Genomic DNA, 57,671 nt, shown 5'->3' with positions numbered 1-57,671 from the left:
TGCATGCCTATCAATTGAACGGTATCATGCCTTATGACACAAAAGTTGCTATCTTAGGACGCGGCAATACAGCGCGCGGAGCACAACGTATTTTGATTGGATTAGGCGCTGACGTTCACGTTTATAACCGCAGTCAAGAAAAATTATTCCAAAAAGAAATGACCAAATTTGATGTGATCGTCAATGCGATCTTATGGGATACATCTCGTGAAGATCATCTTATTCATCAAAGTGATCTAAAGCGATTCAAACCAGGTACACTGTTCATTGATGTCAGTTGTGATGAACATGGCGCTATCGAGACAACTGTTCCTACTTCTCTAGATGATCCGATTTATGAAATAGATAGCGTTATCCACTATGCAGTTGATCATACTCCGACTATTTTTTATCGCTCTGCTTCAAGCGCTATTTCAACCGAGACCGTTAAATACATCGATGATTTGATTGAAAGCCGTCCTAATGTTGTTTTGAAGAATGCTCTGATCATTGAGCAAGGTCACATTATGGATAAGCGCATCACTCAATTTCAAAATAGGTCTGTATTAGATTTATTGATTGAATCTGACAGACCAGATCCTACTTCAATGATTTAATTAAAAAATAAAAAGTTTCTGGACTCTATTCACTTTTTTAAAATCAGACTTTTAAAGTAAACGACTAATAAAGAGCGGGTATAAATTTAGGCTATTGCCGAATTTATACCCGCTCTTTTTTTATTTCGTAACACTAGCTGATTATACAGAACTTATTTTTCAATTGGTTCAAATAACCCTAATCGTATTTGATGCCCTGCTCCTTGATTGCCGCAAGCCAAGTTGCATGGTCATATTTCTTTAGGATGCGCAGCCCTCTAAAAGTATTAAATCTCCCTTTTCCAGACTCTTCGAGTGGAAAATAAATCTTACCTGGGTAAGTGGTACCTTTTCCGACATAGCCTTTCTTAAATGCTTTTTCCACTAATTCTAATGCTTCTTCCATCCGTTCGTCGTAAACACGATCCACTTTCACAAAATATTCTAACGCTCGGAAGCAATCATATTTCCAACGTGGTGGGTAATGAAACGTCTTAAATTCTGATTTGACGACATTGCCGGTTCTAAGTGATCTGAATAAGTGTCTTTTCAGTAAATATGCTTCCGCTGGTACGATCTTGCGTTTGACCTCCTCTAAACGATAGGTATAGCCAAATTGTTCGTAGTCCGCTAGTCCTTCCAACACCGACATCGTGGTATGGAATGAACTCACAACGGAACGCCCTTTTCCTGATGCATCCCATCGGCAATTCCATCCGCCATCGGATTGTTGATGCTCAAGGATGTGATCGATAATTTCTTCAACTTTAGGGTCTTGGATCCTCCCATAAGCCACAAGACTCAAAATCATTCCTACAACACACATATCCAAATACCGACCGGTTTTTACATACCCTTGGTTACTCCACTGATCATTTAGTACTTTCTTAGTCGCATTTTGGTAAGCAGGATGGTCGTAACTCATCTCCATATACTTCAACTCTAGTAAGGTATAGGTGCTTGAAATCCATTTATTGGAATACGTATTGCTGCCCCACATCTGCTCTTCCTCATTGTAGAATGCCAAATAGTCCGCAATAAACCCTTCATTGTGATGATCAAATGGTTTCTCTAACAAATAATTTGTAGTCAAATGCTGGATGACAACGTCTCCTTTCAATAGCCAATCAATCACTTTCATTTCTATCCCTCCACTCTTAACAAGTACTCAGCCATTCTTGTGATCTATAGCTCATATTGCTAGATATGTTTTGGAAGTTAGTTCTGAAATTAACGTTTCTTATTCCAAATCAAAAGCCGGATCGGTTCGGGTCAATAGTTTCATACTGCTCTTTGTTTGAAAATGCGTGTCGACCAAATTCTTTAATTCTTCAATAGCCTCATTAACACGCTGATGTTGTTCTGGAGTGACCGACTCAATGACTAGCACAGCATTCTCGGTATTTTCAGTCAACATGGTACGTTGCGCTTCACGCCAATTCAAACTTCTACAAATAGCACCGTCATCGTCTTGATAAATGATTTCTTCAGGTAGTGCAGGTGCCTCCTTTTCAGCTCCCAGTGGCAAAAAGCTTTCGCCACCTTTAGCTGTACCAAGTTGCAGATCTCCAGCAATCATCTGGAGATCTTCGCCTCCACAAGGGACACCGTATTTTAAAGAAACACTATTATAACTATCAACAAGTGGATTGATTGGGTAAAATTCTCTATCTTGATCAACGCGTTTCAATAAGGCTTCAATCGAAGAGCGAGCTCCTTTTTTTGTCTTAAATTGGCTAAAAGCTTCGCGCCACTCTTGAATAACTTTATTTTGACTAAATGTATCTTCCGTTAAAAATTTTTTTGCCTCTTGTTTTCCAGCGTTCAATAAATTTAAAAAGTGCTCTTCCTCTTCTGGAAGTTTATGATTGTTGATCCCCTTTACAACCAATACCGCAATTTTAGCTTCCGGAAAAACATCCCAAAATTCTGTTCCAACAATAAAACGTTTCATAATTTTCACTCCTTTGTCTTTTTCAACTCTTTAGTCATGATAAAATCAGTTTGCTCGTTATCGCCCATAAAAAACGTATGATTGCTAGTTTGAATGAATCCCATTCTTTCATAAAAAGCGATAGCAGCGAAGTTTTGTTCCCAAACTCCTAGCCATATCTTGTTTTTTTGGTAATTACTAGCTAGCTCAGTCGCTTTTTGGATCAATGCTGTTCCTATCCCTTTCCCTTTAAAATCGGTTCGTATGTAAATTTTTTCCACTTCTAAAAATTCGGTACCATTTGTTTCAGTTTGTGCTTCATTGATATTTATTTTTAAGTACCCAGCTAATTCATTGGTGTAATAGCTAAAATAAAATGCTGAATCTGTATTCAGCAGCTCTGTTCTTAATTGCTCAGTGTTATAGGCTCTTTCTAAATAGTTTTGCAAATCTTCTGCTGTATTATGATCTTTGAATGTATCACGAAAAGTCTCAGTACTCATTTTTTGTAGCGCAGATAAATTTTCCAGGGTACATTTTTTAATTTCAATAGCCATGTTTTATTCTCCTCATACTAGTTAATTTTTAGTTGATCATTTTTTTGCGGCTTTTATTTATTGAATTTCAGTCTACAGCAGCCGTTTTTTTCACTCTTTTTAGTCGGATAAAACGTACTTCAGCTTACCTTTCCAAAAAAATTTAAAACCGCATTAGAGTAAGTGCTTTCATCAATTATAACAGATATACCTTCTTTTTTTTATATAAATTATTTGATCAGACATAAGGGCTGCCATGCTTTATGAACTCCCTACAAAGAAGAACCTATAGAGCGATAACATTTCCTAAGTTTCACTTAAAGCAGATTGTTTCATAAATCTAGGGTTAAGTGGTAAGGTGCATTTGTACTAAAAAATATTATTGGGGGCCATTTTATTGAAAATTATTGTTGTTGGAACATCGCATGCTGGTTATGAAGCTATCCAAACATTATTGAAAGAGCAGCCAGATGCCGAATTGCATTTATACGAACGCGGTGACACAGCATCATTCTTATCTTGTGGAATTCAAAGTTACTTAGAAGGATTGGCTGATTCTTTAGACAGCTTGCATTATGCAACTGAAGATTCATATATTAAACAGAACATAAACGTCCATATGAATAGTGATGTTGTTGGAATCGATCCAAAAGCTAAAACCATTACTGTAAAAACAACTGATGGCGAAACTCAAGAAAGCTATGATAAATTGATTCTTTCTCCAGGTGCAGTGCCTATTGAAATTCCTATTCCTGGTGCTGACTTAGATAATATTTATTATGTACGTGGCCGTAATTGGGCTGAAAAAGTGAAAGCACGTATGGACCAATCGAAGAAAGCCGTTGTTGTTGGTGGCGGTTACATTGGAATCGAAGTAGCTGAAGCATTTACAAAATTTGGTATTGAGACTACGGTTATTGATTCCTTAGATCGCGTATTAAATACCTATCTTGATAAAGAATTTATTGATTCTTTAAATGAGAACATGCTACAACATGGACTTACTGTTCGCACGGGCGAAATGGTCAAAGAAGTCGTTGGAAAAAATGGGACCGTTACTAAAGTGGTTACCGATAAAGGCGAATATGAAGCAGATACCGTTATAATGGCTGTTGGAGTCCGTCCGAATACGAAATGGCTTCAAGGAATCGTTGATTTGAATCCAGACGGTACGGTCGTTATTGACGACTATTTAGAGACTTCTGAAAAAGATATCTTTGCAATGGGAGATGCTACAAAAATTCCATTTGCACCAAATCATGGGTCTAAACTAGTTGCTTTAGCATCAAACGCTCGTCGCCAAGGCGTGATCGCAGCTAAAAATATTTTAGAGAAAAAAGTAAAAATGCCTGAAGTATCTGGGACATCCGGTTTAACATTATTTGACTACAAGTTAGCTTCTACAGGGGTCAAAGATATTGATCAAGATTCCATCGATGTTGAAGTAGACAGCACATTCGTAGTAGAAAATATCCGTCCGACTTTTATCGATGACGAAAAAGTCATGATGAAAATCCATTTTGAAAAAGAAAGTCATCGTATCGTCGGTGCTCAATTGTTGTCAACTTATGACGTTACCGCTTCGATCAATGCACTATCTGTAGCTATTTCATCAGGCTGGACACTAGAGCAATTAGCGTTTGCTGATTTCTTCTTCCAACCAGGGTTCAACCGTCCATGGAACTACCTAAATGTCCTTGCTCAAAAAGCATTAGACGGTAATTTTGATGGTGAAAAATTATAATCTTTTTTCGTTAAAACACTAAATAAAAAATAAAACACTCCCTGCAAAGGAAACATTAGAAATAAGAAACATTTCTAATTTACCTTTGTAAGGGGTGTTTTTTCTTGGATCAGAATCAGTTGATTGGATTATTCTTCCCATAAGAAAACAGCCCGCAACACCAACCTAATGGCATTGCTGACTGAACGATTCATAAGCGATTCATTTAGTTAAGACTCCAGTTATTCGTTGTTAGCCAATTGAGCTAAATGAAATTCCAAATGCTCTTCAATTAAGCTCGCGATCGTATAATAACTATGATCATGACCTTTTTGCATCCGAATCGTCAACGGATAATTTTTCGCATCTGCAATAGCCGCTAGTTTAGCTGGCTGCAATTGCTTTTCATAAAAAGGATCAGCATCTCCTTGATCGATCAACACTGGGATTTTTTTACTCGTGTCATGTTTCAGCAGTTCCATAGCATCCCATTCACGCCACTTTTCTTTATCGTTGCCTAGATACTCGCTGAAGGCTTTTATTCCCCACGGAACCTGGCTAGGATTAACAATAGGTGCAAAAGCAGATATCGATTGGAACCGTTCTGGATTACGCAATCCAATTACCAACGCTCCATGTCCTCCCATCGAATGACCTGAAATAAATTCTGGTCTCGTCAATTGGAACTGGTCATGAGCGATAGCTGATAATTCTTTAGTGATATAATCATACATTTTATAATGAGATGCCCAAGGTTGTTCGGTAGCATTGATATAAAACCCTGCCCCCTGGCCTAAATCAAAATATTCTGAGTCTGCTACATGTGCTCCACGAGGGCTAGTATCTGGCATGATCATAGCTACTCCTAAACGTGCAGCTGCTTTTTGTGCCCCAGCTTTGTGGGTGAAATTATCATCCGTACACGTTAAACCTGATAACCACCACAATAAAGGTGGATTAGAGAATTTTTCTTTGTTTGGTAAAAATAAACTGAAAGTCATTGGACAAGCTAGTGTTTGTGACTCATGACGGTATTTATACTGTGTCCCGTCAAAAACAACGTGCTCTTCAAGAAGTTCTAATATTGACATGATTATCCTCCTCTTATGCATTTGATTGAAGCAATTTAATTGTAAGAAAGAACCGTACGAATTGATTTTCCTTCATGCAATAGATCAAAGGCTTCGTTGATTTTTTCAAAAGGCAAAGTGTGCGTAATGAATGGATCCAATTGTATCTCGCCACTCATCGCTTTTTCAACCATTCCAGGCAATTCTGAGCGCCCTTTTACTCCGCCAAAAGCAGATCCGCGCCATACACGTCCAGTTACCAATTGAAATGGACGCGTACTGATTTCTTCGCCAGCTCCAGCTACTCCGATAATGACGCTCTCTCCCCAGCCTTTATGACAGCATTCTAAAGCTGAACGCATCACATGTACATTTCCGATACATTCAAAACTGTAATCAACACCGCCGTTTGTCAGTTCAACAATAACTTCTTGGATCGGGCGGTCGTATTCTTTAGGATTCAAGAAATCAGTAGCTCCCATTTCTTTAGCTAATTCAAACTTATCCGGATTCGTATCGATAACAATGATTCGCCCAGCTTTTGCTTGAACAGCGCCTTGAATAACAGCTAGCCCGATGGCTCCCAAACCAAACACAGCAATGGTGTCGCCTTCAGTTACTTTTGCCGCATTGGTTACAGCACCGATCCCTGTTGTTACACCACAACCCAATAAACAAACTTTTTCTAGAGGCGCTTCTGGATTCACTTTTGCTAACGAAATTTCAGAAACAACTGTGTATTCACTGAATGTGCTTGTCCCCATATAATGATAAATAGGTTCTCCTTTATAAGAAAAACGCGTCGTTCCATCCGGCATTAATCCTTTGCCTTGTGTTTCACGAATAGCTTGGCACAAATTCGTTTTGCCCGACGTACAATACTCGCACTTACCGCATTCAGGTGTGTATAGAGGGATCACATGATCGCCAGGTTGGACAGAAGTTACTCCCTCTCCGACTTCAATCACGATCCCGCCGCCTTCATGTCCTAATACTGCAGGAAAAACACCTTCTGGATCCGTACCGGATAAAGTATAGGCATCCGTATGACAAACAGCTGTATCTGTGATTTTAACTAATACTTCCCCTTTTTCAGGTCCTGCTACATCAATTTCTACTATTTCAAGAGGTTGACCTGGTCCAAACGCAACTGCTGCACGTGATTTCATTTTATTGATCTCCTTCGTCTTCATTTATTTATTTGCTTTATTTGCTGCTCAACTGATTTATTAAAAAACACTTAATAGATAAATCATAACACGCCTCTTCTATTGCGACAACTTGCTTGTTTTCAATTAACTTATTAAAATCAGACTAAAGTCGCTATAAATTTTTATTGAAAATGGTATACTATTTACCGACATTACAATGACAAAGGAAGAGGCGACAAATAAAGATGAGAAATATTCGATTAAAAATTCAAAAATTCATGGTTGGAAGATACGGAATGGATAAACTTTCAACTGTTTTATTGTATGCAGGATTAGCCTTGATCTTTTTATTTAATCTATTGAATATACCCTTCGTTGGATCCATCGGGTGGATAGCGATCGCAATCAGTTATTTCCGAGCATTATCTAAAAATCGTCCAAAACGATTTATAGAAAATCAAAAATATTTAACTCTTAACCGTCGGATGAAACAAAAATTTAACCAAATCCGAAATAAATTTTACCAACACAAACAGTATAAATTTTATACTTGTCCTAATTGTAAAAGGAAATTACGCGTACCTCGCAAAAAAGGAACGATAAAAATCACTTGTCCCCATTGTAAGAACCAATTTGTTAAAAAAACTTAATACCTTTTTTAACGCTGGTCAGATGATCTCGTGGCAAAAAAAGCAAAACAGCTAGAATTCAGCTGTTTTGCTTTTTTATTAGCGCTTTTCAGTTAAATGAATTTCAATACAAAGTATAGAATAAACACTCCAGTTAAAACATACATCATTTTAGATACAGCTTTATGTTTTCCAGTGCTTACTTTAAGAAAAGTATGGAATGAGAATCCCCATCCGATTCCATCCGCAATATTAAAAGTCAAAACCATCATTAAGACCATTAGAATTGCCGGGAAATATTCGGTGAAATCAGTAAAATCGATATCTTTCAAATTGCCTGCCACTAGCAGTGAACCTACAATCACGAGCAACGCAGAGATAACGGCTAGTGGAATGAGTGCGATAAAAGGAATAAATAAGATGGTGAAAAGAAAATAAATCCCAACTAAAAATGAAGTCAATCCACTTTTTCCACCTACAGCTATTCCTGTTGCACCTTCTGCACTTGTACAAGTAGAGCTGCAACCTAAAACACTTGCCATAATAACAGATAAACCATTTGCTTCTAATGTTTTCTTCAAAACTGTTGGATCTTCAGAATTCAAAAAACTAATTTGGGTTCCTAGATTTTGAAAGACAACTAAAATAAGTAACGAAAAGACTGCGATCCAATAGTTGAAAGAAAGGATACTAGAAAAATCAAACTGAAAAATAAAGGGTTCTAATGACCGGGCATCAATCAGAGAATAAGAGAATGAGCTAATATCTGTAACTCCTAAAAAGATAGAAATGATCACTCCGAATACGATCGTTAACAAAAAATTTCCTCTAACATTTTTAACAAACAAAAACAGTCCTACTAATAATGTAGCTAACATCGTCAACGGAATCGGTTGGAAAATATTATTCAAAGCCACGATCGTGTCTGGCGAAGAGACAATAATTTCACTGTTTTTCAAACCAAGGAAAATCAAGAAAAACCCGACTCCTGCACTCATTCCCTTAATCATTGTAGCTGGTATAGCACGCAAAAGCTGACCTGTGATGTTAAAATACGTCAATAAGAAAAAGATAATGCCAACAATGAAAACGATCGACAAGCTTTCTTGCCACGTAAAAGCAAAAGCACCTACTAAGATATAAGCGAAAAATGCGTTGTCACTCATGCCTGGAGCTAAAATTAACGGTGACTTCGCATATAAGCCCATTAAGATATTACTAAAAGCAGTTGTTAAAATAGTTGCAATCATAACGGAATTATAGTTCATTCCTGTTTGCGATAGAATAAGAGCATTAACTGCCACAATGTAAACGATCGAAACAAAAGAAGTAACACTAGCTTCTACTTCTGTTTGTAACGTACTCCCTCTTTCTTCTACTTTAAAAAATTGTTGCACCGTTACCATTACCTCACACTCGCATCATAATGGACCCCTAAAGCTTTTGGTCCACGAGTTTTTCTACCAGTAAAGATAAGAGCCAATAAAGTAACTAGGTAAGGCAACATGTAAAAAACTTCTGTTGGGATAGAACTAGCGAAATCTAAAATTTGAATTTGATCTTTGATTGATTGAGCAAATCCAAAAAGCAAAGCACCCGCTAAAACACCATATGGATTCCATCGTCCTAAGATAACAGCTGCGATTGCAATATAGCCTTGTCCTGAGATCGTATTAAATGAGAAATTGCCATTTGTAGTTAAGACGATCGTCGCCCCGCCTAATGAAGCAATCGAACCACTCATCATAACAGCCCAAAATTTGATTTTCATCACATTGATCCCAGCTGTATCAATAGAACCAGGGTTTTCTCCGACACCTCTTAGTCGCAATCCTAAAGAAGTCTTAAAGAAAATAAATCCGATTAAAAGTACTGCTGCAAAAGCAATATATGTCGTAGGATATGAGCTGAACAGTGCTTTACCGATTATTGGGATATCTGATAGAAAAGGAATAGAAATTTTTAAAAACATATTTTTTAAACGAGGTGTTTCTGCCGAGCCATCGAATAGCAGTTTAACTAAGAAAAAAGTAACGTTAGCTGCTAATAAATTAATAACAACCCCACTAATAACGTGATTTGCTTTGTATTTCAAGGTTGCTAAAGCATGCATTCCTGAGAATATTGTAGTACATATAAAAGCTGCCAACAAACCAATAAAAGGACTTAAGCCTCCCATGCCAGCTGATTCAGCATAATAAGCACCTATCGCTGAAAAAAATGCTCCAGAGATCATGAATCCTTCTATTCCTAGGTTGATAACACCCGCTCTCTCACTCAACATACCGCCTAGGCCACCAAATAATAAGGCTGCGGCAAAAATCAAACTTCCACTTATAATATTGGCTGTCATCTTATTTTACCTCCTTTTTAAGCGCCTTTTTTTTCGGTAACAACGCTTTAACAATTCCAGGAGCTGCAACGAAGAAGATTATAAGTGAAATAACGATTCCAATAATTTCACTTGGTACTCCTGCACCAAACTGCATTCCTTGTGATCCATAATCTAATGCTCCAATCAAGATACCTGCTAAGGTCGTCCCTAATGTTGAGTTGCCTCCTAATAAAGCAACCGCCACACCATCAAATCCTACGCCACTTGTAGAAGATACGATTGCTACATATCCGTAAACGCCTAATGTATCCAAGGCTCCAATTAATCCACCTAATGCGCCAGAGATAAACATTGTCCGTATTAAGATCCCGTTTACTTTCATCCCGGAATAATTTGCGGCATCAGGATTTAACCCAACTGTTTTAGTTTCATAGCCCCACCGCGTTTTTTCAAAGAAATAATAAAATCCGAAAATGACGAATGGGATAATTATGAAACCCCAGTGGATACGTGCACCGCTGAACAGATCATTTAATGAAGGAAAACTGACACTAGCTGATTCTTTAATAAGAGATGAGCGTGCTGTTCCCTCTTGTGCTGCAAAACTTTTGATTAACATATGACTCAGATACAACGCAATATAGTTCAACATGATTGAACTGATAACCTCATTGATCCCGAACTTAGTCTTAAGACTAGCGATCAAGCCCCCCCATAAACCCCCAGCAATCACACCAACTATAATAGCTACTATGCCATGTATAACAGGAGGTAAATCAATTAATGTACCTACTAAGAGAGAGCTGACTGCCCCCATAATAATCTGTCCATCAACCCCAATGTTAAAAATACCAGCTTTACTGGCAACCGCAACTGCAAATCCACTTAAAATAAGCGGAATAATAGCACGGACGGTTTCACCTATGTCGTAAGGTGAACCAAAAATCTTTAAAACTAATGATTCATAGGCTGCTATTGGGTCATATCCACCAATCAGCATGACGATTGCTCCAATAATTAATGCTATGAGAACTGCGATCAGCGGAATAGTTGCTTGGCTATCCTTAAAGTTTTGTCTAATTTTTTCCATGGTCTCATTCATCACCCGATCCTTTACCAGCCATCATTAGACCTAATTCTCTATCATTTGTTTCATTCGGTTTTGTTTGTCCGACAATTTGACCATCAAAAATAATGTCTATTCTATCTGATAAAGTTAGTATTTCTTCTAATTCAAAAGAAATAAGTAAGATTGCAACACCTTTATCCCGTAAGCGAATAACTTGACGATGGATAAAATCAATCGCGCCAATATCAAGTCCACGGGTTGGTTGTACAATAATAAGCAGTTCTGGATCACGGCCAATTTCTCTTGATAAAATGACTTTCTGTTGGTTCCCACCAGACATACCGCGTACAATCGTTCGTTCATTTTCAGCGCGAACATCATAATTTTTCATAGCAGCCCTTGCTTCTTCGTACATCAATGTTTTATTTAATTTGATCCCTTGATTATACTTCTCTTTGTAATATTCGATTAAAATTAAATTCTCTGCAATATCGTTATCCAATACTAATCCATGTTTGTGTCTATCTGCTGGTACATAACTCACACCAGATTCATAGATTTCACGAGTTGATTTATCTTTTTGAGAGACACCGTTAATTAATATATCCCCTTCTTGGAAATCACGCATTTTAACAATTGCCTCTGCTAATTCCATCTGACCATTTCCATCAACACCAGCAATCCCTACAACTTCTCCAGCGGCAACAGATAGATTAATGTTATTTAATAGTTTCTTTTTACTCGGACTTAACATTGTAAGATTTTTGATTTCTAATACATTTTGTTTAGGGTCGTATGCCTGTTTATCAATCTCACGCGAAATATTTTTACCAATCATCATTTCCGCAAGTTCTTCTTTATTTGAGTTTTTTATATCGACAGTAGAAATGTACTTCCCTTTACGAATAACGGTGCATTTGTTAGCTACTTTCATGATCTCATTTAATTTATGCGTAATCAAAATAATGGATTTACCTTCTGCTACCAACGTTTGCATTACTTGTAATAACTCACCGATCTCATCGGGGGTCAAAACAGCTGTAGGTTCATCAAATATCAATAGATTTGCTCCGCGATATAAACATTTCAAGATTTCAACTTTCTGTTGCATACCGACTGGTAAATCCTCGATTTTACTATTTGGGTCTACTTTCAAACCATATTTTTCAGATATATTTCTAACTTCTTTAACAGCAGCCTTCATATTTAAGCGGATGCCGTTTTTTGGCTCCATACCAATAATGATATTTTCCGTGACCGTAAAATTTTCAATCAACTTAAAATGTTGGTGAACCATCCCGATGCCTAAATGGATCGCGTGGTTTGGATTTTCAATTTTTGTTTCATTTTCGTAGACTGAGATACTGCCTTCTTCAGGTTGGTACATACCGAAAACAACATTCATTAAAGTAGATTTCCCTGCACCATTTTCGCCGAGCAAGGCGTGGATCTCTCCACGTCTTACAGTCAACGAAACGTCATCATTAGCAACAAAATTACCGAATCTTTTTGTAATATGTTTTAATTCTAATACTTTTTCAACTCGTTTTTGTTCCATCGTATGACTCTCCTTTATGGTTTCTCAGGAACTGTAATATCTCCAGAAATAATTTTTGTTTTGTAGTCTTCAACAAGATCTAATATATCTTTTGGCACATTTTTATCTGATGTTGTTGCTAAGCCTATGCCATCTTCAGCTAAACCTAAACGAACAACTTCTCCACCTGGGAAGTTTCCTTCAGCTGTTTTTTCAGAAATATCGTATACTGCTCTATCGACATTTTTCATCATAGAAGTTAGTGTAATATCATCGCCGAATTCTAGTGATTGGTCTTTATCAACTCCGATCACCCAAACTTTTTCTCCATTATCAAAACGTTCTTGAGCTTCATTAAAGACACCATTTCCAGTACCGCCCGCAGCGTGGAAGATAGTATCTACACCATCGTTGTACATTGTAGAAGCAGCTGATTTACCCATATCCACACGGTTAAAGACACCGACATAGTTTACAACTACTGTTGCTTCTGGGTTAACAGCCTTGACACCTGCTTCAAAACCTGCATGAAAACGTTGGATAACTGGAATTTCCATTCCACCAACAAAACCAACTTTGTCTGTTTCAGTCATACTAGCTGCAACAACACCTGCTAGAAAAGCACCTTCGTTTTCTTTAAATGAAACCGAAACAATATTTTCAATCCCTTCAATATCTGAATCGATAATACCTAATTTTGCATCTGGATTATTAGAAGCAATCGTTGTCACAGCATCTGCTAACGTTGCTGCGGTAGCCCAAGTCAAATCTGTTTGGCTATTAACAAATTGAAGTAAGCTTGGCTCAACTTCTGAATCTGCTTTAGGTTCTAAGTATTTCACTTCATACCCTTTATCTTTTTCTAATTGTTGTAACCCTTCCCACGCACTTTGGTTAAATGACTTGTCATTTACACTTCCCAAATCAGTTACCATACCTAATTTAAAATCCGTTTTTTCGCTTTCATCCCCAGCTTCACTGGCACTGCCATTTCCACAAGCTGCCAATACTGTCATTGATAATAAAGCGAACCCAATAGTTTTAATAGTTGATTTTTTCATTTTTATCACTCCTGTAGTTTTTTATTTTATCTTTTAATTTAGTTCTGCTAAAAAGCTTTTGCCATTTTCTAATGCTGGTAAATCAAAGTTTGCAGCAATTGTCGCACCAATATCCGAAAAATAATTGGCTGTTTTCAACTCTTTTGCATTTTCAAATTGTTTTGAATAAGCAAGCAACGGAACATATTCGCGCGTATGATCTGTTCCTGGAGCGGTTGGATCATTTCCATGGTCTGCTGTTATCAGCAACAAATCTCCTTCTTCAAGTCTAGCTAGAATTTCTGGTAGACGCCTGTCAAAATCCATCAATGCTTCGCCATAACCTTTTGTATCTCTGCGATGTCCGTAAAGAGCATCAAAATCGACTAGATTAGTAAAAGACAACCCTTCAAATGGTTTTTCCATTACTTTTAATAATTGATCCACTCCATCCATGTTGCTTTTTGTCCGAACTGCTTCAGTAATGCCATGTCCATTAAAAATATCGCTGATTTTACCAACTGCAATAACATCTTTTCCGTTAGCTTTAAGTTTATCTAATACTGTAGAACCAAATGGGCTTAGCGCGTAATCGTGCCGGTTAGCTGTACGTTTGAATGCACCCGGTTCTCCAAGATAAGGACGTGCGATGATCCGACCAATCATATAAGGATCTTCTTTTGTGATTTCACGGACATACGCACATATATCGTATAACTCTTCTAAAGGGATAATTTCTTCGTGCGCTGCAATTTGAAGAACTGGATCAGCTGATGTATAAATAATCAAAGCTCCCGTTTCCATTTGCTCTTCACCTAATTCATCAAGAATACCTGTTCCAGATGCTGGTTTATTTCCAATAATTTTTCTTCCTGAATATGCGGTAATTTTTTCAAGCAACTCCTCTGGGAATCCCTCTGGAAAAACTCTGAATGGCGTATCAATTTGTAAACCAGCAATTTCCCAATGACCCGTCATTGTATCTTTACCAACACTTTTTTCAGCTAACTTTGTCCAATACGCTTCACTTGCTGCTACCTTATTGATCCCTTTCAAATCTGCAATATTTCCTAAACCCATTTTTTCTAGGTTTGGTAAGGCTAACTCCATTGATTCCGCGATGTGTCCTAGTGTATGTGAACCTGTATCATTAAATGATGCCGCATCTGGTGCTTCACCAATTCCAACTGAATCTAACACGATCAAATGAATCCGTTTGCTTTTCATATTTCTTTTCCTCCCTATTTAGTGGTACAATCTTATTGCTATTAAAATTTTATTGAGGTGAAAACATGAGCAAGGGTATTAAATTGTTTGATGGTCTTTCAGATGAACAGATCAAAACTATCTTAAATTCCATCCCATCTAGAAAATATAAAAAGAATCATATCCTCATTTTTGAAGAGGATCCCATTGATCAAGTCTATATTATTAAAAGCGGTGCTTTAAAAATTTATAGAGCGTATGAAGATAAAGAAATCATCCTTGACTTTGTTAGAAAACATGAAGTAATCGGAGAAGTTGAACTTTTTTCTAAAAGCCCAGCTCTATCTTCTGTTGAAGTCACTGAAGATGCTGAAATTCATCATCTGTCTCAGGCTGATTTTATTGCTTTAATCTATAAAAATAAAATAATTCTGGAAAATATTTTCCGGATCCACCATCAACGCTTTGAAACTTTGAATAAACAAATAAGAAATTTAACTTTCTATAGTGTCCACACTCGCGTTTGTCGTGTTTTACTTGATTTTATCGAGAACAATGAAAAACCCAATGATTTAGTGATAAAAAATATCAACCAAAGCACGATTGCTAGTATGATTGGTGTAACACGTGAATCCGTTTCTAAAGCGTTTAAAGATTTACAAGATGAACATATTCTCTCATTACAGCCAAAGACGATAACCGTCCTTGATATGGATAAATTACAAGCATATGCAAATTTTGATTAATGCTCTATCGGCTTGTCTTTATAATAGACTAGAAAACGCTTTCTTTCGATGACTTGTCCAACAGCTTTAGTGTGAACATGATTACCTCTTATTAGATAACGCTTTCATAACGCTTATCGTTTTTATCCTTTATCATAGGTATTACCACATAAAAGGAGGAATTTATTTATGAGTTTTCACATTAGTGCAAAAGAAGGTCAAATTGCTGACATCGTTTTATTACCTGGGGATCCGCTTCGTGCAAAATATATTGCTGAAACATTTTTAGAAGATGCTGTTTGCTACAATACTGTTAGAAATATGCTTGGTTATACAGGAACCTATAAAGGTAAAAAAATTTCCGTACAAGGTACTGGAATGGGAATGCCTTCTGCAGTCTTGTATATTCATGAATTAATTAATGATTACGGTGTTAAAACATTGATACGTGTTGGAACGTGTGGAGCTATTCAAAAAGACGTACATATTCGTGACGTTATTATTGCTCAAGCTGCAGCGACAGACTCCTCCCTTATTTTTAAAGACCTAGCACCAATTTACTTCCCACCAATCGGTAATTATGGTTTGATCAGTAACGCTTTCAATATCGGAACTGAGAAAGACATGACCGTTCATGTTGGAAACGTCTTTTCTTCTGACACATTCTATAATGATACTGAAGATACAATGAACAGTATGACAAAACTTGATGTATTAGGTGTAGATATGGAAACAGCCGGTCTTTATTACCTAGCATCTAAATTCCATGTGCGTGCTCTTAGTATCTTAACTGTTAGTGACCACCTGATTACTGGAGAACAAACATCAGCTGATGAACGTCAAACAAGCTTCAGCGAAATGATTGAAGTCGCATTAGAAGCCGCTATTAAATAAATCAATGAACAACAGGAAAAAACCGTTATAAAGTCTTTTTTCAAAAGACATTTATAACGGTTTTTATTTTTTGGCAATATCAGGGTCAATCAGTCTAACGTATTCTTATAACAGCTAATTTTCGCGTAGTCTGGTCTGATCGATTCCGATATAAAGCAAAAATTGACGGGCGTGAGTCCGATTCGATACCGCATCCACGCCAGCCAATCAGCTGCTTAATATTAAAAGACCTATAATTTTTAGTGTTGATAGACTTAATCTAATGGCATTACTTACTCAAAATTTACGGAGGAATAGGGTTGCTTGTAGCCTGAAATGAAGCACTGTGGGCAAATAACGCCCAAGTGTATCATGTTTGTAAGCTGCTAAAGCAGCAACAACCATGACAACTTTTCTTTTAGGCTTCAGGCGTTCCCTTGGCTCTCCACAAGCAAACCCGTCCATTCCAGAAGAATTTTTTTTTGAAGTATTCTCACCATTTGATGTAAGACCATATTAAAACGTTATCTTTCGGGGGTCAGAACATAGCTGCTAAATCTAGCTATGAAACAAATTCAAAGAACTAAACTTTTAGAATCATTCTTTCTACCACCATTAGTTATCATAATCTATTTTTAAATACTTTTTATTTGAGTTCTACGGTTTAGTATCGACAATATAATCGATCCTAATCCAAAGGACACAGTAATGAAACCGAGGATCCAACCAATAAATGGTATGATCCCTAAAACATTTAAAATGATCAGCCCTAGTAAGAACACCCAAAAAGATTGTACATTGGACCAGCTAAATCTTTTCTGGAACCAAAGACTTATAAAAACGGCAAGAATGATCGTTGAAACATAAAGGGATAATCCGTATAGCGTTAATAAGATAAAAGCTAAAGGTATTCCTATAATGGTAAGCATCAAAAGCAACGAAACTATTGGAACTACTACAACAGCTAACGCTCCAAAACCAAGTGCTTTAAGTTGAGAGATCGTTATTTGTTCGGCTAAGTTAGTCCATAAATCAGGTCTGATCCATCTGACAAACAGCCATACGACTAAAGATGCTGCTATGCTAAAGAGAACTTGCATTAAGATTGCGGTAGTGAATATCGCTCTTGAATCTTTATAAGACTCAATTTCCATTTTTTTCCAAGTTGTTTCGCCTGCGACTTCAGAATTTCCTGAAAAATCAGCCTTATTTTGACTACTATAGTCTAAATCTCCACCAATTTTTCCGCCAACAGATAGCGATTCGCTTGAACTAGATAAATCACCATTGATCACACCGTTTTGATAGGCTTGCGATGCACCTACAAAAGCATCTTTCTCAATCACTGCAGCTTTTTCAATGGAGACATTTTGCCCTGCTAGAAAAGCACTCCCATTTGTTTGAGATCCCACTTTTAAGGTAGCTCCAGCTAGATAAATAGTATTTTCAACAACACCGTTTACGGTGATATTCTGTCCTGCTACAAATACACTCCCATTTACTGTGCCATTTATAGTAGCGTTCTGACCTGTAACAAATAAATCTCCATCAATCGTCCCGTTAACCTCTGTGTTAGCAGCTGTTATAAAAGTAGTCGCATTTATATCCCCATCGATACGGACATTTGACCCTGAAAGAAAACTAGTTTTTTCTAAAGTCTCATCTGACTCTACGATGACGTTATCACCAGAAATTGTTTCAGCTAGAACGCTTACAAAAGGAATCAACATAAAAGCAAAAAGCAGAATCGATAGAAGCAGAACGTTGCGTTTTTTATTCCCTTTAATCTTCATCATGAGAGCACCTCTTCCTTAACTAATTTGAAAGAATCGTTAAGTTAAATCATCCTGTGCATATTACATATCCCAAAAGACAACAAACCAATTATCAACTGCTCGCGAGAGTCCTGTTAAATTTTCCCTGCCTTTAGTATCCTTATCATTTGCCGTTTATTTTAGACTAGCTCCTAGTGGGAATAACTACTATAAATAATCCTGACAAAATAGCATCAACCGACATGAAGTGTACCACTTAGACCCCTTGTTTTGTGGCCATCTCAGCTCTTCTCTTACAAATCAATTATACTACATCGATCTTATAAGAGAAAACAAACAGAATCAGCTTATGAAGCCCTCTAAAGATTTGTTTAGACGACTTGCAAATTGAGGAGACTACATCTTTCTTCCATCTGTCAAACTGTCAAAAAATTATCAAAAATAAAAAAAGGTGTAGAACTTATAGAGATAATTTAGATAGTCAAATCATAAGCATATAAAAAATCACCCCAAATTTATATTTGGAAGTGATTTTTCGTACGCTATTTTTAAATCCATATCATTAGATCTGTTTTTTCTTAAAATGGAGTACAGTCCAACAGACAAAGCTCACTGTTGATCCAATAGCCACAAGACAAGGCAGCCATAATTCATTAGGTTCTGTCATATTTGTTAATAAATTAGAAGCTTCTGTTAGCAACACTATCGGATTCCATTTGATAGTTGTCGGAATGATTGCAGCTAAAGATAATGCCCCAAATGCAAGTAGAGTTGCAATAACTCCTCCAGATGAGTTAGCAAAAAATGTATTGCCCCACAGTGTGATCGAAAGAAGGAGCAGTCCGACTAACAAAAGACCAAAAGCAGCAAATACTGTGTGATATACGGTTCCTTGATCCCAATAATAGGCTGTATAGCTATAGGTGATCAGAAAAGATAATGAAATAGCACCGATCCAGTATCCGCTTATTATAAAGAACTTAGTAGTGATCACGGTAGTACGCGACAGACCCTTCGTCAAAAGCATCGTTAAGGTTCCTTTTTCCAATTCTTTAGATACGATTGTACTAAATAAAAGAATAAAGAATATCATCCCTGTTTGTGGAACATTCTTATGAAACTGCATCCACGAATCCAGCGCACTAGGTTCAGGTAAAGAAACCATTATTTCAGGAAGAAACTTCTCGAACAGAACGGGAGTTATTTTAGCAGTAAAAGGATTAAGAATACCCAGAAATGAAAAACAAGTGACGATAAGCAAGAGCTTATATGACTTTATACTTTCAATCCACTCTTTTTTTAAAAAACCGCTCCACTGATTCATGATAACACTTCCAGTACAAGTTGTTCTAACTGGCGGCTTTGTGGGTGAAGAGATTGGAGAATGAGTCCTTGCGCAACAATTTCCCGCATCATCACTAGTTTCTCTTGATCATTTTGCAGTCGAACTAACAATTGGTTGTCCTTCACTTCCATAAGAAATGGGAGTTTAATTAAGCGCTTCTGGGCTTCACTTGCAGTTACAGTAAAGGTGTATACAAAGTAATCATCGAATTTCTGTTGTAATGTCTGCAATTGGTCTTGGAAAATGATCGTTCCTTCATGCAACATAGCAACGGAGTCGCAAATTTGTTCCGCATCTGAAAGAATATGGGTAGAAAAAAAGACAGTCGTCTCTTGCTTAACTTCTTCTAATATAGAAAGGATCTTTGAGCGTCCTGCAGGATCCAAGGCTGAAGTCGGTTCATCGCAAATAAGTAATTTAGGCCGGTTAAGCAACGCTTGTGCAATCCCTAAACGCTGTTTCATCCCTCTTGAATACGAACCTATCAACGCACTAGTATCTTCCAAACCAACTAAATCTAACAGTTCATCAATTCGAGATTGCCATTCTTTTTTGGGAAGACCTGTGATCACTGCACATAACTCCAAGTATCCTCTTGCATTATAAAAAGGATAAAATTCAGGAACATCAGGCAAATAGCCGACCTGCTCATTCGATTTGGTTCCTCCAAAAATAACCGGCTCATTTGCAATAGTAATAGTTCCAGCGCTAGTGGGTAGCAAGCCAACCATACATTTCATGAGCGTCGTTTTTCCAGCACCATTTGCTCCAATAAAACCAAAAATAGAATGCTCCGGAATAGACAAATGGATGTCTCGCAGCACTTCTTGGTCGCCAAATTTTTTTGAGACTCCTTTGATCTCAACGATCATGTTCATCGCCTCTTCCAAAAACAAAATAGACTAGTGGGCCAATCCACTGAATAAGAAGGACTACCAGCAACCACATCATTCGATTCCCGAATCTATAATGGGGGTGACGAACGACATGAACGGCTGAGAAAATAGCAAGGCCTATCTGCAATAAAATAAGTGGAGCAATAAAGGGTAAGTACTCGATTAGTAAATCTATGTTTGTATTCATTGATATTCCACCATTCCTAAAAATAACTATTTAAGTAACTTTTATATTCTTTCTTCTACAATTTTTATCGTCATTTGGAAATAGAAGCTTTAGACAATCGGCACTACCGAGCTGACGCGAGCCCTGTTCCTTAGCGTTATTCTCGCTCTCGTAATAAATAAGAACATTCCTAATTGTAACGTCCTGTCATGTTCTCTGTACACCCTATTATATAGTTAAAAAACTGTTGATTCAATAAGCTGTTAAGCGATTCTCAAATGGATTAATAAACTAGGGGACAAAAATACTTGGATAATGAACCATTCCAAAAAAATTCGCTCGTCCGCTGTCTTTTTGCGCTCTTTTTTGGTAGACTAAATTGTTGAGATTGCTTATAAAACTCTCTATTTTATATAACTAATAAGTGAATACTAAGGAGAAATAATATGAAAATTGCTATTATTGGAATGGGCGTTGCCGGTATTAGTGTACTGAGAGAATGGACAAAAGAAAAAGAAATCGATCCTTCAATAGAAATAACGGTCTTTGGAGACGAAAATACTTTTGGAACTGGTACACCTTATCAAAAAGATAACGAAGTTTTACTCATGAACCAACCTTCAGAAACGATTACTATTATTCCAGAAAACAAGAATGATTTTGAAGAATGGGCACAGAAAAAGCAAAATCAAGAAAATAAAACATCAAACCATTATCCCCGTCAATTATTTGGCGCTTATTTAACCGATCGAATGAACGATTGGCTTTTAGAATCAAAAGCAGAAATCATAAAGGAAAAAGTTGAGATGGTTCAGATGCTGCTAAATAACCAGCTCAGATTGACTTCGTCTTCCAGTGTAAAAGATTTCGATGCAGTCCACCTTTGTATTGGTGGTCTTGCTTACAAAGATTACTATCAACTGATCAACCATCCTAACTTCATTGTTAATCCTTTTCCCGTCGAAAAAAAACTATCCATTATTCCTCATGGAGCAACAGTCGGTGTAGTGGGTACTGGTCTAACTGGTATCGATATTTTTCGATACACTTATTACAACCGACCTGATTTAAAGGTATCTTTCTTTTCTCCATCTGGAAGATTTAAATCCATCCGAGGCAAATCTAAGGCAATCGACTATCGGTTTTTTACAGCAGAGAATATCAAGAACGCTAAAGAAAAAAATAACGGTTTCATTCCTTTAGAAACGTATGTCGAATGGTTCAAAAATGAAGTAGCCTATCAACAATTATCACTAAAAAACAATTGGAAAAATGATCAGCTAGGTTCTAAAGATATGCTCAAAGAAGAATTACGCGATGCCAAAGAGATTGGTGCGATCCAAAATCTGCTTCACGATATGAGTCCGTTTCTAGCAGAAATATGGATGGCTCTTTGCGAATCAGATAAACAAGTTTTCTTTGACAAGTACTACGAAAAATGGGATAAACTACGCAGTTCGTTCCCTGCTGCTACCGGCAAGGAGTTGGTAACTGCTTGGGAAGAAAATAAAATCAGCGTATTTGATAACATAATCGATATTGTTGAGAATGAACAATCATTTGAATTTATTCTAAAAGATCAAAAGTCACAGCATGCAGACTATCTTATCAATGCTGCAGGTACCGAAAAAAACATTTCATTCAAAATGGATCGGATGCCGCTCGTTAGCCAATTAGTCAATGAACGTCTTCTTCAACCCGAAACATTTGGCGGTGTTCAAATTAGCTTGCCTAGTTTAAGTGCTGTCAGCCAAAAGTATGGTATTCTTCATACCCTAAAAGTCCACGGTGAATTGATTTCTGGAATCCAATTTGGAAATAATTCAGTGAATATTGTTTCCGAAAGTGCTCGACCCGCCGTCCGAGACATCATACAACAGCTCAAAGGTAAATAAAGCCAGTTAGATTGATAATCGGTACTTTTGATGATATCACAAAGAAAGGATCCTACTACTTTTCAAGTAGCAGGATCCTTTTTTACAGCATTTTTTTATGACAGCTCGTTTAGCTCACTTTCGTGGACCAGGAATTGGTTTACATATTGCTGATTTTAGTGACTATGTAAGCTTACTTAATGCATTCAAAGGAAAAGCACACCATAAAATTCGCTTTATTAGGGTTATTGATTAAATGAATAGCGAGCTGAGGTTCCGTTTGACTAATATTAATGGGGAATTGATCAAATGAGCAGTGAACTAAGGTTCCGTTTGACTAATACCACGCGAGTACTGATTAAACGAACAGCGAGCTAGGGTTTCATTTGATTAATATTACTACAGGGATTGTTTAAATGTAGGATTTTCCCCGAAATAGTCTACTTATTCATCAAGTTAGAGTCATTTAATGTAAAAAAAACATCATCTATTAAATTGCTCATCCGAAATTTATTTATTTTAAATAGTAGCAAAATGCTCCAAGGTACGCACTATGGTAGATACCAACTCATTTTCATTACCATACCAAGCAAGCTATTTTAACTATGTAAAATAAAATGTTACTATAAATTCAGGTTATATAGGTTCAGATTTATACTTTTTTTGCTAGCTAGTTATACAATTTGAGGAGGAGATAATATGAAAAGTTACATTCGTTTTGGGTTAATGATTTTAACCTCTACCGTTATAATGTATTTTTTGATGTTTTTCAATATTTTTGAACTATCTCATTTTACTTTTAGTGAGACTCGTATTTATATGTCTATTATGATGGGATCTGTTATGGCCATTATCATGCTGCTCTTTATGTGGAAAATGTACCAAAAGAAAAAATTGAATTACCTCATTTTAGGCATTTCTATCCTTACATTTGGCACCTCGCTTTGGTTGGTAAGAAGTCAAGCGACAGTTGACGATACTTCTTGGATGAAATCGATGATCCCTCATCACTCCAGCGCTATTCTAACCAGTGAAAAAGCTGATATATCCGATCCTCGTGTTCAAGAGCTTAGAGATGCGATCATTAAAGCACAAGAAGTAGAAATTGCAGAAATGAAAAACCTAATTGAAGATATTGAGACAAATGGCGAAACAGATCAAATTTCTGATTAATCTGTTTTTGATACTATTATTATTCAAAATAAAACTATATAAATATACTATTCAGCCTATTAGAAAGTCTGCGGGAGCAACGTACTCCTACAGACTTTTTTGTATTTATATAATCATTCCAAATTTACTAGTCAAAAGCACTATCTTTTTTCTACTTTTGTGACTTTGATAATAATCGTTATTGCTGTGATTAGCGTTAACTATTTTTGCTATTCTCACTATTCCGAGCCAATTGTATAATTCTCTTACGTAACCGCCGTAGATTCTTATGCTCCTATTCATGTCTTTAAGCCCTCATATCTCAATCGAATTGGCAGACTATCTGATTTGACCAAGCACTCCTTTTTCAAGAATCGTTAGACTGGATAAGAATAGGATAAATAGCACAAAGTCTCCTCTTTAAAACACATACCCCTGAAGGTAGAAATGTGTTTTTTTATTTTTTTGGCTAATTCACTTGTTGTAGCAACACTTTCATTTCATCTTTAAAACACTTGACTAACATACCCTTGTAGGGTATATTGATATTGTGAAAAATAAAGCAATTTCAAAGGAGAATTCCCCATGGTACAAAAAATACTTATTATTGGCGGTGTAGCTGGTGGCGCAACTGCGGCTACTAGACTTCGTCGTTTAAACGAAGAAGACAACATTATTTTATTTGAAAAAGGTGAATACATTTCATTTGCCAATTGTGGCCTTCCTTATCATATCGGAGGAGAAATTAAAGAACGTGATAATTTACTGTTGCAGACTGTCGAAGGAATGGAACAGCAATATGCACTAGATATTCGTAATTTTTCTGAAGTAACATCGATTGATCCAATAAAAAATGAAATCAGCGTTTTGAATCACCAAACAGGCGAAACATATACAGAATCTTTTGATAAACTAATCATTTCAACTGGTGCAAAAGCAATTACACCACCTATTCCAGGTATGGAAGCTGCTAAAAACGTCTTTTCGTTACGAAATATTCCGGATATGGATCTTATCAAAGAATATATTGCTAAGCACGATATCCAAACTGCAACCATCATTGGTGGTGGCTTCATCGGATTAGAAATGATGGAAAATCTTAAAGTCTTGGATCTTAATGTTCAATTAGTAGAAATGGCACCTCAAGTTATGCCAAATATTGACTTTGAAATGGCTCAACAATTACACACTCAAATCAACATGCACGGTGTGAATTTGTTACTAAATGACGGTTTGAAAGAATTCAAAGATAATGGAAAAAAACTATTATTGACGAGTGGCAAAGTGCTGGAAACAGATCTAACTATTTTATCAATTGGTGTGACTCCTGAAAATACGCTTGCTAAGGAATGTGGCATCGAACTTGGTTTCAAAAATGCGATCAAAGTAAACGATCAACTTCAAACAAATTACCCAGATATCTTCGCTATCGGAGATGTTATCGAAGTCAAAGATTTTGTAGATCAATCTCCTACAAATATCCCTCTTGCATGGCCTGCTAACCGTCAAGGACGTTTAGTTGCAGATATCATCAATGGGATTCCTGCAATGTACCCAGGAACACAAGGAGCTTCTGTTGCAAAAATTTTCGAATTAACAGCTGCTTCTACCGGAAACAGTGAACGGATGCTTAAAAACAAAGGTATTGACTTCCAAGTGATCCATATCCACCCAAATTCACATGCTGGTTATTATCCTGGTGCTAGCCCTATTCATCTAAAATTACTTTTTGGAAATGATGGTAAAATTTTAGGTGCTCAAGGTATTGGGACAAAAGGCGTTGAAAAACGGATCGATGTTATTTCAACAGCTATGAAATTTGGCGGAACGGCTGATCAACTAGCTGGTCTTGAGCTAGCATACGCTCCTCCTTATTCAAGTGCAAAAGATCCTGTTAACATGTTGGGGTATACGGCTGATAATATGATGAACCAAAAAGTCAAAACGATCCAATGGCACGAAGTTGATGCTTTATTAGATCAAAATGCTTACTTTCTAGACATTAGAGAAGACTTTGAACTTGCAACAGGTTCATTGCCAAATAGTACAGTGATTCCATTAAATCAATTACGAAATCGACTAGACGAATTGCCAAAAGATAAAACAATCTACGTTTATTGTCAAGTTGGTTTACGTGGCTATAATGCTTCAAGAATCTTGATGCATCATGGTTTTGATGTAAAAAATCTTGATGGTGGTTATAAGACGTACAAATTAGCAACTTATGTAATGAAAAATAAACCTTTTAAACTAGCACCTAAACAACAAGTTAGTGCTTCAACCATCGATAGTTCTTTAAAAACAATTGAAGTAGATGCTTGTGGATTGCAATGTCCCGGACCTATTTTAAAAGTAAAAGAGCATATGGATCAAATGACTGATGGACAGAAAATGGTTGTTCAAGCCAGTGATTTTGGTTTTAGTGCTGATATTGAATCTTGGGCTAAAAGTACAGGAAATACGGTACTGACAAATGAGATCAAAGGCGATAACGTTGTAGCTACTATAGCTAAAGGAAACAGCTTACAAGCAAATGTTGCTTCTCTTCCTCAAGATGGCTTATTGAGAGAAACAAAAAATGGCGCAACAATGGTTGTCTTTAGTGGCGACATGGATAAAGCTTTAGCATCAATGATCATTGCTTTAGGCGCAGCAGCAATGGGTAAACAAGTCACGATCTTCTTTACTTTCTGGGGATTAGGCGTTTTGAAAAAACAAAAAGTGAAAAAACAAGGTTTAGCAAAATTATTCGACATCATGCTTCCTAATAATGCAGAAAGTTTGCCTATTTCTTCTATGAATATGGGTGGAGCTGGCGCTAAAATGATCAAGTCAGTCATGAAACAAAAGAATGTAGATCCTTTACCAGTCATGATTGAAAAAGCTAATAAAATTGGCGTTAAATTTATTGCTTGTACCATGAGTATGGATATTATGGGAATCGAAAGAGAAGAACTATTTGATTTTGTTGAATTTGGCGGCGTCGCAGCTTACCTTGGTGACAGTGAAGATTCTAACTTGAATTTGTTTATCTAATACTATTTGCCAATTCTATTTAAAAAGGTATAATGTAAACGACTTTTAGAAAGAAGGTATACGATGAATACTGATACTAAACAAGCTGAGCAAAAGAAAATCATTCATCGTTTAAGACGAACTGAGGGCCAGATTCGTGGTGTTCAAAAAATGATCGATGAAGATAAAGAATGTATTGATATCATTACCCAATTAAGTGCTGTTCGCTCTAGCATTGATCGTGTAATGGGAATGATCGTTGCTGACAATTTGAAAGACTGTTTTGAAAATCCCCAAACGGATGCTCTAGACCAAGCTGGAAAAATTGATCAGGCTATTGCGATGATCATAAAGAAATAACTGAACAGAATACCAAAAAAGCTGATTCCATTTTTATTGGAGTCAGCCTTTTTGGTATATTTCTCGAAATATTTTATAGTTAAAGCATCTGATGAAAACCTTCATAGTACAGTAGGAATCGGTTCGTTCAACAACATTTGGTGATTTATGTCATAGTAAGTAACTTGGTTTAATACTAAATCACTTGTCCAAAGAGAAACACCAGCTTTTCCAGCTAGTTCACAAAAGGTTTCAAAATCAAACGCTCCAGATTGAGCTTTTTTCACAGCCTCTTTGATAGCCTCATGATCACTTTGTTCAGCAACTTGTTTGGATTTCCCGTTCAATGGTAAGTCGATTGAACTTTCATCATCGAAATAACGATACATTCCTTCAGCAACTAAATAATCATACCGTTTAACGCCTATTTTTTTGAATTCTTGCATCAATTGAGCAAATTCACCAGTATTCTTTTCTGCATAAACAGCCTTTTCAATCTCTTGTTTATTTAAACTCATATTTAATCCTCCTTTTTATGAATGGCTATTTGGCTGCACTGCATCCACTTTCGGATGATCAACTTCAACAGTACTCTTTTCTTGGTAGTTTATGCCCCAATCCTTCATTGCATCCAAAACAGGCTTTAAACTTTCACCTAATTCGGTCAACGTATATTCAACGCGCGGAGGGACTTCCGCAAAAATTTCGCGGTCAACTAATCCATCTTCCTCCATAGAACGCAAATGTGATGTTAACACTTTTGGTGAAACAGTCCCAATTGCTTTTCTTAATTCACCAAATCGTTTAGTCCCATCTAATAGCTCTCTTAATATCAAAATTTTCCAGCGATCATTTATCAATAAAAGTGTCGTCTCTACTGGACAACCCACTAATTTATTGCGCATAGAAACCCCGTCCTTTCAAGATAGTTACTTTTTAGTTACTATGTTACTCATAAGTACTTACTTTACATAAGTTACTTAGAGTCCTATTATAGTATTAGAACTTGAAGGAAACAAGCGTTTTAAAAAAACTAAAAATAGAAAGGTTGATACTACATGAATTACTTATTGACTGGTGCCACAGGAGAACTAGGCACTCATGCCTTACATTACTTGAAAGAACAAGTTGGAACGGATGAAATCGCAGCTCTAGCGCGAACAGAAGAACAAGCCGCTAAACTACGTGAACAGGGTATTGATGTTCGTGTTGCGGACTTTAGCGACTATGCAAGTTTACTTGAGGCCTTTGATGGGATCGACCGCATGTTGTTTGTTTCCTCACAACCAGGTGGTGCGGTTTCGCGTGGTGAACAACACAAAAATGTAGTCCAAGCTGCTAAAGAAAAAAACGTTTCATTTATTGCTTATACTAGTTTCCCTAAGGGCGCGGACTCAGCTAGCCCGTTAGCCCAAGATCATATTTTAACAGAAAAAATGATTTCTGATTCTCATATTCCCCACACTTTTTTACACAACAATTGGTATATAGAAAATGAAGCAGATACACTATATGCTGCAGCGGAAGGCCATCCTTTCGCGTACTCTGCTGGAGAAGGCAAAGTTGGTTGGGCATTAAAGCGTGAATTTGCCGAAGCGGCTGTAAATGTCTTAACTGGAAAAATAACTGCACCAGAAATACTAGAGTTATCAGGCACCCCCATTACTTATACAGAATTAGCAGCGGCCCTTAAAACTGCTAGTGGCAGAGAATTTGAAGTTGTCGCTATGAATGACGAAGATTACAAAGCTTCATTGATCAAAAATGGCGTTCCAGAGTCGATCGTTGGTTTTATTTTGATGATTCAAAATAATATTCGTAATGGTGAACTAGCTGTCATTTCGGATGATTTTGAAAAAGTATTAGGTAGACCATTAACGCCTATGGTTGAGGCTTTAAAAGAGTTTTTGCAAAACTAAGCATCTATAAAAAATTTCTACTCCGCCAAATGAGTAAAATCCAACCGAAACCTAAGCTAACAAAGAAAAAAAGGCTGGGATATAAGTCTTCCCTTCAGAATAAAAACCCGTCAAATTAAAATGGACCCTATAGAATGGACACTAAAAAAAAGTGCTCTCTATGGTGCTGACCCCTAAAAGTTAGAGTTTTTATTATACAGCTGATTGGCTGGTTTGAGTTCGGTATTCGACCGGACTTAAACCAGCCAATTTCACTTTTGATCGAACGTTATTATACCACTCGATATATTGTTCGATTCTTAACTTTAGTTCTTCATAATGGACTAGTTTTTCTCCATGGTACATTTCTTGTTTCAGGATGCCAAAGAAGTTTTCTATTACCGAATTATCAGCACAAGTCGCTTTACGAGACATGCTTTGAAAAACGTTGTTTTTCTTTAGAGTTTTGACCCAACGATTGTGTTGATATTGCCAGCCTTGATCAGAGTGAATTGTGGTGCGAACCATAGCATGCTTTTTAAGGATGCCAATGGCTTTTTCTAGCGGTTTGATGACAAATTCCAGTGTGGGATGATTGTTTATACCGTAGGCAATCACTTCTCCATTACACAAATCAAGAATGGGACTAAGGTAGAGCTTTTCTCCACCTACACATTTAAACTCTGTCACATCTGTGACGAGCTTTTGTAAAATGATAGGTGTTGAGAAGCGTCTATTTAACTTATTCTTGGCGATAGTGCCTACTTTTCCTTTATAAGAGTTATATTTGCGAGATTTTCGCATGAATTTAACACATTTTAAACCCATTTCTTTCATGAGACGATACACTTTTTTATGGTTAATACGATATCCTAACTTTTTCAATTCTTCTGTAATACGCTTATATCCATACCACTCTTTAAATTCAAAGAAAAAGTGTTCGATTTGTTCTTTTAGTGGCTGATTGTTATCTGCTTTTTTTAATAGCTTCATGTGATAGTGATACGTTGCTTCTGGAATACCAACCACTACTAGAATATCCTTTAGTTTGAATCCTTCTTTTTTAAGTTTGTGTGCCACTGTTGCTTGTACTTTTCGAGAAAGGCATCGGGATTCTTCTGAAAAGCTTTCAACTTTTTTAAATAGGCATTTTCCAATCTTAGTAATTCATTTTCTCGTTCTAATTCTTGTCGAGAACGATTTTCTGAAGATACTGGTTCCTGTTTTTTTAAGTTCTTAGACAATGAAGGACGCCCCTTTGGTTTTAGTTTTAGGCCCTCAATTCCCTTTTTTTGGAAAGATCTCTTCCAACTTGAGATAAGGGAAGGATTATTCAGACCAAAAGTAATGGCTGTGTCTGAAGATGATGTGCCCGTCTGTTCCATAAAGTGTAATACATCCATCTTAAATTGAACAGAGTAAGTTGCTTTCTTATGTTTTTCATTTAGCTCATCTAAACCCAATTCTTTATAAGCTTTGACCCAATATATAAGGTTAGAGTGACTGGAAATAGCGTATTTTTTAGTTAATAATTTATAGCCCAAAGGGCCATTTAAATATTCTTGGACAACCTGTAACTTAAATTCTTCACTATATTTTGCCATAAAAAAGCGACCTCCAAATGTTAGATTTCACTCTAACTTTTGGGGGTCGCTACCTATAGGGTCTGTTTTTGTATACTGATATAAAGAAGAATACGATGATACTTGAAGAAACGAACATTTCTTCAAGGTCACAATCTAAATCACTTGCACTTCATACAGAAAGGAGCAGCTAAATGTCAAAATTAACCTTTACACCAGAACAAATTCAAGTGTTAAAAGCAAACCCATACGTTAAAAATGTATCAGAGAAAAGTATTACTTATACTGATGAATTTAAGCGCCACTTTGTTTCAGGATCATTGGACCTGAAAACGGCTAAGCAACTATTTATTGAAGCTGGATTTGATTCGGAAATGATTGGTGAAAGCAAGATAAAATCATTCGCGTGTAAATGGCGAAAAAGATACCGTGATAATGGTGTTTTGGGATTGAAAGATACACGGCAAGATCGTTCAGGCAGACCACGGAAAACAGTCTTAACCCTTGAACAACAAATTGAAAAATTACAAGCCAAAATTCTATTATTAGGAGAAGAAAATGACTTGTTAAAAAAATCAGAATGGAGCGAAAGGAGGCCAGAAAACAGCGAAAAGACTAACAACATCTTCTCAAGGATCCATGAAATGAAAACCAAGGGTTTCTATACAGGAACCCTCGTAGATGCCTGTAAAGCACTGGGTGTTTCTCGTTCAGGTTACTACAATTATGTTAAAGGTTTAGGCAGTAGAAGTGCACGTGATGAGGAAGATCAAGTCTGGAGAACGCAAATTGAAAAAGTTTATGACTACCGTGGTTACGAGAAAGGTTCTCGAAGCATCGTAATGCACTTTAAGAATAGTCTAGGCATTATCGTCAATCGTAAGAAGGTACAACGCTTGATGAGAAAATTTAATATCATCTGTCCTATTCGTAAAGCAAATCCGTATAAAAGAATGGCAAAAGCCACCAAAGAACACAGCACTGTTGAGAACAAGTTAAAGCGTCAGTTTGATCAAGGAATAGCCCATAAAGTTCTATTAACAGATATCACTTATTTACCTGGAGCCAAAGGGTTCATGGGTTATTTATCAACCGTAAAAGATGGCACAACGAAAGAAATTTTAGCTTACTATGTGTCTGACAGTTCAAAACTTGATCTTTCATTAACGACCATTGATTTATTAGTGAGCGCCCATGGCACAACGCTACATGAAGATGCCTTTATCCATTCAGATCAGGGTGTCCATTACACCAGTCCTAAATTTCATAAGAAATTGGCTGATAATCATTTAGGGCAGTCCATGTCGAGAAGAGGGAACTGTTGGGATAATGCTCCACAAGAGTCGTTCTTTGGCCATTTGAAAGATGAAATAGAGTATAAAGATTGTGGAAATTTGAAAGAACTGCGAGCAATTGTGGATGATTATATGGATTATTACAATAATGAACGCGGACAATGGAATCTAAAAAAACTGCCTTCTGTTCATTACAGGAAGCAGCTTCTAATGAGTATTTCATAAGTCTCTTTTTTTAAATGTCCTTGACATAGGGTCCTTTTCAAATCACTTTTTTGTAATTTGATGGGTTTTATTTTTGGTTGTCTAAAAAAAAGCACATTTTTCGCTGTAACGATAAAGGGACATCCTCCTAATTTGGTGTGGTAACTTAATTATGCAAGATATCTCTTTTTTGTAACCGATTCATTATTCCGCTACATCCTGTTTACCATTTTTTTGCCATTGTCCCTTGGAGTTGGTCAAACTAAGATTCATTGTTTATAGTCAAATGAAATATGACCTAAGTTAATCGAGTGCTGGCTTATTGCTTACAGGAAAATTAATTTAATCATTCTAAAATAGATTGTTTTTTGATAATTTTATCCTTAACAAGTTCTTCAAATGCTGACATAAATTGTTCTTGGTAAAAAGGCACACGGTTTTTTTGCAGTAATTTGCTTGCCTCAATCAGTTGAGGGTGATTAATATTTTTCAACTTATTTATTCGAGGCATATTCAGTTGACTCGTGCTTTCTTTTTGATACCAAAAACTGTATTTTTGCCAAATTGTTTGCAGTCGAGGATAACGTTTCACTAAATTCTGAGCGATCAATAAACCTTCTGGATCAAAATCTCCTGCATAATAAAGTGGTGTATCTTGATTCTTATTAACTAAATCAATAAACTTCAAAGTAGCCAAATTCGGTTGACCATGAACACAAATAAAACTGATACCATGACTGAAACTACTCAATAGTTGTGAGTATACTCCACTGTTTTCAATAAGCACCACGGGTTGATTTTTGTAAGAATGAATTTTCTCCAAACGGTTTACTTCCCTCAATGGCACATTGAGCGCACTTATTGCTTCTGCAGCTTGTACAAGCCATTCACATTGTTTTCCATCTTCTAGAAATCCTTCAAATCCATAAACACTGACAAAATTAGCAATATCATCTTTATACAAATAGAACTGATTTAACAATTCATTTGTTGATTCTAAAGTCGTCTCATTTAGTTGATTTTCTACTAATGTTCCCACTGCTTCTTGTGTAATAAGCCACTGCATAGTCATTAAAAAGGCGTTATAATTGATTTCATTTCGATCCAATCCATGTGGATCCTGGGTCACTTCCTGTGCAAAAAAAGGGAGCCGTTTATAGCTTTGTCTGCTTAGTTGTCTTAATAAGGATTCAATCATTTTTAAAGTAAAATCCATCCAAATGACAGCTTGCTCCATAGCTTCCTGTGCAAGCAGACGATTAAGCTGATTACTTCCACTAATCTCTCCATCTCTTACACCTTGTATCCATAAAGAAGCATATTCCTCTTGATATTTTTCTAAATACCTTTGAAAAAACTGTTCTTTTTGCATTACTAGCCGCTTTGACTTCATTTCTTTTGTTTCAATTTTTTCATTAAAATAAACTTCAAGAAGTTCTTTTAAACTTATTCTTTGAAACTTTGTTTGCTGCAAGACTTCTTCAAAAGCCTTCAGCGAAAACTGAATAGTGCCATTTTTATTATACATTTTTGAGAAATACCGTGACAGTTCTTCATACTCTTCCACATTAGGCTGGTTTATTGTAATGTTTCCACCTATATGGCTTAATGAGATATATTTTTCCCGCATGGCTGTAAACGAGCGATCAAATCCTTTACGCTCATGAAAAAAAATACTGGCATCCAGACGAAGCTGGTAGTCATCATCAGAATAATTTTGATTGTTCAATGACTGGCTCACTTAGGTCCATCCTTTCTTTTACTTCACTAATTTCGGCTTGTCTCTTCTCTTCTTGTTTTAAATCACTCGCCAGTTTACTAGTTGTATCGGTTGCTTCTTGCTTTCTTTCATCAAGTTCTTCTAAGTTAGGTAACGCTAATAACCGTTCTTTTCCATTCCAACTGTATTGAATAACCGTCACAAAATCAGCGCTATTCGGTCTGATCAATTCACATATAGATAAACTCTTAACATTAGGATAATCTCCCCATAAAGACTGAGAAGTTAATACATAGTTAAAATTCAAATCTTCTATCAAGCCAAACATATCTTGGATATTCAGCTCATCTACTCCGGCAAAAGCTTCATCTAATACCACAATATATGGAGCATCTTTTTTAGCGTGCTGATAACGAGAATGGGCTGCTGAAAATAATGGGATATACATTGTCATTGCTTTTTCTCCACCACTCATTTGATTGAACGCTCTATTTGTCAAAGGACGAAAATCTTGCTCTCCTTTTTTATAATGCAATTCAAAATTAAACCAATTACGGTAATCTAAAATCTGAGTTAATGCTTGAAAAAAAGATTTTTCTTTCCCATCATCTTTTGCTTCAGCTCTAGCATAATCAATTTTAGACTGAAAATGTTGGCGTACTTTTTCAATTTCTGTTTCTCGTAATAAATCTGGTCCTTTTCTAAGAATAGTAACAAGCTCTCTTGTATTCATCTGTTGCTCAGTTTCTCCAGTGATGGGCTTCCAGCGGATTGAAAATAGCAAACCAGAAGAATTATGACGTTTACGCATGTAATTTTCTGTTTCCTGGACCCATTGTTCAGCACGCAATACCTTACCTTGAATCATTTTCCCTAAATTATTGATAATAATATCTCGGTAAAGACGATCCTCATCTTTTCTTAGCATTAATTTTTGATACTCTAAGTCCTCCTGCAGTTGTTCATAAACTTGCTGAATGCCTTTTCGACTGCCTCTATATTCTGCTATCAATACAGTCCTTTGTGTTTCATCATACATTTGATTTACCACTATCTGCCATTCTGTTTTTTTACGACTTTCAGCGTAATAATCAATATCAATCGTCATTAAAGTCTCTAAAGGTTGCACGATACGGTAATCCATTAATTGATCATAGACGCGAGTGTAAACACTTGATAAACGATTATGTGCATCTTTTGGTGTAGCATACGTTTTCTGTTGCAACTGATCGAACAACGTTTTCAACACGTCGGTTGCTTCAAGTTGCACCTCATCTTTCCCTTGAAATTGAAGTTCTGCTTGAAGTAGTTTTTCCCAATTTAAAACAAGTTCTTGATTGAATGTAACATTTTCCTTTTCTATGCGTTCTTTTTCTTCTAAAGTTGGTATGCGTTCTTCTAATCTAACCCTGACGTCTCTTGCCTGAGTACTTTGTTTCTGTGCTTTTTCAAAATCTCGCTTCACCTGCTCAATTTGCTGTTGAAGATTCGTTTCGCCCATTTCTTTCAAGTGATTCAGAACACGCTGATAATCAAATTGAAAGTGTTGGATGTCTTCTCTTATTGCTTGCTCTTTTTGACGTAAATCATCTAAATCTGCTTCGGACTCTTCTAAACTGATTTGAGACTGAACCATTGCTGCCTTCTTATCTTGACTACTCTCATAAAGTTTTTCTAATTCTTTTAATCCCAATTGATACATCGGACTATCTTCTTGTGCTTCCTGGTAGCTTTTAAAATTAAACTCAAAATTAAACTCTTTGGTTTTTTCTTTTAATACTGCTTCTTGATTTTGTTTGAGATTAATGCATTCTTTAAGCAAATCATCTTTTCTTTTAGCTTCATTTTCTTGATTTTTTGTTCGTTGTTCTGTTTCGCTCACACCATTAAAAGCTACGCGCATATCTACAGGACTAGGTTGGTCTATCTTCCACTGCTGATTTTCCCATTGTTTATCTTCTAATTTTTTTACTTGCTCTTTTATTTCTAATTGTTGCTGTACGATGACTGAACTACGATCTTCCAATTCATTGATTTTGGATTTCCGATAATCTTCTCGTTGTTTTTTCCCAATAAAATGTTGTGCACCATACTTTTCCTGTGGTACATTTCCCAAAATAATGCCTAAGCTGTAAGTTCCATCTGTAGTAAATTGAGGAATCTTTCTTTCATTGGAATTTAATTTATCACAAACCACAATGCTTTCAATTATGTCTTGCACTCGATTAGCGATGAATAAGTTTTCACTGACTGGTACAACAAATTGTTCTAATGTCTGGCTATTTTTTTGTGGATTGGCTTGTAATATACGGTTATGCTTTACTCCCTCTGCCAAATCATCCTCCAGAATAAGAGCATCCAATAAGCCACTATCTTCCAATGCTGCCTCAAGACTTTGGCGGATGTCTTCTGAGACTGTTTCTTTGAAATCAATTGCCTGATAAAGCGGAAGTATCATTTTCCCAGCTTCTTTCAACACTTGCCGTTCTTTTTCTGAAGACGCTAGCCGTTCTGGTTCAGGATCAAATAACTGCTCCCATTTCAATTTTTCTTCTTGTAAATTTGACCAGTTTTGGTCAAGTTGTGAAAGCAGATGTTCCAAATTTATTTTTTCATATTGCAGTTGTTCAATAAAATCTGAAGCTTTTTTTAAAAAGGGTTTTACTAGCTCTTCTTCTTCAGTTTTTTCATAGATATAATCAACTTTTCGTTCGAATAATTGTTGTTCTGATTGGTCGAAGGTTAACCAGTCACTACTAGCCAGCCATTGATACACGCGATCCCGAAATTGATTTTTTTCTGATATTAATATTTCTTGGTATTGTGTTAAATCTTCACGTAGTTTTTGCAATGCCTCGCGAGTAATATCAAATTCTTTAAAATAATTCGTATACGTTTGCGTGGTTTCTTGGTACGTTTGCCATAACTTTATGACAAAATTGATTTGTATACGGTACTCGCTGATTTTTCCACTCCATGTCGTTAATGTTTCGCTCCATGACAACTCATTGGTTTTTAATTGCATTTGTTGAAAATAAAAATCATGATTTGGGTATTGAACAGTCTCTTGCAGTCCTTCTAATTCACTCAATTGACCAATTGTCTCTTTCTCATTCCGGTAAATAGCTGTCTCCATGTTGTCCACTTGATTACGATATTGATTAATACGTTCGCGCTTTTTATCCAATGCCTCTTCTTGTTTATAAAGTTCCTTATTTGCTGAATTGATTTTTTTTTCCAAAGTAAACTTTTTTTCCTGATACGTAAAAATTTCACTACTCTTTAGCGTTTCTAATTCTATCTGTAAAGACTGACTTTCGCGTTCTTTTCGCTGTTCCAATTGTTGATTAGTTGACAAATCTTTTAACAGATTGCTTATTTCTTGTTGCAAACTTTCTAAGGCTGCCTCTAAACCTTTATTCTGTTTCTTTGCTTCAAGATAGTGATTTAATTTAGTTTTGAGTAATGTATCGTTGTATTTTTGGTATTCCTTTGACAAAAAATTAAATTGTGTGATTTCATTTTTCAACAGATCAATTTGATCTCGATGATCATCCATTGTCTCCATTGTTTCAGCTAAGGGTCTCAATTCATCTTCCGTTAAAGCTGGCAAAGACTTATTTAAGATATCATAAATAGTTGACGGTTTAAAATTGTTCGAAAGTTTTGGCGCTCTTATTTGAACTAAGAGTTCCATTAGTTCTTCAAAAGCTTCAATTTCTTCGTAACCAAACAATAACCGGTTGACCATTTGAGCATAATCCTTTTGTCCTTTAACAACTTGGCCTCCTTCACCAATAGCACTCACGAGTTGTTTACGAGTTAAGGGGATTTTATTGGTTGTTTGGTTGATTCCTTTTTCTTCTTTAAACAGTTTCAAATCATGGCCGATTCGACGATTATCTGTGATAGAAAAACCCCATGAATCCAAATCAGATCCTCTTGATTTCCGTGCATTCAATCCCATGCCTATCGTTAGGTATTGTGGTGTATCCTCTCGTTTAAACTCAAGATATAAATACCCCGTTTTTTCATCCATCTCTTCGTAAAACCCTTTTTCTCCAAGTAAATAATCGATCATACGGCGATCACGCGACCCAAATGAATCCATCCGTTCAGGACTTTTTCTGCCATCTAATAAAAAGGGAAATAGGCTGGTCATTGTCACGGTTTTTCCTGAACCATTACTTCCACGCAATAATAAGTGCCCATTATTAAAAGAAAATTCTTCTTCATCGTAGTACCAAAAATTTAAAACACCTGCACGATTCAGCATCCATTTATTAACTTGATCAACTGTCATCTCACAAACTCTCCTTTATCTTGTCTTTTGTTTCTTGAGTATATTCTCCAATCAACCTTCCACTAGAGGGATAAAAGCGAATCATTACCTCATCTTCAATGGAACAAAAATCCCAAATTACCATCTCATTAAGTAATATACTCAATAAACTGCTAATAGTTTTTTCAATCAACATTTTACTCCAGCCTAGTTGAAACCTTTCTTTTGTCTGCTCCAATAAAGTTTCGCAGTGCATCCTAGAGAGCTGTATTTCTCCATATTCATTTGGCAGCAGTTTTTCTTTTTCAATTTCTTCCCTTAAGAGTACAAACCATTGTAAGATCAAACTACTGCTATTTTTATTATCAGGAAACAAAGTCAATTTCCCTCTATCTTCACGATTCGTCGCTGAAGCTAAATTTTTATACACTTCTAATTGAAAATAAGTATACTTTTCTAAATCATCTTGAATACTATTACGATAATTTCGAATATAAGCAAATTCTTCACCATACTGCCGACGCAATACTGCGGGAGAATACAGTAAATTTCTATACACTTTTTGTCGCCTTATTTCAGTATCCTCCAAATTTAATGCTTGTTTATGGTATTGCTTAAATTCAATAAACGAATTAAATTGTTGATAGTCCTCTGGGTAACTACGTAAGACATACCGGCTCATTTGTGTAACTTCATATAAAACATCTGCTTCTTGGTGGTATTTGAAATTAGTTGTATCTCCATCAACTTGATGAATCAACTGCTGCTCTACACAATACGTCATTGCTCGAACAAAATTCATTCTTGTTTTAAATGTCGACCAGTCTACCGTTTCTTGATCAGTCCAAATATACCCAAGTTCTTCACAAATATTCGTCAGTAAAAATTGTTCGCTACTCATTTTTTCTTCTAAATAAACCAGTATCAAGCTATACATTGTATAGTCATCCTGTTCACGAAATGTATCGATTCCCATCCATGAGGCATAATGATCTGGAATCTTTTCAAGCATAATGAATTGCCCATGAATGTACAAATTAGCTCCTAATTTTTCATTACAAAACTTTCTGATTATTTTTTGCTCTTCACGAATCATACGATAAAGCTGGGGGTCTTTTCCTTTAATGATCCACTTATTTTCCATCAATACATTTATGCATTCCCTTATACGTTCATTTTCCATCTATTTTACCTACCTTTACAAATCGAAATGCTGGCAACTGGAGGCTCCCATCTTCACTTTCAATTTTTACATGGTGTCCAGGAATACGCTCGATACTAATTTGATAGCCAAAGTCAGTCTGCACGATTGCAATAGAAGTCTCTTTTTTAAATTGAGCTTTCGATAACCAGCCTAAAAATATTTTTCTAGCCTCAATCGGAACTCGTGTCCCTTCTTTCAACTCAAATCGATCCTCAACAAACAATTTTTCTAATAATTCTTTACTAAGCTTCATTTGTTTCAAGTATAATTGACGTTCATTCTGTTTGTCTTCACTTTTTGTTTGAACTCCACGTGTTCGTGTATTACGACTAGTTTGGCGATTTGTTCCTTTTAAACCTATCACTTCAGGCTTGTCATCCCAAACATCATCCATTATATTCTCCGTTTTATCCGCTACTCCATAATAATGCTGTGTATGATCTAATCCAAACAATTTAGAGTAGATTTCTTTAGCTTCTTCAAGCGTTTCAGCTTCATGAAACCATTCTGCTATTCGCAAATAATCTTGCTTTCTGCTCCGAAACTGGTGGCTGCGGTCACTCAAACGTTGCACCATTTTTGTAATGCGCCTTATCGCTTCATTTGTTATTTCTTCTAAAATAGCTGCTTCAGACTTTTCTTTCCCTTTTCCTAAAAACCATCTTTGTAAACTGTGGTATTGATCAATTAATTTATCTCTTTCTGTTGCTAAACCCTCTTGACCCTCATTATTGCTTAACTTTTGTTTTTGTTCATGTTTAGCAATTCGTTCAAAGCAGATAATTTCCCAATTATTTTCCGTTTCATATAATACTTTTTGTAATTTCGGTTGGATATTTTGTAACGAAATAATAAAATTTTTCAAATAACTGACGAATGTATCTTTATAAATCAGAAATGATTCGGTTTCAGTTAAATCTTTAATGCTCTCTCCCTCCAACGAAGCCGTATAATCAGTAGCATTTTGCCATATTTTATTAAATAAATCTAATATCTCTTCCCAATCCTGATACAGTTCCTCTTCTGGATATGTTTGAACCTGCGGAGAATTAACGAAAGCGATTAAACGATCATATAATCGTTCAAATCGTGTCTTTTCTAGCGACCCACCAAAGCTATCGCCTATATTTTCTAACCGTTGAACCATTCTTTCAATTTCTACTGTATACGGGGTACAGCTGTATTGAAATCGTTTCTTTTTAAATTCTTCAATGGAATGGACCCGACCCGTATCTTGACGAACAGATAGGTTACCCCATTCCCTAAGATTATCTAAATCTCTTAACAAATCATCAAAAGAATTGTCCTGAAACACCGAATAGCGGCTCACGACTTCATAGATTTCTTGCGCTTTCACATAATGATTCATCCGTTCATGTTGTAGATAGCAGTACCTCATTATACTACGGTACCTGCCAGCATTTTGAGCTGTTAAATAACTGGTTTCTGTAATTTTACGAAACATTTCTGGATTCATATTTTTCTCCTTTATGCAGTAAACTAGCTTAATAGCTTTTTAATTTTCAAGACAATAAAATTCTTATTTCCTTCGTCTAATTATAACATTTCCAAGTAGCCTAATGCGTTGTAAGCTGTCCCTCAACCTTTTTTTGCTATCTAGACAAAACAGACCGCCTATCAATCTTAAATGTATGTTTGCTTAATTAAAAAAAGGATAAAAAAGAATCTTACTTAAAGATTCTCCCTTATCCTTTTAATAATATGACTATCTTTACCTTATTTCTGTTTATGTGAATTTTAGGCTCTATCAATATTTGGCTATCAACTCTTGCATTGCTATAAGTCAAATCTATTTGGCTAATGCTTTATATTCATTGATGATTTGAATGCCTGAACTTGTTCCTAGTCGCTCTGCTCCAGCTTCCACCATTGCTTTAGCTGTTGCAAAATCACGTATGCCCCCTGCTGCTTTCACCTTGACGTTTGCTCCAACAGTCTCTTTCATTAATCTTACATCTTCGATCGTAGCGCCACCAGTGCCAAAACCAGTCGATGTTTTCACAAAATTCGGTTTGACTCTTTTAGCAATTTCACAGACAGCAATCTTTTCTTCATCTGTCAGATAACAGTTTTCCAAGATCACTTTACTTAAAATATTGTTTGCTTGACAGACACTTACGATTCCAGTCATTTCCTGTTCAATATATGCTAAGTTCCCATTTTTCAGTTCGCCAATATTGATCACATAATCGATTTCATCAGCCCCATTTTTGATTGCATCCGTGGCTTCAAAAACTTTCGTAGCAATTGTGGTCTGGCCGAGTGGAAAACCAATTGCTGCTCCAACATGAACGGGACTTTCTTTTAATAACTCTTTACAGAAAGCAACAGGTGCTGAATTGATGGCTACCATTTTAAACCCATAGTCGTCAGCTTCTTGACAAACTTTTTCAAACGCTGCTTTCTTTGCATCTGCTTTTAACAAAGTATGGTCTACCATATTTGCTAGTTCTGCTACACTTAATTGGAATGTCATTTTTTCTTCCTCCTCTAATTGAATCCGATTTCATTTTACCACAATTAAGGTCCTTGTATAGCTGACCCTAGAATAAAAGAAGCCCTTCTCCCTAAATTATGAAACTTATAATTTTCACTATTTTAGGTGAATAGTCTATCCGCATCATGATACATTGAACATAATGTTCAGAATACCTCAATTTATTTAGCAGCAAGAAGAACATGAGAACCTTAATGACTGAGTAATGACCTATTTCAATCATTTTCATATATAATCTAATTATCACATACTATAGGAGGTTTCTTTATGTTAACAATAGCTTATATCGGCAATGGAAAAAGTACGAATCGCTATCATTTACCTTTTTCACAAAAATCTGAAAACATTAACGTGAAAACTATTTATTCTCGTCATGCAGATAGCCCATGGGATAAGGTTCCTGGAGTCCATTACACAACGAATTTAGAAGATATCTGGAATGATCCAGAAATCCAGTTAGTTGCAATTTGCCTTCCAAGCTCATTGCATTTTGAATTTGCAAAATTAGCCTTAGAAAAAGGGAAAAATACGCTAGTGGAAAAACCTTTTACCGAAACAGCTCAGGAAGCAAGGGAACTATTTGAGTTAGCAAAATCAAAAAATTTACTTGTTCAATGTTACCAAAACAGACGCTATGATTCAGATTTTTTAACCGCTCAAAAAGTGATTGACAGTGGCCTTATTGGTGAATTACTGGAAGTTGAAATGCATTATGATTATTTCAGACCAGAAGTTCCAGAAAATTCTAAAGAGTTTTCGGCTGCTTCAAGTTATTTGTATGGGCATGGATGCCATACCATTGATCAAGTTCTTTCCTACTTTGGAGAACCAGATTCCATTCATTATGATGTGAGACAGTTATTAGGTCCTAATCGAATGAATGATTATTTCGATTTGGATTTTTATTATTCAAAAACGAAAGTTTCGGTTAAATCGAGTTATTTCAGAATCAAATCACGTCCAAGTTTTGTCTTATATGGTAAAAAAGGGATGTTTACCAAGCAAGAAAAAGACAGACAAGAAGAACATCTAAAACTATTCTATATGCCCACTAACCCGGATTTTGGCATCGATACGCCTGATCATTATGGTACGTTGACCTATGTAGATGATAATGGTCTCTATCACGAAGAAAAAGTCGTTTCAGAAATTGGGGATTACAGCCATGTTTATGAAGGCTTACATGAATCAATTATAAATGGAAAAGATAAGCTAGTGAAAGATGAAGAAACCATTCGCCAACTAGAAATACTCGAAGAAGGTATTCAAAAAATAAATAACTAATTTATGTTATTGGTTAAAAAACACGAATTATTCAATCAAGAAAGAAGGTTTACCATGAAACTTGCGATTATAGGTTCAGGAATGATAGTGAATGATTTTTTAACGATGATTGGCGATATTCCTAAGATTCAGTTAGAAGCAATTGTGGGTACTGAAAGAAGTAGCGATAAAATGAGGCTTTTAAAAGATAAATATGGCATTAATCAAGTCTTAACTAACTATGACGATTGTTTGAAAAGCGATGACGTAGATACCGTTTATATTGCATTACCCAACCATTTGCATTTCTCTTTCGCTAAAAAAGCCATCCTTAGCAAAAAGAATGTCATTTGTGAAAAACCCTTTACTCTCAAATCATCTGAAATGAAAGAGTTGCGAGAACTAGCTTTTACAAATAAAGTACTGTTATTAGAAGCTATAACCAATCAATATTTAGCCAACTATAAAAAAATAAAAGAATCGCTAAAGGATATTGGAGCTATCAAAATAGTTGAATGCAATTATTCACAATATTCTTCACGATATGATGCCTTTAAAAAAGGAGAAGTGTTACCTGCTTTCAATCCTAAAATGGGTGGTGGAGCTTTAATGGATATCAACATTTATAACATCCATTTTATAACAGGTCTTTTAGGTGAGCCCAAAAAAGTAGCTTACTTAGCCAATATTGAAAAAGGAATCGACACTTCTGGCATACTCAGTCTTGATTATGGGGATAAAAAAGTAGTCTGTATAGGCGCTAAAGATTCTACAGCTCCGATCAGAACCATTATTCAAGGCGATAAGGGAGCTATCATTATTGAAGGCCCTACAAGTACTATCGATAAATTTACGGTAATAGATAGTCAAAATAAGAGCAAAACGATTGATTCTAACGTTCATGTGCATCGAATGTATGAGGAATTCACCGAATTTGAAAGGATCATAAGCGAAGCTGACTTTGAAACGATGACGAAACACCTTGATCACAGCGAAATAGTTATGGGTGTTGTCGATAAAGGATTAGAATCTGCTGGTATAACATTAGGATAATTTTTATTAAAGGAAAATTGTACTATCTCATAGATGACCATCTCTATATTTCTTCAGATAGAATTCCTTTTTCAATCAGAGCTTGTTTTTTCTTCAAATTTGCTAGATTATTCCTGTATTCTTTTGCATATAAAACAGAATAGATTGTGTTCAAAATATATTCAAACGCAACTTGCGATGCAAACGTTCCAATCTTTACAAAGTCATATTCTTCTTGAACGACTAGTATTGTTTTGGTAGCTAACTTAATCAAATCAGAGTTTGGATTTCCCGTGATCAAAATTGTTGGAATCGTTTCATTAGAAAAATGTTGTAGAATTCGATTATTATGCGGACTAATCCCCCCATAAGATAGAAATATAGCACAATCATTTGGGGTAAGATTGGATGCATTCCAAGCTACATCTGCATATTCTTCAGAAATAATGGCGAATTTATTGATCTTTATTAATTTACTTTGAAAACTTCTAGCTCGTACTTGTGAATCGCCACGAGAAAACAAAAAAATACGTTCAGATTTATAAATCATCTCTGCCACTGATTTTAGCAATTCTTCATCTAATTGAGCTAACGTTTTTTTCACCGTATCAATAGTTAAATCTGCCATATTCTTAGCGATATCCATAGTCAAATCCTCTTGTTTAAAAGGGAAGTTTGCATCTACTTCACTAGGCAAATGCAATTGGTTATAAACTACTTCTGAAATAGCGACTTTAAAACTTCTAAACCCATCATATCCTATTTTTTTACAGAGTCGGATAATCGTTGAGTGAGAAGTGTATGTTAATTTTGCTAGAACATCAATATTTATAGTTGGGATAGTAGTGATATTTTGGATAATATAGTCGGCAATTCTCATTTCCGTATTTGTAAAGTTCGTTTGATTTTTCAACATATTCAATACTTGCACTACATTTAACAACTCCTTTATAGAATAATTTTATATCATTTAGCGATCATTTACTATATGACCGTGAGCTTAAACGATCATTAGTTTACATTTAAAATGGCGGATCGTCATAAAGAAGAAGCCCCTAACGTTAGAGCTTTTAAATTTAACGTCATAGGAGTTTTTTTATGATTCTCAATTATATGTTTCCAAATTTCATACTAGGTTGTTCTCTTTCACTTATCCTTCTTGAAAAATCACTTTTGTGGATTCCAAATATATGAGATACTACTAAGCGTGACTGAAAACGGAGGGAACAATATGATCTATATAAAAGAAGCCATTTTACACATTTTTGATTTGAACAGTAACGAACCTATCTTCTCTTTTGCCGGGCTAGACCTTACGGAGAAATTTACATTTGACTATCTTCATGCCATGATTGAGAAAGTAGAAGATTCAGATAATATGAAAACGGGGATATTAGCAGCAGACAATCCTTTGATCCAAGCATTTTCTACTACCCAAACTGATTTTATTGAGACAACTAAAACGTTGACCGAAAAATTCTTTTCGATTACGAAACTCAATCCAGAAATACCGCCAGCTGATTTATTATTTGTCTACTTTACCTTGGATGAAGTGCCGCATTTAGGATTGTTCAAATTAAATTACTCTGACAGTATCACTCACTATGTTTCGTATGAAGAAGAAACGCTGACGAACCAGTTGATCATTAACCGTTCTATCTTGCCGAGCGCTCGCCAAGCGATCCATGAAGGCGTGGTATTAAACTTGAGCAACATGGAATACCACGTGATCGAGAAAAAGCATCTGATTGCTGAATTAACAGAGAAAATTTATTATTTCACCGAATTATTTTTAGAAGATAAGCCACAGCCAAGTCTTAAAGAGAATATTTCAATCATTAAAAAAGCTGTTCAAAAAACCAGCAAAGCCTTTGATGATGAAGAATTCCAAGTACTAGCTGATACAAAAGATGCATTGGTTCATAGTATGACGGAAGAAAATGTCATTGATAATCTAGTGATTGCTGAGACGCTTTACGGCAATAACCATGCAAAAAAGGAAAAGTTTTTTGAAGAAATCAAAGAATTGGGTTATGTAGATCGTGCTCCTGCTGAAGTGGCCGTAGCTGGACCAAAATACTCAAAACAGAAATTTCGTTTAGATAACGGGATCGAGATCAGTATCCCGATAGAACTTTACCGAGATCCAGACGTTGTCGAGTTCATCAATAATCCAGATGGAACCACTTCTGTTATGATCAAAAATATTGAAAAAATAAAAAACTTATTTTAAGAGATCTTCCTTTGTACGAGCCTTTCAATGCTCAGCACAGAGGAAAATTTTTCATTTATGGTAACGCTTGTTTAAATTTAGACAGCATCCATTGGATCAGTTGAATCTACTTCTTCTATATTCTCGTACAGCTGTGGATAATCATGACACTTCATATTTCTAGGTGTACATATTTCTTTCCCGAATGAGATCATAGCTTGGTGTGCTCTCCCCCAGTATTTTGCTGGGATAATTTCTGTTATGCGTTCTTCAATTTGTTTGGGTGTGGCATTTTCGTCTACTATTTTGTGGTGTTTACAGATTCGGGTGACATGTGTGTCTACCGCAAAGGCGTCTTGGTTAAAAGCGACATTCAATAATATATTAGCTGATTTAGGTCCGATCCCCGTTAACGATTCTAGTTCCTTACGTGTATTTGGAACTTTACCATCAAATTTTTCAAGTAATTGACCGCTGCTTTTATAAATATACTTTGCTTTATTTCGGTAGAGTCCGACTGTTTTTATGTAGGTTTCAATTTCTTCAGGTGAAGACTCGATAACAGCTTGAGGATCTGGGTAGCGTTCGAATAACTGATCTTTCACTTTAGCAACTGACTCATCTGTTGCCTGAGCACTTAGTATGACGACCATCAACAATTGAAACGGATTTTGATAACGCATCGTTGGTATAGCATCAGGATAAAGTTTCATAATTTCATAGATAACATGTTGAGCGGATTCTTTTTTCAGCATAGTATTTCCTTCCTTTTATTCAGTTTTTTTTAATATAACATATTTTCAGTAGCATTAAAATCAAGGTTACAGTCTCTTGATTTCTATGAAGCTAGGATCATAAGGACAGGTTTAGTTAGAATCATGCCATTCTAACTTTTAATATTTAAAATAACGTTTCAACAGTTCTTTAGTATTGTTAGCTGAGGTATAATAGAAAAGAGAATTGTTCTTAAAAATATGCCTATGGAGGGTCCTCGATATGAGACAGAATGACGAAGAAACGCTCAACAGTTTATATAATCTGATCCTTGATCCAGCGACTCGTGAATGGGAACGGTCATTATTATCTTCAATCAAGAATGCCTTAGAAAACGGAGCAAATTTTGACGAACAGCTTGCAAAACTTGAGGCTGATTTACGTCCACTCGCTTTAAGAAATAATTTAACTCCCAATGTAGCTGATTTTTATAACCGTATGACCGGTCATGCAGCTGCTGACGTTTCATTTGATTTCACGAAGCACGCTATAGATGATCTTACCTATCAAGATTCCGCGATATTTGCGGGTGGTTGTTTCTGGTGTATGGTAGAACCTTTTGAAACCCTTGATGGGATCGTTTCAGTCTTATCTGGCTACACCGGAGGGCATGTGGCTCATCCCACTTATGACCAGGTGAGCGGCAAGTATACCGGCCATGTCGAAGCGGTCGAGATTATTTTTGATACGCGGATCATACAATACGCCGATCTGGTAGAACTTTACTGGCAGCTGACGGATCCAACAGATGAATTTGGTCAATTTCAAGACCGAGGCAGCCAGTACCGCCCTGTTATTTTTGTTAAAGATGAGCACCAACGACAGATTGCCGAAAAATCAAAACAGCAATTAGCGGATTCTGGCAAATACAAGCAACCGATCGTCACATCAATTGAACCAGCCACCGTATTTTGGCCAGCTGAAAATTATCACCAGCAATTCTATAAAAAAAATCGTACGAGATACAAAAGAATTGAACGAGCGCGTCAACAATTTTTGACCTTCCAACGCTTGCAAAATAAACTCCGGACCGAACTCAGCCGATTTACTAAGAAACAAGGATAGTTAAGTGGTAAGCAGCTGTTTCTCTTTTTGAACATTCTGCTTATCCTATCAAAAGAAAGGACGCTACTATGAATAAAATAGTCAAGATCAATGATAAGATGCAAAAAGGGGAATATGAATTGACCCAAGAACCGGGTGAAAACTTCGATCCTGAATTTAAACCTGAACTGTCCCCCAAGGAACTCTTGGAAATGGGTATTTTCGGCGGAAAATACATGACTGATTGTACGGATGAATTTCCGAGTGATTGGTTTGAACATGCTAAATTATCTCCTGAAAAGAAAGATATTTCTTTAAACTATTATCAAGTCGATGCTTCATTGTCTTTGAAGGCGTGGCAAGAAAAAGGCTGGATCCATTTGGGCGATCCTCGAGGCTGGTTCCAATGGTATTGTCGTTATTACTATGGCCGCCGATTGCCTGAAGAAGATCAGATCCAAATTAAAAGATGGAAAGCCATAAAAAGACATGCTGGAGCTATCAAAAAAAACTGCGAGAAAAAAGACCAGAGCTGTAGAAAAAAACAAAGACAAACTCTTCTTCATTGGGCATATGATAGTAGAAAAATCTAACTCTAAAAAATCAGATAATAGAAAAAGACCTCAAAAGGCAAACTGTTAAAAGTCTGCCTTTTGAGGTCTTTCGTTTAACTTTTTTCTGATCCTAATCTGTATTTCCTAAGCTCTTTCAGCTGTGCAACACTTAATTATAATTTTGCTGTTGCCCGAATCGTGTTTTTTATTTCTAGAATGATCACAACTTGCTGATAGCTTCTTCAACAGCTGTATTACCAGCCAGAACTTCAAATTCTTGCTTGATCGTGTTGTCATTATGGAGTACCGAAACCAACGCCTGAGCCACATCTTGACGTGGAATTTTATTGATTTCCTGTCCCATACCAACTTTTATTTGATTGGTACCAGGTTCATCAACTAATATACCAGGATGCACGATTGTCCAATCGAGTTTGGTACGATTCTTCAACCATTCATCAGCATAATTTTTTGCGATCGTATAAATTTGCAAATCCTGTTTTTGAGCCATTGCTTCACGGCCTGTACGGAAAGTGCTGACCATGACAAAACGGTTAACACCAGCTTGTTCTGCAGCAGTCATTGCTTTGATAGCTCCATCTAAGTCGATCAAAACAGTTTTATCTAACCCACTTCCACCGGCTCCAGCACTGAAGATCACCGCGTCGACATCTTTCATGGCTTCAGCCAATTCAGCTACTGAATTATTGACAAGATCTAAGAGAACTGTTTCGATCCCTCGTTCTTCGAAAAAACTAGCTTGTTCAGCACTTCGGATCATTGCACGTTCTTCAATAGAAGGATCCTCTTTAATAAAATCAGCAAAATGACGAGCTACTTTCCCATTGGCACCTATAACTAATACTTTCATTTGAAAACTCCTTTCGATAAATGATACGAATTTAAGCAAGTATACCTAATATCTCTTATTTTTTGTTGTGTTGTGATTTAAACACTGGCATAGCTTCATCATCACCATACGTTTCGATAAGCGGCAACTCATTTAAAGCCTTCATATCTTCCTCAGAGATCGTAAAATCGACTGCAGCGTTCGATTTCATATGATCTTTATTAGTCGATTTAGGTAAAGCAACAGTGCCTAATTGTAGGACATAGCGAATACTTAATTGTGCAGGCGAAGCCTTATATTTTTCAGCTATTTCCTTAACCACCGGATGATCAAGAATAGCACCATGAGCAATCGGTGAGTAAGCTTCGACAACAATATCATGGCTTTGACTGTACTCGATTATATCGGTAGGAACATTTGTAATGTGTGCGAGAATTTGGTTCACCATTGGTTTGACTTTCCCATTATTTATTAAGTTTTCCAGATCCTCTTTTTCAAAGTTAGAAACCCCGATTGCGCGTATTTTACCCGCTTCATAAGCTTCTTCTAAAGCACGCCATGCTGCTAGATTACCTTCAAAGTAATGGTTGCCATCACGGAAGTTCTCCCATGGCTGCGGACTATGAATGATCATTAAGTCGATATAATCCATATCCAAGCTTTTAAGCGATCCAGCGATTGCTTTGACAGCTTCATCGTAGTTTTTGATATTGCCTCCAAGCTTTGTAGTGACAAAAATATCTTCACGGTCAACACCTGACTCTTTGATACCAAGACCTACACCTTTTTCATTGCGGTATGCTTCAGCCGTATCGATATGACGGTAACCTAAATCAAGAGCATCCTTTACAACTTGAACAACGGCCTTATTGTTGATCATCCATGTTCCTAAACCTAATTTAGGGATCTTAACGCCATTTGATAATGTATAAGTTTCATTTAATACCATTTTATTGCCTTCTCTCGTTTAGTTTTATTAATACGTCGTTATATTGTCCTTTTTTGTCTTCAATGGTGCCAAATCTAGGAGCAAGTGTTGTACTTTTAACTAGCTCCGGTATTTTGTAATAGGTGAAGTGAAGAAGCTGATAAACTAAATCGGAACTTGATCCCTTTTTTAAACCTCCCCTTCTCCATATACAACATCTTAAACCTTAGAGTTAACTCTAGGTCAAGTAATTTGCTTCGTTTTCTTTTAATTTTAGCGAAATACACGCATTTATCTAAACAAGTGCACGACTATTTAGCCGGTTAATTTTAAATAAAGTGAAGTTGTCACACAAGAGTACTGCTTTGACGCATCAAGATAATCGTGCTAAAATTTGGGCCTACTCTATTAGAGTTAGCTCAAAGTTTAGTTTTCTAGAAAGGAAGAAAATTGATGGATACCTATTCAATCAGCGAAGTAGCAAAAAAATTAAATCTTACCACGTATACCTTACGTTACTATGATAAAGAGGGACTCATACCTTTTGTCAAACGCACACCAAGCGGAACTAGACAATTTAAAGACTCCGATGTCGACGCCTTAAAAATAATTGAATGTCTAAAATCTACCAGTATGCCTATAAAAGAGATCAAACATTTTATTGATTGGTGCTCTATGGGAGACTCTACGCTGCAAGAAAGATACGATATGTTCTTAGAACGAAAAGCTATAGTAGCAGCACAGATCAAAGACTTGGAGCAAGCTATGGAGCTTCTCGAACATAAGTGCTATTATTACAAAACAGCCCTTGAGGCCGGTACAGAAGATGTTCACCAGCCTAAAAAAATAGAGGTTCCCCATCACTAGAAAATCTATTTCAAACCATTCGACTAGAAAAGGTTAATTAGTTGAGCAATTATTTCTGAATTCCTCTATCTTATTGACCATTGCTCAATCCTAGCAACTATTCTATCAAGCTTGAAAGGATCTGTTCAAAAATGGAGATCGAAAATGTGCTTAGAATTAAGACTAGACAAGATTTAAGAGATTGGCTTGAGATACATTCAGCAACAGAAAATTTTTGTTGGGTGATCATCAATAGGGCTGCTGGAACCTATCTTGTTCAGTACTTAGACATTGTTGAGGAAGCATTGTGTTTTGGTTGGATCGATGGCATCAGGAAAAAGATATCTGATACCGAATTAGCGCAACGAATCTCCCCGAGAAAGAAAAAAAGTAACTGGACAGAATTAAATAAAGAAAGAGCAAGAAGATTAGCTAAATTGGGTTTGGTGAAAGACAGCGGCCTGAGAGTTCTTCCCGATATGCAGCCTGAGTCTTTTTCTATCGATCAAGTTATTGAAAATCGTTTGAAAGAAGATGACCAGTTATACCAAAACTTCATTAACTTTCCTGACCTGTATAAAAGGATCAGAGTGGAGGCAATACAAGGTTATAAACATGACCCTGCTATTTTCAATAAACGATTGGACAAGTTCATTAAAAATACAAAACAAAATAAAATGTATGGCCAATGGAATGATAATGGGCGCCTACTCGATTATTGATGATATCCACCTAGTTATTAGAATACAACGACAAAATCTTGTATGTGAAATTTACTTAGAAGCCTCTCTAGTTACTCAATAAATGTGAAAAGAGGACGCACTCTTTTCTATTTGATTACAAAAAAAGCTTTGATATTATATATATCAAGGCTTTTTCACACGCAAATTTTTTCTGTTTTATCACCCTGATAAATAGTCATCAGAAGGACAGCAATTTAAATTTCATTTCAACCCTTTTCTTATTTTTGGTGCTAATAAAAGATAGATAATACTGCTTAGAAGTAAAACAATTCCAGCGTACATAAAGATTTGCCCCCAAGTTCCCGTTTGAGACAAGATAATATCATTCCCTTTATAGGCCCAATAGAAGGGATTCCAATAAAAGAATTTTTGCCATTTATCTCCTAGCATCTCAATTGCTAGTACACCTGCAATCAAAGGCAAAAATAAGAGTTTGATACTGCCAGCAGCACTCATAATATCTTTGTTTGTAACCCCTTGGATAAACCCTACAATGATACTGAGTAAACTAGTTACCAATAAAATAAGTAGTAATTGCACTAGATTTATTTCGCTAAATCCGGTAAGCATAATTAACGCAATTGATCCGAACAGTGTAAAAATAATACCTATAACACTCTTACCTAAAATAAAGGTTGTTCTACTTGTTGGTGTTACATTGATTGCACTTAAGGTGTTTTCTACTTTCTCCTCAACGATATTTAAAGCAATCAACATTCCAGCAAGTATCGATATAAAGAGTATCGAAATATTCACCAGTATCTTCTTGAGAGGCGGAACCGTTCGCCCAAACTCAATGATTTCGCTAGTTGAATCTTCTACATTCATATCTAGTTCATAAAAGCTGGTCAATAATTTTGCGTATTCAACGACACCTTCCGGTTCATCTCCTTGTGTCATTAAATAATAGCCATCATTTTCAGGAATGATACCGATAATAGCATCTCTCTTTTCAACTCTGTTCTTTATTTCAGCTGTATTTTCGAACAGTTCTATCTTAGCAAATTGCTCTAAATATTCTACTTGGACCGTATTTTCTCCTTTTATTAAAGCCAGATCAACAGTCGTATCATTTATCCCTGGTGAAAAAACATTGATCAATACCGCGAATAAGATGGGAACCACCAGTATATAAAGAGAAATGAAATCTTTTGAATTTACTTTTAAGTCCCGCTTGAAAATGATCCATATTTTATTTAGCATACTCGATCCTCCTTACCTTAAAAGTGTTTTTTTGTATCTGCTATTTGAAAGCATGAATAAAATAGATCCAGCAATTAAAAAGCCCCCTGATATGGTTAAAACATATGCCCAATCATTATTCCCAAGGAGGACTGACTTGAATCCTTCTAGCATTTGATAAGATGGGATCAATTTTATAAAACTTGGACTCCAACTTGGGATAAGATACGCGATATTCGGGATAATCATGAGCATCATAAAGACATAAATAGCTCCAAATGCTTCCATAATATTCCTATAGAAACTAGCTATCAACAATCCAAGTGAGGATGAAAAGAAAGCTGTACTAATTAATAGGGCTAATAATAATAAATAGTCTGGTTTAAACCTCATGATCGGAAGAAGAACAATAAAGCTTGATACGATACTAGTCACCATGATCACGCCTATTTTGCTCAATAAATAGTGCCAGACAGGAGATGGTGTCAGCGCGTAAGCTTTTATGACCCCTTCTTGTTTATCCAAAAAGATATAAGCCGCTATAATAAACAACCCCATAAGAGCTCCGTTAAATACTAAGACTGACGGCATCATATTTTCTTTATCTGACAGAGACAATGCAGATGTCGTAGAAAGGGGTCTGACATCCTGGCTGTCCATAGTTGTTTCTAGCGTTTCACTTGATTCGACATGGAGTATTTTCAACAAATTTTTAAATTTATCTGATTCATAGCCTTGCAAGTAGTATTGATACGTTAACTTTTGTTCGCTATCCATTGTAATCACCGCAGCCACTTTTCTTTCTTTATCTGCCAGATACTCAGCGTCTTCTCGGCTGTTCAATAGATAAATTTCTTTGTCTTCTGTAGTGTACAAAGAAGCCTGCTTTTCTTTTTTATCAACCTCTATTTTTACAGCTTCAGACTTGCCATCTAAATCTTCAGCGGCTATTGCTTTTAAATAGACCTCACTTACTTGGTTTGGCATGTCTAAGTAGAGGTATTCTGATGATTTATTATTAAAATTATCTGGAACTGCAAATAGGAAGATTGCTACTATTAAAACGGCCATAAATAATTCAATGTAAAAGTAAAAACCTCTAGAGGCTATTTTCAACTCCTTTATAAAGCTTGAAAAGAGTTTCATCTTAGATAAGCCCCCTTCCAGTGACCTTGATAAAGATTTCTTCTAGTGTTGCTTCCTTTGTATGCATCGTTTGTATTTCATGGTTTTCAATAATTTTCTGAAGCAACTTTTTGTCTTCTGTAAGCACGGTGGACAACGTTTCTTTGATTACCTTTCCTTTTTCTAAATACTCTATATCTACTAACTTAGCGCCATATTGCAATTTAAGGTTTTTTGGAGAATCGATCAACTTGATTTCTCCGTCAACGATAAACGCTACTCGGTCGCAAAGTTCATCGGCAATAAACATATTATGGGTCGTTAAAAATATCGTAACGCCTTCTTCATTTTTTTGCTTGATGATATCTTTGATATCTGCAGCAATTGCTGGATCAAGACCAGTAGTAGGTTCATCTAAAAACCAAAGATCAGGATCATTTATCATAGAGCGTGCAAATGTAAGTCTATGTTTCATTCCCTTTGAAAATTCTCCAGCCTTAACATTTTCTTTTCCTTCTAAACCCACAAGCTTCAAAAGCGTCATTGGATCGATCGTGGGAACATCGAATAACTTCCCATAAAATGCCAGATTTTCTTTAGCTGTTAATTTGCTATAGACATTTGACTGTTCAAAACTCATACCTATTTTGTTAAGGCGATCTTTTGAAGGATCCTTTATATCGTAACCCGCAACAGACACCTCTCCCTTTTGCAACTCTAAAAGACCCGTCAGGATATTTTGCGTCGTTGATTTACCTGCACCTGAGGGCCCTAAAAAGCCAAACACCTCACCTTTTGCAACTTCGAAACTAACATCTTTCACTTGATACTTGCCGTCATTATTGTATGAGTGATATAAATTTTTAACACTAATCATAGAAAACAGTCCTCTCATTAAAAGATTAGTTTGATTTGTAGAAGCTCGACTTAAGGATAGTTATATAACTTAAAAATTCTTTTTCAATGAACCGATAATCAAATTCCCTCTGGCCTTTTTGTATTTCTAGTCTAACTTCATCGCTATATTTTTCTAAGGTCCATCTGATGATATCGATCGCTTTTTTCACATCTATACCTTCTTTAAAAAGAGCATAATCAACATTTTTGGTATAGATCTCACTATAAAGTTCTAGCGGAAAATTAGGGTTTATACGCATGATTTCATCAGCTGTTTTGTCTTTAAATACGATCAGAGAAAAGTCGGTTAGATAGGGGTATTTTTGAAATACTTTAAGCTTAATCATTGCTATTTCTTTTAATCGTAAGATGATATCTTTTTGCTCCCAATCTAATCCCTCAATGATACTTTCCATAATGACTTTGATCACAAAATATTCTAAGTAGTTATATAATTTTTCTTTATTGCCAAAATAATGAAACAATAGCCCCTTAGATATAGCTGCATCTTCGACGATCGTATTCGTTGAAGCTTTTTGGAATGTATTTACACTAAATTCTTTCATCGCACTGTTAATGATTCGTTCCTTTTTTTCAGGGTCTACATTTATTAATAATTCTTCCATCTCTTTATCCCTTCTTTGATAATCATTTTTTGACTACTTCGGTCAATTCGATTATAACTTATTTTGACTAAATTGGTCAAAATATTTCACTAACTAGAGCACATAAAGTTAAAAAATTTGTAGTTTAAAGGCAACTATCCACCTCTTTTTTTATGAACTGGATCTGCATCATATTCTTCAATCAAGATAAGTTTTTTTGTGGCCTCAGGACTTCTTCAACTAAAAAGTAAGCGTTTCATGTTACACTGTGACTAGATTTTGATTATAAATATACTTTGAGAAAGGAAGACAGCAATGACAATGAAAGATGTACAATTAAATTCACACTATCAACTTTTGATTAATGGAGAATGGACTTCTGGTACCGGAGATAAAAAAATAACTGCCTATAATCCAGCTAATGGAGAAAAATTGGCAGATATTGTAAATGCTACTAATGAAGATGTTGATGCTGCAGTTGCAGCAGCTCAGGAAGCATTTAAAACCTGGTCTCACACTTCTGTTAAAGAACGTTCTGCATTACTCCTTGAGATCGCCGATCGGATCGAAGCAGAAGCTGATCGCTTTGCTATGATCGAAACACTAGACAACGGGAAACCGATCCGGGAAACGGCTGGGGCAGACATTCCTTTAGCCATTGATCATTTCCGTTATTTTGCTGGCGTTATCCGTAGTGAAGAAGACACTGTCAAAATGATCAACGATAATACGATGTCAATCATTATACGCGAGCCACTTGGGGTCATCGGACAAATTGTTCCATGGAACTTCCCATTCCTAATGGCGGCTTGGAAGCTTGCTCCAGTAATCGCAGCGGGTGATACATCGGTCATTAAACCTTCCTCTACTACTTCTCTAAGTGTGTTAGAACTAGGAAAAATCTTTAAAGATGTTTTACCACCAGGAGTGATAAACATCATTACTGGAAGTGGTTCTGATACAGGAGAATATTTGCAACACCATAAAGGCTTAGACAAACTGGCCTTTACCGGTTCAACTGAGGTAGGACGTCAAATCGGAATTTCAGCCGCAGAAAATCTGATCCCTGCTACTTTGGAACTAGGTGGTAAATCAGCTAATATCTTCTTTGATGACATGGATATGGATCAAGCACTTGAAGGTGTGCAGTTAGGCATTTTGTTCAATCAAGGACAAGTTTGCTCTGCCGGTTCTCGTATTTTTGTGCAAGAGTCCGTCTATGAGGAATTCATGGAACGCTTGAAAGAGGAGTTTGCTAAAGTTAAAGTCGGCATGCCTTGGGAAGAACATACGATGATGGGTGCTCAAGTCAACGAAAATCAAATCAAAACCATTGAAAAGTATGTCACGATTGGAAAAGAAGAAGGCGCTAAAGTGATCACTGGAGGAAGCCGTTATGATGAGGGTGACTTGTCACAAGGAGCATTCTACAAACCTACACTACTTGAAGTAACGAATGATATGCGCGTAGCACAAGAAGAAATCTTCGGACCAGTCGGTGCAGTTATTAAATTTAAAGACGCCGATGATGTCATCGCGATGGCCAACAATAACGAATATGGGTTAGCAGGCGGTGTTTGGACAACTAACTTGAATACTGCATTCAAAGTAGCTCGCGGCATTCGTACCGGTCGCGTATGGGTAAATACTTATGCCAGTTTTGAGGCTGGGGCACCATTTGGCGGTTACAAGAATTCAGGTATCGGTCGCGAGACGCATAAAATGATTCTCAACGCCTATACACAAACCAAAAATATTTACCTGAATTTAAACGAAGGCCGTCAAGGAATGTACTAATAGACAACTGAAAAACGCTTGAAGATTCCGATAATTTGGGTCTTCAAGTGTTTTATTGTATTTAAACGATGAATTGTAATATTAAGTGCAACACCCAAGACGAAATAAAAGAAACCCATGACGTCCTCGTATAGAATGAAGTTACCACACT

At 36.2% G+C, this 57,671-nt stretch carries 51 protein-coding genes (1 of these 51 running past the window's edge); 19 read left to right on the top strand and 32 right to left on the bottom strand.

Annotated features, from left to right (window positions below):
• Positions 1-596 carry the 3' portion of a N(5)-(carboxyethyl)ornithine synthase gene (locus J7E16_RS06620; protein WP_214890155.1) on the top strand. The gene continues 430 nt to the left of window position 1, outside the view, so the window shows 596 of its 1,026 coding nt (coding positions 431-1,026); its start codon lies beyond the left edge, outside the window; it ends in the stop codon at positions 594-596.
• 178 nt (positions 597-774) lie between these two features.
• On the opposite strand, the gene J7E16_RS06615 is transcribed toward J7E16_RS06620, so the two are convergent.
• From J7E16_RS06615 to J7E16_RS06605, 3 genes are all read right to left on the bottom strand, one after another.
• Positions 775-1,716, bottom strand: a complete 942-nt coding sequence (locus J7E16_RS06615; RefSeq protein ID WP_214890153.1) for a prenyltransferase/squalene oxidase repeat-containing protein — start codon at positions 1,714-1,716, stop codon at positions 775-777.
• Between the two features lie 99 nt (positions 1,717-1,815).
• Positions 1,816-2,529 (bottom strand): B3/B4 domain-containing protein, encoded by a 714-nt coding sequence (locus J7E16_RS06610; protein ID WP_214890151.1) that lies wholly within the window; start codon positions 2,527-2,529, stop codon positions 1,816-1,818.
• 5 nt (positions 2,530-2,534) lie between these two features.
• Entirely contained in the window at positions 2,535-3,065 is a 531-nt protein-coding gene (locus J7E16_RS06605) for a GNAT family N-acetyltransferase (protein ID WP_214890149.1), read from the bottom strand.
• A 376-nt stretch (positions 3,066-3,441) separates the two neighbouring features.
• Here J7E16_RS06605 and J7E16_RS06600 point away from each other — a divergent pair, with 376 nt between their 5' ends.
• Positions 3,442-4,788 (top strand): FAD-dependent oxidoreductase, encoded by a 1,347-nt coding sequence (locus J7E16_RS06600; RefSeq protein ID WP_214890147.1) that lies wholly within the window; start codon positions 3,442-3,444, stop codon positions 4,786-4,788.
• A gap of 221 nt (positions 4,789-5,009) precedes the next feature.
• Here the strand turns inward: J7E16_RS06600 and fghA are convergent, their stop codons facing one another.
• Together fghA and J7E16_RS06590 are read right to left on the bottom strand one after the other, a co-directional pair.
• The gene (gene fghA, locus J7E16_RS06595) at positions 5,010-5,858 is read right to left on the bottom strand and encodes an S-formylglutathione hydrolase (RefSeq protein WP_214890145.1); all 849 of its coding nucleotides are present in this window, start codon (positions 5,856-5,858) and stop codon (positions 5,010-5,012) included.
• Between the two features lie 35 nt (positions 5,859-5,893).
• Positions 5,894-7,006, bottom strand: coding sequence for an S-(hydroxymethyl)glutathione dehydrogenase/class III alcohol dehydrogenase (locus J7E16_RS06590; protein ID WP_214890142.1), 1,113 nt, complete (start codon positions 7,004-7,006; stop codon positions 5,894-5,896).
• 278 nt (positions 7,007-7,284) lie between these two features.
• Between J7E16_RS06590 and J7E16_RS06585 the strand changes: the two genes are divergently transcribed.
• A complete protein-coding gene (locus J7E16_RS06585; protein ID WP_245792749.1) occupies positions 7,285-7,638 on the top strand; it encodes a zinc ribbon domain-containing protein in 354 nt (117 codons plus the stop codon).
• 92 nt (positions 7,639-7,730) lie between these two features.
• Here the strand turns inward: J7E16_RS06585 and J7E16_RS06580 are convergent, their stop codons facing one another.
• Genes J7E16_RS06580 through deoB form a run of 6 tightly spaced genes read right to left on the bottom strand, consistent with a single transcriptional unit; the run spans position 7,731 to position 14,825 of the window.
• Positions 7,731-9,023, bottom strand: coding sequence for an NCS2 family permease (locus J7E16_RS06580; RefSeq protein WP_214890140.1), 1,293 nt, complete (start codon positions 9,021-9,023; stop codon positions 7,731-7,733).
• Positions 9,023-9,970 (bottom strand): ABC transporter permease, encoded by a 948-nt coding sequence (locus J7E16_RS06575; protein ID WP_214890137.1) that lies wholly within the window; start codon positions 9,968-9,970, stop codon positions 9,023-9,025. Before J7E16_RS06575 ends, J7E16_RS06580 begins: the two co-directional genes overlap by 1 nt.
• Position 9,971: 1 nt before the next feature.
• Positions 9,972-11,042 carry an ABC transporter permease gene (locus tag J7E16_RS06570; protein WP_214890134.1) on the bottom strand — a complete coding sequence of 357 codons (1,071 nt, stop codon included), beginning with the start codon at positions 11,040-11,042 and terminating at the stop codon, positions 9,972-9,974.
• A 4-nt stretch (positions 11,043-11,046) separates the two neighbouring features.
• On the bottom strand, positions 11,047-12,579 hold the full coding sequence (locus J7E16_RS06565; protein WP_214890131.1) for an ABC transporter ATP-binding protein: 1,533 nt from the start codon (positions 12,577-12,579) through the stop codon (positions 11,047-11,049).
• A gap of 14 nt (positions 12,580-12,593) precedes the next feature.
• Complete coding sequence (locus J7E16_RS06560) at positions 12,594-13,619, bottom strand: BMP family lipoprotein (RefSeq protein ID WP_214890129.1); 1,026 nt, start codon at positions 13,617-13,619, stop codon at positions 12,594-12,596.
• Positions 13,620-13,652: 33 nt separating this feature from the next.
• Positions 13,653-14,825, bottom strand: coding sequence for a phosphopentomutase (deoB, locus tag J7E16_RS06555; RefSeq protein ID WP_214890127.1), 1,173 nt, complete (start codon positions 14,823-14,825; stop codon positions 13,653-13,655).
• 65 nt (positions 14,826-14,890) lie between these two features.
• On the opposite strand from deoB, the gene J7E16_RS06550 reads away from it, so the two are divergent.
• Both J7E16_RS06550 and deoD read left to right on the top strand, forming a co-directional pair.
• Entirely contained in the window at positions 14,891-15,550 is a 660-nt protein-coding gene (locus tag J7E16_RS06550; protein WP_214890125.1) for a Crp/Fnr family transcriptional regulator, read from the top strand.
• A 168-nt stretch (positions 15,551-15,718) separates the two neighbouring features.
• The gene (gene deoD / locus J7E16_RS06545) at positions 15,719-16,423 is read left to right on the top strand and encodes a purine-nucleoside phosphorylase (RefSeq protein ID WP_035051132.1); all 705 of its coding nucleotides are present in this window, start codon (positions 15,719-15,721) and stop codon (positions 16,421-16,423) included.
• Positions 16,424-17,037: 614 nt separating this feature from the next.
• Here the strand turns inward: deoD and J7E16_RS06540 are convergent.
• The 4 genes from J7E16_RS06540 to J7E16_RS06525 all read right to left on the bottom strand — a co-directional run bounded on the left by J7E16_RS06540 (position 17,038) and on the right by J7E16_RS06525 (position 20,605).
• Complete coding sequence (locus J7E16_RS06540; RefSeq protein ID WP_214890123.1) at positions 17,038-18,198, bottom strand: DUF8173 domain-containing protein; 1,161 nt, start codon at positions 18,196-18,198, stop codon at positions 17,038-17,040.
• A gap of 541 nt (positions 18,199-18,739) precedes the next feature.
• Complete coding sequence (locus J7E16_RS06535) at positions 18,740-19,501, bottom strand: ABC transporter permease (RefSeq protein ID WP_214890121.1); 762 nt, start codon at positions 19,499-19,501, stop codon at positions 18,740-18,742.
• Complete coding sequence (locus tag J7E16_RS06530; protein ID WP_214890119.1) at positions 19,498-20,400, bottom strand: ABC transporter ATP-binding protein; 903 nt, start codon at positions 20,398-20,400, stop codon at positions 19,498-19,500. The genes J7E16_RS06535 and J7E16_RS06530 overlap by 4 nt, the downstream gene beginning before the upstream one ends.
• On the bottom strand, positions 20,384-20,605 hold the full coding sequence (locus J7E16_RS06525) for a PLDc N-terminal domain-containing protein (RefSeq protein WP_034546608.1): 222 nt from the start codon (positions 20,603-20,605) through the stop codon (positions 20,384-20,386). Before J7E16_RS06525 ends, J7E16_RS06530 begins: the two co-directional genes overlap by 17 nt.
• A 425-nt stretch (positions 20,606-21,030) precedes the next feature.
• Here J7E16_RS06525 and J7E16_RS06520 point away from each other — a divergent pair, with 425 nt between their 5' ends.
• From J7E16_RS06520 to J7E16_RS06505, 4 genes are all read left to right on the top strand, one after another.
• Positions 21,031-22,479, top strand: coding sequence for an FAD/NAD(P)-binding protein (locus J7E16_RS06520; protein WP_214890115.1), 1,449 nt, complete (start codon positions 21,031-21,033; stop codon positions 22,477-22,479).
• A gap of 678 nt (positions 22,480-23,157) precedes the next feature.
• Positions 23,158-23,631 carry a DUF305 domain-containing protein gene (locus J7E16_RS06515; protein WP_214890113.1) on the top strand — a complete coding sequence of 158 codons (474 nt, stop codon included), beginning with the start codon at positions 23,158-23,160 and terminating at the stop codon, positions 23,629-23,631.
• 564 nt (positions 23,632-24,195) lie between these two features.
• Positions 24,196-26,646, top strand: coding sequence for an FAD-dependent oxidoreductase (locus tag J7E16_RS06510; RefSeq protein WP_214890111.1), 2,451 nt, complete (start codon positions 24,196-24,198; stop codon positions 26,644-26,646).
• A gap of 63 nt (positions 26,647-26,709) precedes the next feature.
• Positions 26,710-26,985, top strand: coding sequence for a metal-sensitive transcriptional regulator (locus J7E16_RS06505; RefSeq protein ID WP_034546630.1), 276 nt, complete (start codon positions 26,710-26,712; stop codon positions 26,983-26,985).
• A 101-nt stretch (positions 26,986-27,086) separates the two neighbouring features.
• On the opposite strand, the gene J7E16_RS06500 is transcribed toward J7E16_RS06505, so the two are convergent.
• Complete coding sequence (locus tag J7E16_RS06500) at positions 27,087-27,482, bottom strand: DUF1398 family protein (RefSeq protein WP_214890110.1); 396 nt, start codon at positions 27,480-27,482, stop codon at positions 27,087-27,089.
• Between the two features lie 15 nt (positions 27,483-27,497).
• Positions 27,498-27,869 (bottom strand): winged helix-turn-helix transcriptional regulator, encoded by a 372-nt coding sequence (locus tag J7E16_RS06495; RefSeq protein ID WP_214890109.1) that lies wholly within the window; start codon positions 27,867-27,869, stop codon positions 27,498-27,500.
• Between the two features lie 153 nt (positions 27,870-28,022).
• On the opposite strand from J7E16_RS06495, the gene J7E16_RS06490 reads away from it, so the two are divergent.
• Positions 28,023-28,883 carry an SDR family oxidoreductase gene (locus J7E16_RS06490; protein WP_214890108.1) on the top strand — a complete coding sequence of 287 codons (861 nt, stop codon included), beginning with the start codon at positions 28,023-28,025 and terminating at the stop codon, positions 28,881-28,883.
• A gap of 192 nt (positions 28,884-29,075) precedes the next feature.
• On the opposite strand, the gene J7E16_RS06485 is transcribed toward J7E16_RS06490, so the two are convergent.
• Together J7E16_RS06485 and J7E16_RS06480 are read right to left on the bottom strand one after the other, a co-directional pair.
• Positions 29,076-29,942, bottom strand: coding sequence for an IS3 family transposase (locus J7E16_RS06485; protein WP_214890107.1), 867 nt, complete (start codon positions 29,940-29,942; stop codon positions 29,076-29,078).
• The gene (locus J7E16_RS06480) at positions 29,906-30,466 is read right to left on the bottom strand and encodes a hypothetical protein (RefSeq protein WP_214890106.1); all 561 of its coding nucleotides are present in this window, start codon (positions 30,464-30,466) and stop codon (positions 29,906-29,908) included. Before J7E16_RS06480 ends, J7E16_RS06485 begins: the two co-directional genes overlap by 37 nt.
• A 173-nt stretch (positions 30,467-30,639) precedes the next feature.
• On the opposite strand from J7E16_RS06480, the gene J7E16_RS06475 reads away from it, so the two are divergent.
• Complete coding sequence (locus tag J7E16_RS06475) at positions 30,640-31,965, top strand: IS3 family transposase (RefSeq protein ID WP_214890105.1); 1,326 nt, start codon at positions 30,640-30,642, stop codon at positions 31,963-31,965.
• Positions 31,966-32,290: 325 nt separating this feature from the next.
• Here the strand turns inward: J7E16_RS06475 and J7E16_RS06470 are convergent, their stop codons facing one another.
• The 5 genes from J7E16_RS06470 to deoC form a co-directional block, all read right to left on the bottom strand.
• On the bottom strand, positions 32,291-33,685 hold the full coding sequence (locus J7E16_RS06470) for a TIGR02679 domain-containing protein (RefSeq protein WP_214890102.1): 1,395 nt from the start codon (positions 33,683-33,685) through the stop codon (positions 32,291-32,293).
• On the bottom strand, positions 33,651-37,967 hold the full coding sequence (locus J7E16_RS06465) for a TIGR02680 family protein (protein ID WP_214890099.1): 4,317 nt from the start codon (positions 37,965-37,967) through the stop codon (positions 33,651-33,653). The genes J7E16_RS06470 and J7E16_RS06465 overlap by 35 nt, the downstream gene beginning before the upstream one ends.
• A gap of 1 nt (position 37,968) precedes the next feature.
• Positions 37,969-39,129, bottom strand: coding sequence for a TIGR02678 family protein (locus tag J7E16_RS06460; RefSeq protein WP_214890096.1), 1,161 nt, complete (start codon positions 39,127-39,129; stop codon positions 37,969-37,971).
• Complete coding sequence (locus tag J7E16_RS06455; protein WP_214890094.1) at positions 39,119-40,627, bottom strand: TIGR02677 family protein; 1,509 nt, start codon at positions 40,625-40,627, stop codon at positions 39,119-39,121. Before J7E16_RS06455 ends, J7E16_RS06460 begins: the two co-directional genes overlap by 11 nt.
• Positions 40,628-40,960: 333 nt before the next feature.
• Complete coding sequence (gene deoC / locus J7E16_RS06450; RefSeq protein WP_214890091.1) at positions 40,961-41,647, bottom strand: deoxyribose-phosphate aldolase; 687 nt, start codon at positions 41,645-41,647, stop codon at positions 40,961-40,963.
• A gap of 288 nt (positions 41,648-41,935) precedes the next feature.
• On the opposite strand from deoC, the gene J7E16_RS06445 reads away from it, so the two are divergent.
• Entirely contained in the window at positions 41,936-42,952 is a 1,017-nt protein-coding gene (locus J7E16_RS06445) for a Gfo/Idh/MocA family oxidoreductase (RefSeq protein ID WP_214890088.1), read from the top strand.
• 54 nt (positions 42,953-43,006) lie between these two features.
• Positions 43,007-43,984: a Gfo/Idh/MocA family protein gene (locus tag J7E16_RS06440; protein ID WP_214890086.1), complete on the top strand. Its 978-nt coding sequence runs from the start codon at positions 43,007-43,009 to the stop codon at positions 43,982-43,984.
• Positions 43,985-44,027: 43 nt separating this feature from the next.
• Here J7E16_RS06440 and J7E16_RS06435 read toward each other — a convergent pair whose 3' ends face one another.
• Positions 44,028-44,894: a MurR/RpiR family transcriptional regulator gene (locus J7E16_RS06435; protein WP_353049870.1), complete on the bottom strand. Its 867-nt coding sequence runs from the start codon at positions 44,892-44,894 to the stop codon at positions 44,028-44,030.
• 300 nt (positions 44,895-45,194) lie between these two features.
• Between J7E16_RS06435 and J7E16_RS06430 the strand changes: the two genes are divergently transcribed.
• Complete coding sequence (locus tag J7E16_RS06430) at positions 45,195-46,196, top strand: nucleoid-associated protein (protein WP_214890084.1); 1,002 nt, start codon at positions 45,195-45,197, stop codon at positions 46,194-46,196.
• Between the two features lie 77 nt (positions 46,197-46,273).
• Here J7E16_RS06430 and nth read toward each other — a convergent pair whose 3' ends face one another.
• Entirely contained in the window at positions 46,274-46,930 is a 657-nt protein-coding gene (gene nth / locus J7E16_RS06425; RefSeq protein ID WP_214890082.1) for an endonuclease III, read from the bottom strand.
• A gap of 241 nt (positions 46,931-47,171) precedes the next feature.
• Between nth and msrA the strand changes: the two genes are divergently transcribed.
• Positions 47,172-48,014, top strand: a complete 843-nt coding sequence (msrA, locus tag J7E16_RS06420) for a peptide-methionine (S)-S-oxide reductase MsrA (RefSeq protein ID WP_214890080.1) — start codon at positions 47,172-47,174, stop codon at positions 48,012-48,014.
• Between the two features lie 68 nt (positions 48,015-48,082).
• Positions 48,083-48,586 (top strand): hypothetical protein, encoded by a 504-nt coding sequence (locus tag J7E16_RS06415; RefSeq protein ID WP_034546648.1) that lies wholly within the window; start codon positions 48,083-48,085, stop codon positions 48,584-48,586.
• Between the two features lie 181 nt (positions 48,587-48,767).
• Here the strand turns inward: J7E16_RS06415 and J7E16_RS06410 are convergent, their stop codons facing one another.
• Together J7E16_RS06410 and J7E16_RS06405 are read right to left on the bottom strand one after the other, a co-directional pair.
• Positions 48,768-49,418 carry an SDR family oxidoreductase gene (locus J7E16_RS06410; RefSeq protein WP_034546650.1) on the bottom strand — a complete coding sequence of 217 codons (651 nt, stop codon included), beginning with the start codon at positions 49,416-49,418 and terminating at the stop codon, positions 48,768-48,770.
• A gap of 55 nt (positions 49,419-49,473) precedes the next feature.
• Positions 49,474-50,346 carry an aldo/keto reductase gene (locus J7E16_RS06405; protein ID WP_034546652.1) on the bottom strand — a complete coding sequence of 291 codons (873 nt, stop codon included), beginning with the start codon at positions 50,344-50,346 and terminating at the stop codon, positions 49,474-49,476.
• Between the two features lie 432 nt (positions 50,347-50,778).
• On the opposite strand from J7E16_RS06405, the gene J7E16_RS06400 reads away from it, so the two are divergent.
• Positions 50,779-51,192 carry a MerR family transcriptional regulator gene (locus tag J7E16_RS06400; RefSeq protein ID WP_214890078.1) on the top strand — a complete coding sequence of 138 codons (414 nt, stop codon included), beginning with the start codon at positions 50,779-50,781 and terminating at the stop codon, positions 51,190-51,192.
• A 131-nt stretch (positions 51,193-51,323) separates the two neighbouring features.
• Complete coding sequence (locus J7E16_RS06395) at positions 51,324-51,893, top strand: YdeI/OmpD-associated family protein (protein WP_214890074.1); 570 nt, start codon at positions 51,324-51,326, stop codon at positions 51,891-51,893.
• Between the two features lie 222 nt (positions 51,894-52,115).
• On the opposite strand, the gene J7E16_RS06390 is transcribed toward J7E16_RS06395, so the two are convergent.
• From J7E16_RS06390 to J7E16_RS06375, 4 genes are read right to left on the bottom strand one after another with little or no spacing between them, the layout of a single operon-like run.
• Positions 52,116-53,117: an ABC transporter permease gene (locus J7E16_RS06390; RefSeq protein WP_214890071.1), complete on the bottom strand. Its 1,002-nt coding sequence runs from the start codon at positions 53,115-53,117 to the stop codon at positions 52,116-52,118.
• A gap of 12 nt (positions 53,118-53,129) precedes the next feature.
• Complete coding sequence (locus J7E16_RS06385) at positions 53,130-54,242, bottom strand: ABC transporter permease (RefSeq protein ID WP_214890068.1); 1,113 nt, start codon at positions 54,240-54,242, stop codon at positions 53,130-53,132.
• Between the two features lies 1 nt (position 54,243).
• Positions 54,244-55,098 (bottom strand): ABC transporter ATP-binding protein, encoded by an 855-nt coding sequence (locus tag J7E16_RS06380; protein ID WP_214890065.1) that lies wholly within the window; start codon positions 55,096-55,098, stop codon positions 54,244-54,246.
• A 25-nt stretch (positions 55,099-55,123) separates the two neighbouring features.
• Positions 55,124-55,744, bottom strand: a complete 621-nt coding sequence (locus J7E16_RS06375) for a TetR/AcrR family transcriptional regulator (protein WP_214890063.1) — start codon at positions 55,742-55,744, stop codon at positions 55,124-55,126.
• 294 nt (positions 55,745-56,038) lie between these two features.
• Between J7E16_RS06375 and J7E16_RS06370 the strand changes: the two genes are divergently transcribed.
• A complete protein-coding gene (locus tag J7E16_RS06370) occupies positions 56,039-57,520 on the top strand; it encodes an aldehyde dehydrogenase family protein (protein ID WP_214890061.1) in 1,482 nt (493 codons plus the stop codon).
• Positions 57,521-57,671 lie beyond the last annotated feature (151 nt).

Source organism: Carnobacterium sp. ISL-102 (genome assembly GCF_018612935.1).
Taxonomy (GTDB): domain Bacteria; phylum Bacillota; class Bacilli; order Lactobacillales; family Carnobacteriaceae; genus Carnobacterium_B; species Carnobacterium_B alterfunditum.
The sequence above is the reverse complement of the archived record's forward strand: the minus strand, read 5'-3'. Positions and strand labels throughout refer to the sequence as shown.

Coding starts and splice junctions, on each gene's coding strand:
- J7E16_RS06480 (WP_214890106.1), bottom strand. CDS start 30,466: ATGGCAAAATATAGTGAAGAATTTAAGTTACAGGTTGTCCAAGAATAT.
- J7E16_RS06405 (WP_034546652.1), bottom strand. CDS start 50,346: ATGGTATTAAATGAAACTTATACATTATCAAATGGCGTTAAGATCCCT.
- J7E16_RS06500 (WP_214890110.1), bottom strand. CDS start 27,482: ATGAGTTTAAATAAACAAGAGATTGAAAAGGCTGTTTATGCAGAAAAG.
- deoC (WP_214890091.1), bottom strand. CDS start 41,647: ATGACATTCCAATTAAGTGTAGCAGAACTAGCAAATATGGTAGACCAT.
- J7E16_RS06465 (WP_214890099.1), bottom strand. CDS start 37,967: ATGACAGTTGATCAAGTTAATAAATGGATGCTGAATCGTGCAGGTGTT.
- J7E16_RS06575 (WP_214890137.1), bottom strand. CDS start 9,970: ATGACAGCCAATATTATAAGTGGAAGTTTGATTTTTGCCGCAGCCTTA.
- J7E16_RS06385 (WP_214890068.1), bottom strand. CDS start 54,242: ATGAAACTCTTTTCAAGCTTTATAAAGGAGTTGAAAATAGCCTCTAGA.
- J7E16_RS06610 (WP_214890151.1), bottom strand. CDS start 2,529: ATGAAACGTTTTATTGTTGGAACAGAATTTTGGGATGTTTTTCCGGAA.
- fghA (WP_214890145.1), bottom strand. CDS start 5,858: ATGTCAATATTAGAACTTCTTGAAGAGCACGTTGTTTTTGACGGGACA.
- J7E16_RS06530 (WP_214890119.1), bottom strand. CDS start 20,400: ATGAACATGATCGTTGAGATCAAAGGAGTCTCAAAAAAATTTGGCGAC.
- deoB (WP_214890127.1), bottom strand. CDS start 14,825: ATGAAAAGCAAACGGATTCATTTGATCGTGTTAGATTCAGTTGGAATT.
- J7E16_RS06445 (WP_214890088.1), top strand. CDS start 41,936: ATGTTAACAATAGCTTATATCGGCAATGGAAAAAGTACGAATCGCTAT.
- J7E16_RS06560 (WP_214890129.1), bottom strand. CDS start 13,619: ATGAAAAAATCAACTATTAAAACTATTGGGTTCGCTTTATTATCAATG.
- J7E16_RS06440 (WP_214890086.1), top strand. CDS start 43,007: ATGAAACTTGCGATTATAGGTTCAGGAATGATAGTGAATGATTTTTTA.
- J7E16_RS06495 (WP_214890109.1), bottom strand. CDS start 27,869: ATGCGCAATAAATTAGTGGGTTGTCCAGTAGAGACGACACTTTTATTG.
- deoD (WP_035051132.1), top strand. CDS start 15,719: ATGAGTTTTCACATTAGTGCAAAAGAAGGTCAAATTGCTGACATCGTT.
- J7E16_RS06400 (WP_214890078.1), top strand. CDS start 50,779: ATGGATACCTATTCAATCAGCGAAGTAGCAAAAAAATTAAATCTTACC.
- J7E16_RS06415 (WP_034546648.1), top strand. CDS start 48,083: ATGAATAAAATAGTCAAGATCAATGATAAGATGCAAAAAGGGGAATAT.
- J7E16_RS06580 (WP_214890140.1), bottom strand. CDS start 9,023: ATGGTAACGGTGCAACAATTTTTTAAAGTAGAAGAAAGAGGGAGTACG.
- J7E16_RS06605 (WP_214890149.1), bottom strand. CDS start 3,065: ATGGCTATTGAAATTAAAAAATGTACCCTGGAAAATTTATCTGCGCTA.
- J7E16_RS06535 (WP_214890121.1), bottom strand. CDS start 19,501: ATGAATCAGTGGAGCGGTTTTTTAAAAAAAGAGTGGATTGAAAGTATA.
- J7E16_RS06395 (WP_214890074.1), top strand. CDS start 51,324: ATGGAGATCGAAAATGTGCTTAGAATTAAGACTAGACAAGATTTAAGA.
- J7E16_RS06430 (WP_214890084.1), top strand. CDS start 45,195: ATGATCTATATAAAAGAAGCCATTTTACACATTTTTGATTTGAACAGT.
- J7E16_RS06380 (WP_214890065.1), bottom strand. CDS start 55,098: ATGATTAGTGTTAAAAATTTATATCACTCATACAATAATGACGGCAAG.
- J7E16_RS06455 (WP_214890094.1), bottom strand. CDS start 40,627: ATGAATCCAGAAATGTTTCGTAAAATTACAGAAACCAGTTATTTAACA.
- J7E16_RS06375 (WP_214890063.1), bottom strand. CDS start 55,744: ATGGAAGAATTATTAATAAATGTAGACCCTGAAAAAAAGGAACGAATC.
- J7E16_RS06565 (WP_214890131.1), bottom strand. CDS start 12,579: ATGGAACAAAAACGAGTTGAAAAAGTATTAGAATTAAAACATATTACA.
- J7E16_RS06520 (WP_214890115.1), top strand. CDS start 21,031: ATGAAAATTGCTATTATTGGAATGGGCGTTGCCGGTATTAGTGTACTG.
- J7E16_RS06370 (WP_214890061.1), top strand. CDS start 56,039: ATGACAATGAAAGATGTACAATTAAATTCACACTATCAACTTTTGATT.
- J7E16_RS06460 (WP_214890096.1), bottom strand. CDS start 39,129: ATGGAAAATGAACGTATAAGGGAATGCATAAATGTATTGATGGAAAAT.
- J7E16_RS06525 (WP_034546608.1), bottom strand. CDS start 20,605: ATGAATACAAACATAGATTTACTAATCGAGTACTTACCCTTTATTGCT.
- J7E16_RS06590 (WP_214890142.1), bottom strand. CDS start 7,006: ATGAAATCACGTGCAGCAGTTGCGTTTGGACCAGGTCAACCTCTTGAA.
- J7E16_RS06585 (WP_245792749.1), top strand. CDS start 7,285: ATGGATAAACTTTCAACTGTTTTATTGTATGCAGGATTAGCCTTGATC.
- J7E16_RS06540 (WP_214890123.1), bottom strand. CDS start 18,198: ATGATGAAGATTAAAGGGAATAAAAAACGCAACGTTCTGCTTCTATCG.
- J7E16_RS06505 (WP_034546630.1), top strand. CDS start 26,710: ATGAATACTGATACTAAACAAGCTGAGCAAAAGAAAATCATTCATCGT.
- J7E16_RS06510 (WP_214890111.1), top strand. CDS start 24,196: ATGGTACAAAAAATACTTATTATTGGCGGTGTAGCTGGTGGCGCAACT.
- J7E16_RS06410 (WP_034546650.1), bottom strand. CDS start 49,418: ATGAAAGTATTAGTTATAGGTGCCAATGGGAAAGTAGCTCGTCATTTT.
- J7E16_RS06515 (WP_214890113.1), top strand. CDS start 23,158: ATGAAAAGTTACATTCGTTTTGGGTTAATGATTTTAACCTCTACCGTT.
- J7E16_RS06550 (WP_214890125.1), top strand. CDS start 14,891: ATGAGCAAGGGTATTAAATTGTTTGATGGTCTTTCAGATGAACAGATC.
- J7E16_RS06490 (WP_214890108.1), top strand. CDS start 28,023: ATGAATTACTTATTGACTGGTGCCACAGGAGAACTAGGCACTCATGCC.
- J7E16_RS06475 (WP_214890105.1), top strand. CDS start 30,640: ATGTCAAAATTAACCTTTACACCAGAACAAATTCAAGTGTTAAAAGCA.
- nth (WP_214890082.1), bottom strand. CDS start 46,930: ATGCTGAAAAAAGAATCCGCTCAACATGTTATCTATGAAATTATGAAA.
- msrA (WP_214890080.1), top strand. CDS start 47,172: ATGAGACAGAATGACGAAGAAACGCTCAACAGTTTATATAATCTGATC.
- J7E16_RS06615 (WP_214890153.1), bottom strand. CDS start 1,716: ATGAAAGTGATTGATTGGCTATTGAAAGGAGACGTTGTCATCCAGCAT.
- J7E16_RS06390 (WP_214890071.1), bottom strand. CDS start 53,117: ATGCTAAATAAAATATGGATCATTTTCAAGCGGGACTTAAAAGTAAAT.
- J7E16_RS06570 (WP_214890134.1), bottom strand. CDS start 11,042: ATGGAAAAAATTAGACAAAACTTTAAGGATAGCCAAGCAACTATTCCG.